Below are 57,671 nucleotides of genomic sequence, written 5' to 3' on the forward strand. Positions count from 1 at the left end.
TGGGGTCTGATTTTTAATTAAAAAACGAACGCCCTGTTTATGGGCGTTACAGAAGATAATTTTTAATATCCAGACTTTAGTCGGTTGATAGTGTATAGGTATGAAAAATCAAATCATATTATTAATAGCAATCATTATATTTAACTCATGTGTAGAGTATCGTACATCAGATACTTCTTCATATTATAAAACACCAGAAGAAATAGGTCGGTTATTAATCAAAGATTTGCTTTCTCGCTCAGAATTAATGATGTATGATACCGAAGATGTTTATGCTGTGCATTATGCCGAAGCTTGTGCCGGATATGGAGCTTTTAAGCTATCTGGACTTCTAAATGATACAGTACTGATAAATAAACTTATGGTACGATATGATAGAGTCATTGAGGATAGCATTCTAAATACGGCCAATCATGTAGATGCAAATGTGTACGGAATACTACCATTAGAACTCTTTATTTATAATAAAAAACAGAAATACTATCATCAGGGAATAGAACTGGCAGATGGACAATGGAAATCGTCATTGCCGGATGGATTATCATCACACACCAGATATTGGATAGATGATGTTTATATGATTAGTAGTTTGCAAGTTCAGGCTTATCGTGCCACTGGAAAAATGATTTATTTGGAAAGAGCAGCATTAGAAATTGATGCTTATATTCAAAAACTTCAACAACCCAATGGTCTGTTTTATCACGGTGTTAATGCGCCTTTCTTTTGGGGACGAGGTAATGGATGGGTAGCTGCTGGTTTAGCTGAATTATTGTCTGAACTTCCGGAAAGTAATCTTCATTACAAGAATATATTGAATGGCTATCAAAAAATGATGAAAACACTGCTGATGAATCAGGATGAGGATGGAATGTGGCATCAATTGATTGATCATAAAGACTCCTTTAAAGAAACTTCTGCAACAGCTATGTTTGGTTTTGCTTTTACCGTTGGTGTGAAAAAAGGACTGCTCAAGGAAGAAATTTACAAAAATGCATATTTACAAGCCTGGAATGCTTTGACTAAATATATAAGTAAAGAAGGGAAAGTTAGCGACGTATGTGTAGGTACTGGTCAAAGTAAGGATATCAATTATTACCTGACACGCCCTAAAAGTATTGGGGATTTACATGGACAAGCACCCGTTTTATGGTTTGCTTATAGTTTAATGACCATTTGAAAAAAGAATTCATAATAGTAGTTTAATACTTAAATTATGAATTCCATTACATTTCCTCATTTTAACTCTTTACAAGTAAAGTTTTTCTTCTTGTTTATCTTTTAGTTCGACTTGTGTATTGACTGATAAAAATCTCGAACCAATAAATTGGCCTAAAACTGCAACTGCAATATAAAAGGGAATCCATATTTTGGGAGTGTCCAACCAAATGCGTAGTGGAATAATAACAGGAATTGAAGCGTGAATAAGTACCCACCACATTATAGTCATCTTTTTATAATTGGTCCTCAACTTTCCCAGAAATATATTTAATATTAAAGATGTAATAGAAACTATTAATATGTTCATCTATTGCTTTTTATTATGGTTCAAATTTACGTATTTCTTTTCTAGATAGATACTTTTCGTATTATCTTCAACAGAAACCAACTATAGGTAATAAATGTTCATATCGTATAATAAAATAGTTTATTGAAAATCTATAATTTCAGTTGTAGGTAAAGATGTTTTAGCATAACCTTTGTTAAAATTTAGCTATTTTATTTCACGAGTTTATGATTATCATACCATATTATATTTGAAATAGAGATATCATTAATTATTTTTGAATGAAGATTAATCTCTAGTATAAGATTAAAAAATGATGATTTATTAAACTATATCCTTAAAAGTATGGGGTCAATAACTAAAATATTAGAATTTGAATTGTTAAGTATTGCAGACTATAAAATCAGAGTTTATACCTTAGTAGCTATACTTTTAATTGTTATTATAACCAAGGGATTATTGTTTATCATTAAGAAAGCCCTTTTTCGTAAATACAAAAATAGAAGGCTCGATACAGGAAATACACATGCATTATATCAAATAATAACCTATGTAATATGGGTCATAGCTATTGGGCTAATTCTTGAGACTATTGGAATTAAAGTAACTGTTTTAATTGCAGGATCGGCAGCACTTTTAGTTGGTGTTGGTTTAGGTTTACAGCAAACGTTTAATGATGTTATTTCAGGAATTATTTTACTTTCAGAAAGATCTATCAGGGTAGATGACATTCTTGAAATAGATGGCGATATAGTTAAAATTCAATCCATAGGATTAAGAACTTCAAAAGGATTAAATACGGATGATATTTCTATTATTATTCCAAATTCATTAATTACAACCAATAAAGTAATTAACTGGAGTCATCAATCCAAAAGAACAAGGTTTAAAATAAATGTTGGAGTAGCTTATGGTAGTGATGTAGATAAAGTAATAAAACTGCTTGAGGAGAGCGCTTTTGAGCATCCTGAAATTTCAGATCGTAATCTTATTGAAGCCAGATTAATTGGATTTGGAAATTCATCATTAGATTTTCAAGTGCTGTTTTTTAGCAATAATATTTTCAGGATTAATAAAGTAAAGAGTGATATTCGAAAGATTATAAACAGGAAATTTAATCAGCATAATGTCACTATTCCCTTCCCACAAATGGATTTACATTTTAAATCAAATGAAACTGATCTATTCATAAAATAGTTATGGTTTAAGGATATCTTAACTAAAATTAGTTTCCATTTTCATGAATATGACATACATTTGTGGTACTGCAAATTTAAAATAAGCATTCAGCTTAATCGAAAATAAAAAATAGTCTGTTATTACTTGTTTAGTTTTAATATAATAACTGGATTATTTATGTTATACGATGAATTATTTCAAACGCTTAAGAGTGCTGTAAACCAGAGTGAAGAGATTGTTGAGGTTGATAACTTTAGAATTATGCATTATGCATTTACTTCGCAATCTACCTTTGTGTTGCCAGGAGATGAAAATCGGTATTGTCAGAAACATTCCCGTAGTTTTACAGCATATTATAATGGCCAGAAAAATGTCGATGATTTCAATCATGAAGTAAATGTGAAGGACAATGAAGTTAGCGAGAATGTCTCTTTCCATTATCAAATTTTAGCACCCAAAGGAGAGCATAAATTGAAGAAAGTGGTTTTCCTGTTTCATGGTTTTAACGAAAAGAGCTGGGATAAATATTTACCTTGGGCAGCAGCCATTGCTGATCGGTTAAATTGCGGAGTTGTCCTGTTTCCTATAGCTTTTCATATGCAAAGAGCACCACAAAGCTGGAGTGAAAAACGCAAAATGTTTGAGTTGAGTAATAAAAGAAAACAGCAATTTCCGAATATTATTAACTCTACCTTATCAAATGCAGCAATTAGTGTTCGCATGCAATCATTACCTCAGCGTTTTATATGGTCAGGTTTACAAACTTATTATGATGTTATACAATTAATTGAAAGCATAAAAAGAGGCGAAAATGAATGGATTGAACCTGATTTTGAGTTTGATATTTTTGCCTATTCTATTGGTGGTTTTCTGGGAGAGATATTATTATTAACTAACCATAAAAATTATTTCTCAAATAGTAAGTTATGTCTTTTTTGTAGTGGTCCCGTTTTTAATCGTCTTTCAGCTGTATCAAAGTTCATTTTAGATAGTGAGGCCAATGTGGCTTTGTATTCCTATTTAGTTGAACATTTTGAAGCCTTTTTAGCAAAAGACAGTTACTTAAATCATTATATGAATGGCAATCATATTGAAGGTAAAGTGTTTAGTGCGATGCTTGAATTTAAACGATTACGAGAGTATAGAGAGTCCTTATTGAAACAGTTTGAGCGTCAGATTTATGCTATTGGTTTAAAAAAAGATACAGTGATACCGGCATTCGAAATTATCAATACATTGAATGGTGCGTATAGGGATATTAATATAAAGGTGGACACGATGGATTTTTCTTTTCCTTATTCGCATGAAACTCCATTCTCCAGCAAAAAGATCATATCTGATGATGTAAATATTGCTTTTAATGAGGTGTTTGACCGGTTCTGTAATTTTTTAAAGGTTTGATATTAGCTACTATATTTCAAATATTCTGAATTGATTTTCAATATTTATATAAGTATCTTTTACTTTATGTAAAAGGATGCTTGTGGTATGTGTGCAAAACTCAAAAAGGCTCTTGGACTGGTAGATGTTATTAGTATTTCATCTGGCGTGATGATTAGTTCCGGTCTTTTTGTTTTGCCCTCTTTTGCCTATGAGCAAACAGGCGCTTCAATGATACTATCTTATTTTATAGGTAGTTTAATGATTATTCCTACCATTTTTACCAAAGCTGAACTAGTTACTGCAATGCCTAAGACCGGCGGGATATTTTTTTTCACAGACAGAAGTATGGGGCCAATGATGGGTACATTGGCCGGCGTTATAGGTTGGTTTTCGTTAGCATTTAAGTCAGCATTCTCTTTATTGGCAGTTGGAATCTTTATTATAATATTAAATCCGGATGTTTCTGATTGGCAAATAAAAATGTTCGCTGTAGGTGTATGTTTGTTTTTTACTGTGATTAATTTGATAGGAGTAAAGTTTGCAGGCAGGTTGCAAACAGGCATTGTTGTTATTTTAATTCTATCACTAATTATTTATGTGGTTGATGGCTTTTATCATGCAGATTATAGTCTTATGGTTCCGTTTGCTCCTCATGGTATAAATGCTGTCTTTAGTACGGCTGGTTTAATCTTTATTTCTTTTTCAGGAACCACAAAAATTGCTTCCATTGCCGGAGAAGTCAAAAATCCCCGTAGAAATTTACCCTTAGGTATGTTTTATTCATGGGGAATTGTATCTGTTTTATATGTATTGGTTGTTTTTATTACAGTTACAGTAATTCCTCCGGAACAACTCGTAAAATCACTCACTCCAATATCCTTAGGAGGTGAAAAAATTATGGGACAGTTTGGACTTATCCTTATGACTATCGCTGGTCTGTTAGCATTTATTTCCACAGGTAATGCCGGTTTATTATCTGCATCCAGAAATCCATTAGCAATGAGTAAGGAAGATTTAATTCCTAAGGGATTTGGTCGTGTTTCGTCTCGTTTTCAAACGCCGTGGATTTCAATTTTAGTAACAGGATTGTTGATGTCCGGATCTATCTTACTACTTGATCTTAAAACCTTTGTTAAAACAGCTTCATCACTGGTATTATTGCTATTCATTATTGCAAATATAGCTTTGATATTTATGCGCGAAGGCAATATAAAACATTACAAACCATCCTTTAAATCTCCACTATATCCATGGATTCAGATCATTGGTATATTAAGTTATTCTTTTCTTTTATTTGATATGGGGGCAGATTCGTTATTGGTTGTAGCTCTATTTGTTGTTGCCGGACTACTTTGGTATCTTATTTATGTTAGGGGAAGAATTAAAAGAGAATATGCATTACTTCATGTTATTGAAAGAGTTACCGGAATTAAACAGACAGACCGATTGTTAGAAGAAGAATTACGTGAAATATTAATAGAACGAGATGAAGTTACACACAAGCGATTTTTTAAATTAATAAAAAACTGTCCCATTTTGGATATAGAAAAAGAAAGGACTGCAGACGAACTGGCGCATAGCGTTGCCAAATTACTTTACAAACCATTAAATTTAGCAAAGAATAAGCTTTATAAACTCATTACTAAAAGTGAAAAAGTCCCTGAAATAATCATTCAATCAGGTATAGCTTGTATGTCGATACCGATTAAAGGACATAATAAGTTTAAAGTTATGATGGTTCGGGATAAGCAAGGTATTATTTTTTCTGATCCTAATGATCCTGTGTATTGTGCTTTTATCATTGTGTATTCTTCAGATGAATGGAATTTTCAATTTCATGCAGTATCTTGGTTTATTGAAATTGCTGAAGTAGAAGATTTTGAAGAGCGATGGTTATCTGCTTTAAATGATCAGGATATTAGAAAGATTATTTTGTCATTATGGGATAGAAGAACTCCCCGGCATGCAGGAACAAATATTTTATCACCTTACTTGTATCACTTCATCTTAGGCAAGAATAAAAGAAAAGAATCTTAATTATTAGGAGTTTTGTTTTATAGTTTTGCAGTATTTAGAATTTAAAATCTAATAATACCCGTTATTTTAAAAATTACTCATTACTTTTGTTAAATTGATAGTGGGGGTGCCAATATTATTAGTGCTGAGATTAAACCCTATGAACCTGATACGGATAATGCCGTTGTAGGAAACTATTCATAGCTTCAATAATTTCAACAGCCTCCATTACTACTTTTTATAACTTAAATTCAATAAAATGATAGATAGAGATCAGTTGAAACATAATCTGAATGCCATTCGTGAAAAATCTCCATTGGTACATAATATTACCAATTATGTAGTTATGAATAATACCGCTAATGCTTTATTGGCTATCGGAGCTTCGCCTGTAATGGCTCATGCCATTGAGGAGGTTGAAGATATGGTAAATATCGCATCTGCTTTGGTTATAAATATGGGAACACTTAGTCCGCAATGGGTTGAAGCTATGATTTTGGCGAGTAAAGCTGCCATAAAAAAAGGTATACCAATTGTTTTTGATCCTGTTGGAGTGGGAGCAACACCATATCGTAATAAAGTTGCTGCCACAATAATAGCAGAATGTAAACCTACAATTATCAGAGGTAATGCATCTGAAATAATGGCTTTGGCTAATGATAATGTTAAGACCAAAGGAGTAGATAGTACAACTTCTTCGAATACAGCGGTTAATTCAGCGAAACTTTTAGCTAAAGAAACTAATGCAGTAGTTGTTATAAGTGGTGAAGAGGATTATATTACAGATGGAAAAACTACCTATAAAGTGAAGAATGGTTCTAAAATGATGCCTTTGGTTACAGGTATGGGATGTACTGCTACTGCAATTGTTGCTGCCTATGCAGCTATTGATAAAGACTATATCAGAGCTTCAGTTTCTGCTATGGCAACTATGGGAATTGCAGGAGAAAAAGCATCTTCAGATTCTAATGGTCCTGGTACAATGCAGTTAAACTTTATTGATGCATTATATAATTTTGATGCTTATACACTTACTCAATTTGCTGCATTTCAGATTGTTGAGGAATGATTGAGATAAAAATATTACCAAAGAAGTATGTTTGACTTAAAATTATATCTGGTAACAGATAGACCATTGTCATTGGGAAGAGATATTGCATGGATTGTGGAAGAAGCTGCAAAAGGTGGAGTTACAATGGTTCAGTTAAGAGAGAAAGATTGTAGTACAAGGGAGTTTGTTGATTTGGCGTGCAGATTAAAAGACAAGTTAAAAGTCTATAATATTCCGTTAATTATAAATGATCGTATTGATGTGGCATTAGCTGCAGATGTGGATGGGGTTCATATTGGGCAGTCGGATATGCCTTATCATATTGCGCGTAAAATATTAGGGAAGGATAAAATTATTGGTTTGTCGGTTGAAACAATGAAACAGGTAGAAGAAGCTAATTTATTGGATGTAGATTATATTGGAATTTCACCTGTTTTTAGTACACCCACCAAAACAGATACATTTAAGCCCTTTGGTATTGAAGGCGTGAAAAAGGTTATGGAAATATCCAAACATCCTGCTGTTGCCATTGGAGGGATTAATACTTCAAATGCTATTGATATATTTAATGCCGGAGCTGATGGAATTGCTGTTGTTTCTGCCATCTGTTCCGCTGAGAATCCCAAATTAGCATCGGAAGAATTGTTAAATCTAATTGATAGTAATTCATAGGTTTTAGTAAATAGTTATCATTCAACCACTAAAAGATTAAGATTAAAAATGAGTTGGACAGAAAAAGCTTGGAAAGCATCTGAATCTATATATAATAAAATACTGGAATTACCCTTTTTACATGAATTGATGAATGGCACTTTACCTGAGGAAAAATTCTATTTTTATTTAAATCAGGATGCGATTTACCTTTCTGAATATGGTAAAATATTGGCAGGAATAGCCACACGTCTTTCAAATAGTGATCATAGAGCTGCTTTTCTGGGATTTTCTACTGATACTATTGCTGTGGAATCAGCTTTGCATGCTTTTTATTTGAAAGATGCTCCTAAAGTAGATTATTCCGGACCTTCGCCAAGTTGTTTATTATATACTGGCTTTTTATCTCAGCAACTTTTATGTTGTCCTGTTGAGGTGGCTATTGCAGCCGTTTTACCCTGCTTTTGGATATATCAAAAAGTAGGAGATTACATATTAGAGCATCAAACAACAAGTGAAAACAGATATCAAACCTGGATAGATACCTATGGTGGTGAAGAATTTGCCGCAGCAGTTACTAAAGCTCTTGAAATTAGCAATACTGTAGCTGAGAATTCTGTATTACAAGATCAAATGACTGAAGCTTTTCAGTATGCATGTAAAATGGAGTGGATGTTTTGGGATAGTGCTTATCGTAAAGAAGATTGGCCCGTATAAATATGAGTCAAAAGTCATTACAGTTAAATGCACAAATAATTTAGCGTAAAAGCGTAGGCATCTATGAGGTTAGTGTATTATTACTTGATACTTATATAAAATTATGCAGTTAAAAGAAATAGGGGAGTTTGGATTTATAGAGCGTTTTAAACCACATTTTAATGATCTGTTAAGTGGGGATATTATTGGAATTGGAGATGATTGTGCCATTATTCCGGCAAATGAAAATGAGGATTGGATTGTAACCACAGATTTATTGATGGAAGATGTGCATTTTCTACGTCAGTCTATATCTCCTTTTCAGTTGGGATATAAATCTTTGGCAGTCAATTTAAGTGATATTGCTGCAATGGGAGGAACACCAATCGGTTCATTTTTGTCTATTGCCATACCTAAAGATTTAGATGTTGAATATCTTGATCGGTTTATGGAAGGATACCATAAATTATCCCAAAAATACAATACTGCTTTATTAGGTGGGGATACTACAAAATCACTGAAACATCTGGCAATAAATGTTACTGTAATCGGTAAATGTTCGAAGGGTAAAGCACGAAAAAGAAGTGATGCAAAAATAGGAGATGTTATTTGTGTGACTGGTAGTTTAGGTGATTCAGCAGGAGGATTACAATTGTTATTAGATGGAGTTAGAACAAATACTTTTCATGACTACCTTTTGAATAAACATCATCAACCTGAACCTCAAATTAAAGAAGGAATTTTTCTGGCAAAAGAAAATGGAGTAAACGCCATGATGGATATTTCGGATGGAATCTCATCTGACCTTAAACATATATTAAAAGCCTCTAAAGTTTCTGCGGAAGTTGATATTCAGAGCATTCCAATTTCTGACGAATTGAGGAACGAATCGGTAAAATACAATTGGAATGCTATTGAAAAAGCAACAAGCGGCGGAGAGGATTACGAGTTGTTATTGACAGTTGATCCTAAGGATTATGATAGGGTTAGTAAAGATTTTAAAATGCAATTTCTAAAACCATTAATTAAAATAGGAACGATTACAGAAGGCAATCCTGAAATAAATTGGACCGATAAAGGTAAAATAATAGAGTTATCAGCATCAGGCTTTAATCATTTTAAATAATAATAAACCATGCAATACAATACAGTACTAACCATAGCAGGAAGTGATTCCGGAGGGGGAGCAGGAATTCAGGCTGACATTAAAGCCATCTCTGCAAATGGGTGTTATGCAGCTTCGGCAATTACTGCTGTAACGGTTCAAAATACAGTAGGAGTAACGGATGTTCATCCAATTCCTTTAGCAATCTTAGATGGACAAATAAGAGCTGTTTTAAGTGATATAGGTGCAAAGGCTATAAAAATTGGGATGCTTCATTCTTCTGAAGTGATTCAGGTAATTAAAAAGTGTTTGGAGGATTTTAAGTCTGAAAATATAGTTTTAGATCCGGTAATGGTTTCAACATCAGGTCATAAATTAATTCAGGATGAAGCGATAGAAACCCTGAAAAAAGAATTGCTTTACGAAGCCAGAGTGATAACTCCCAATATTCCTGAAGCAGAGATTTTATTAGGTCGCAAGATTTCAGGACAGGAAGAATTACCTGAATTAGCTAAAGCATTATCAAATAACAGAAGTGTTTCGGTATTGTTAAAAGCGGGTCATTTAACAGAAGATGAATTAACAGATGTATTTTATAATGCAGAAACGGATGAAATTATAAAGCTAACGTCTAAAAGATTAGAAACTGTAAATACACATGGAACAGGATGTACGCTTTCATCAGCAATTGCAGCACAACTGGCAAAAGGTTTACCTCTGAATGAGGCTATAATTAATGCCAAAAATTATATTAATGAAGCCATTATTTATGGAGCAGATTATGAAATAGGTGAGGGACATGGTCCTGTTCATCATTTCTATAAGTTCTGGAAATAAGAATAAAAAAAAAGAGGATGTTTTTGATTTACATCCTCTTGTCAGTTATTATTAAATTTAGTTTTCTTAGAAAATACTTTCATTTTCTATTTTTATTTTTCTCTTTGAGTAGTTGATTGCTGTGATAAACTTTTATAATCATCATTTTGTAAACTTGGCATTCTTCTGTTATAAATAGTTTCTACAGTTACAGCTTTAATCTCTCCGTTGTACTCTTGGTACCCCCAGCAATTTGGACAATTATTCATAATAGTTTGTTTTTTTAGGTTATACTTAAATTTCTATTTGTTTTATTGTTATAACAAAGATGGTGTGTTTGTTTATATTAATCAAATCAATTGGATCTATACGAGTATTGAAATTATCTATACTTATAACGATATTACTACAGGCCAGTTGAATAATTAGTGTAAAAATTCTATTTTAGAACAATAAAAACGCAACCGATCTAATTTTACTCCATCAAACCAATAGTTTTCTATACTTCATAAACGTAAAAAGTAATAGAACCATCATATAAAAAAACTAATATTAAAACTATGAGACGATTTAAATTTTTATTGATTAAACGGTACAATGCTGTATTGGCAGTTCTTTTATCATTACTAGGATTTTCAACGGCATGTGATAATGGTGAATCTCCGGTGGAATATGGAGTTCCATATGCTACATTTATTGTAAGTGGAAATGTAAAAGATGAAGCTACAAACAATAATATATCGGATGTTAGAGTTGTATTAAATACGGATACAGCTTATACCGATGCTTCTGGTAATTATGAAGTTTCTTGTGTGGAATTTCCCGAAGATCAAACTTTTATCGTAGAGTTTGCTGATGTGGATGGAACCACAAATGGAGCATATGAGGCTAAAGATCAAACTGTAGAATTCATTGATCCTGAGTTTTCAGGAAGTTCGAAATCATGGGATTCTGGTGATACAGAAATGGAATTAAACGTAAAACTGAAAGCAAAAGAATGAGTGTAACTAAAATTCCATTAAAAAAGAAGATAGCTTTAAAGTTATATACAAAGTATAAATCCAACGAAAAACGACTTCATCAATTAAATTATATTCTTTGGGAATGTACTTTACGATGCAATTTAAATTGTATTCATTGTGGTAGCGACTGTAAAAAGGATGCTAAAGTTATGGACATGCCCCGTGAAGATTTTCTTAAAGCTTTGGATGAGATCACTCCTGTTGTCAATCCTAATAAAACAATGATTGTTTTAACTGGGGGCGAAGCTATTCTAAGGAAAGATATTAAAGAGGTTGGTAAAGAGCTATATCAGCGAGGTTTTCCCTGGGGTGTGGTTTCTAACGGAATGGGTTTGGATCAACAAATGCTTTCAGGATTAATGAATTCAGGAATAAGGGCTGTTACCATTAGTCTGGATGGCCTGGAAGAATCTCATAATTGGTTAAGAAATCATCCTAAAAGTTTTAAAAATGCAGTTAATGCATTAAAGTTACTTCGGTTAACTTCTTATGTAAAGTATGATGTGGTTACTTGTGTTAATCAGAAAAATTATGATGAACTACCCGAATTTTATCAGTTTCTGCAAAGTATAGGCGTTAAAGAGTGGCGAATTTTTACAGTCTTTCCTATTGGTCGTGCAAAGCATAATGAATTGTTGCAACTAAAGCCTAAGGATTTTAAAGGTCTGTTTGATTTTATTGCCAAAGTAAGAGAAGAAGGGAAAATTAAATTGAATTATGGTTGTGAAGGCTTTCTGGGGGATTACGAAGGAAAAGTGAGAGATAATTTCTTTTTCTGTCGTGCAGGAATTAATGTAGCCTCCGTTTTAGTTGATGGTTCTATTTCTGCATGTCCTAGTTTACGAGATAATTTTATTCAGGGTAATATTTATAAGGACAGTTTTAAAGATGTTTGGTTAAACAAATATCAAATGTATCGTGATAGAAGCTGGACCAAAACCGGAGTTTGTTCCAATTGTGAGCATTTTAAATATTGTGAAGGAAATGGAATGCATTTACGAGACGAAAAAACAGGCGAGTTGCTGTTTTGTCACTTAAAAAGAATAGAAGAAGGAGAAAAATGTTCTTCTGAAAAAAAATAATATATCTCCAATAATAAAGGCTATCCTATTGGGATAGCCTTACTCACCTTGTTAACTTATTCCGAAGATTTCCCTAAGTGTAGTCGGAATTACCTACAATTCGTTTATTGATTATTCATTAAATGAAACTTTCAATACCAGCCATCAATCCATCCAGTTCTGCCAAACCTTTTAATCGACCAACTAAAGGATAACCAGGGTTGTATTTGTCGTTGTTGTAATCATCCAGAATTTTAATGCCATGATCTGGTCTTACTGGCATTTTTACATCTTTTCTGCCTTCTGAAATACGTTTCTTCTGTTCTTTTAACAGAGCAGTCATAAGAGCAACCATGTTCTGACTTCCGGATAAATGTCCGGATTCATAGAAACTACCGTCAGGTAAAAGCTTTGTATTGCGTAAATGAACAAAATGGATTCGTTCACCATATGACTCAATAATATCTAACAGGTTATTTTCTTTTCGGGCAGATAAGGAACCTGCACAAAAGGTAATACCATTATTAGGAGATTTATTAGCCTCATAAAGCCATTCGTAATCTTCTTTCTGACCTATGATTCTTGGTAAACCTAAAACAGGGAATGGAGGATCATCAGGATGTATGGCAAAATTAACACCAGCTTCTTCCGCTACAGGAATAACGTCATCTAAAAATGCCTTCAGATTTTCACGCATTTTATTTTTGTCATAACCTTCGTAACGCTTAATAAACTCAAGGAACAGACCTTTCGGATCAGGAACACTACCATCAATTACACCATCAATAAATCCTTGGGTAACAACAATAATATTATATGCCAGTTCTTCAGCTTCCTCTTCACTCATTTGAGCAAAAACCTCCTTAGCTTTTTCTACTACCTCTTTAGGATAGTCTTTTTCAGCATCAGGGCGCTTTAAAATGTAAGCATCAAATGCCACAAATGTTGGAAAATCAAAATACATAGATTCACCACCGTTATTTAACTTGTAGTGAAGGTTTGTTCTTGCCCAATCCAGTACTGGCATAAAATTATAGCAAATTGTATCAATACCGCAAGCTCCAAGGTTTCGGACAGATTCCTGATAGTTTTTGATTAATCGAGGTCTGTCATCAGAACATATTTTAATGCCTTCACTTACTGGTAAACTTTCAACTACACTCCAGCGCATGCCACGTTTTTCAATGGCATTTTTCACTTTCATAATTTCTTCAACAGACCAAACTTCACCGTTAGGAATGTGATGGAGCGCTGTGATTACACCTTCAACTCCCATTTGAACAAGCATATCCAATGTAATGGGGTCTTTTTCTCCAAACCAGCGCCAGGTTTTCTCTAAAGCCATAGTTTTAAAAATTAATTAATTTTTTTTGTTTTGGTAAAAATGGCAAAGTATCATGGTAAGATGGTGTTTAATAACTTATAACTCTGATTTTTAGAGTTATAAGTTTTTTAATAAAAGCTTCAGGAAAATCACCTTTTACCTTGATCCTTAGTTTTTTAATATTTTAATTAAACGCCACTAAAAGAACTGAATCCACCATCTACAGGTAAAATAACTCCAGTGATAAATGAAGCAGCATCTGAACATAAAAACTGAACCGCACCATTTAACTCTTTAATGTCACCAAAACGTTTCATAGGAGTACGAGCTAAAACTTTTTTACTGCGTTCAGTATAAGAACCATCAGGATTAATCAATACTTTTCTGTTTTGATCACCAATGAAGAATCCAGGAGCAATTGCATTTACTCTTACTTTTTCATTGAATTTGGTTGCCATTTCCATAGCCATCCATTGCGTAAAGATATTGATTCCTGTTTTGGCCACAGAGTATCCTAATACTCTTGTAATTGCTGAGTAAGTAGCCATAGAAGAGATGGTAATAATACTTCCTTCTCCCTGACTTGCCATTACTTCTCCAAAAACCAAACTTGGAAATACTGTTCCATTTAAATTAAGATCAGTTACCTTTTGGTAATCCTCAATTTTCATGTCAAAAACAGTTTGCTCTTCTGTTAGAGTAGCGCCAGGAAGGTTTCCTCCGGCTGTGTTGATTAGTATATCTACCTTTCCCCACTTTTCTAATAATAAATCTTTTGCAGACTTTAGTTCATCCATGTCTAAAACACTGGATACAATACCATAAGCCTCTCCGCCTTTTTGCTTCAATTCTTCAACTTTGGCATCTACGTTTTCTTTTCTGATATCCAGGATGGCAACTTTTACACCTGCTTCAATTAAACTGGTGGCAATGCTGCCTCCTAAAACACCTCCACCGCCTGTTACAACGGCAACTTTTCCTGATAAATCAAACATGATATTTAAATTTGCGTTAATAGTACGTTATGTTTAAAGGGTAAAAAATTTTATAAAGGAACTTTAAGCTTATAAAGAAATGCTGGTCGTTGCTGACCGCCTTTACTTTTTTCGTTCAGTTTTTCAACAAGTCCCTGACTGATAACTTTTTTTCTAAAGTTACGATTGTCAATTGGATTCTGCAGTATCAACTGATATAATTCTTGCATTTGGTTTAAAGGAAACTTCTCTGGTAATAAGTTTATCAAAATGGGTTTTCTCCATAATTCATCTTTTAACCAGTTTAATGCAGCATCCAACATTTGATTGTGATCAAAAGGTAATTTTTCGAGACTATTAATCTCGTGCCAACTAACTTCCTTTGCATGGGAACCGGCTAATAATTCAAACATCTCAGGTCTTACCAAAGCACAATATAAAATGGAAATCACTCGGTGTTGAGGGTATCTGTCGACTTCACCAAAAATTCCAACTTGCGTTAAAAATATATCATGAATTCCTGTCAGCTCCAAAAGAACTCTTTGGGCTGCTTTTTCTATGGGTTCGTCTAAATATACGTATGAACCAGGTAAAGACCATTTGTTAGCTTCTGGTTCTTTGTCGCGTTTAATGAGCAGCGCTTTTAATTGATTATCCTCGTAACCAAATACTACACAATCTACAGATAAGTTGTTGATTTTATCGCTCATTTTGTCTTGTTTTAATAAGCGTACAAAATACGTACTGATTTTATTATCTCCAAATTATTTTAATAAAATATTAAACTTTTAATAAAATAATTTGGATGTTACAGATTTACTGTAGAAACCTTGATTTATTAGAGTTTATATGTAAAGTATTGAAAAATAGTACCATTTACATCGTATGTGTGTGGTTTGTATTCATGCAGTTTACATTTAAACACGTATCGTTATCATTCTGTCACACCACAACAGTTTGCTCGTTTTACATTTGCTATTGAAAAAAAATCTACATCTATGAAAGTTCTATTTCAAGCAATTTTAATATCCTTTTTTGGGATGTTTTCTATTAATGCCCAGATACAAAATCAAGGATTGGTTAATGAACCCATTGATATAAGCCCCGATTTCTACAGTTTTAAAAATACCTATTATTTCGCTGATAGTCTTTCTTCATTTAACCCGGAAAAAGCAGAAGGAACCATTATTTATAAACGTTACGAGTATAAAACCAGATATGCATTTAATAATATGTTGGGTGTATTACGACCGGTTATAGCCAATGAATTTCCAACAGGAGAATATGCTGCGGCACCAGATCTTACATTTTCATTGCACTTTATATCTGAAAAAACAGTTCGTTTAAAATTTAACAGCGGTCCTGATAAAACTTCAGATGAACCATCATTAATGCTGGTTAATGGAACTGCTCCGGAAGGAAAAGCTTGGGATTACTCTTTTGATCAGGGAAAACATATTTATCAGAGTAAATACGGAAAAGTTGTGATAACGTCCTATCCTTGGCATGTTGCCTTTTATGATGCCAAAGGAAAGTTGTTGACCTCGACAAACCACAATGTTGATAATGCAGAGACTACCTATACCCCCATAGTGCCTTTTTCCTATGTTCGAAGAGCTTCTGATTATTCCCGAAGTTTTAATGCAGCATTTACCTTGTCTCCTAACGAAATGATTTTTGGATGTGGAGAATCGTATACACAATTAAATAAAAGAGGACAGAAGGTTGTATTGTGTACCGATGATGCCAATGGTATTCAAAATGAAACCATGTATAAACCCATTCCTTTTTTTATGAGTAACAGAGGTTATGGAATGTTTATGCATACTTCAACACCCATTACCTGTGATTTTGGTAAGTATTTCAGTGGAGTGAATAGTTTGATGGTTGGAGATGAAACGCTGGATTTATTTGTGTTTTTAGGAGAACCTAAAGACATTTTGGATGAGTATACAAATTTAACAGGTAAAGCAGCCATGCCTCCTCTTTGGTCGTTTGGATTTTGGATGAGTCGTATTACTTATTTTAGTGAAGATGATGGCAGAACTGTGGCAAAGGAATTGAGAAAAAATGAAATTCCCTGTGATGTAATTCATTTTGATACAGGTTGGTTTGAAACTGATTGGCGTTGCGATTATCAGTTTTCAGAATCGCGTTTTGACGACGCTGGTAAAATGATTAAGGATTTAAAAAAGCAGGGATTCGAGACCTGTTTGTGGCAGCTACCATACTTTGTTCCTCAAAATACGCTGTTTCAGGAAATTATAGATAAGGGATTGTATGTAAAAAACGCCAAAGGAAATTTACCATACGAAGATGCTGTTCTTGATTTTTCCAATCCAGAAACAGTAGATTGGTATCAAAGTAAAATAGCCGGTTTATTGGAATTGGGAGTTGGTGCAATCAAAGTTGATTTTGGCGAAGCTGCCCCATATAATGGTATTTATGCATCTGGTAAAACCGGTTTTTATGAGCATAATTTATTTCCGTTACGATATAATAAAGCAGTGGCAGATATCACTAAAAAAGAGAAGGGTGAGCAAATTATGTGGGCTCGAAGTACCTGGGCCGGGAGTCAGCGTTATCCTGTTCATTGGGGAGGCGATCCTGCCAATACCAATACAGCTATGGCCGCAGTACTTAGAGGAGGCTTGTCTATAGGATTAAGTGGATTTTCGTTCTGGAGTCATGATATTGGTGGTTTTGTGCTAAAGGCTCCTGAAGATTTGTACCGAAGATGGACACCATTCGGAATGTTAACGTCTCATACTCGCAGTCATGGTGCACCACCAACAGAACCTTGGGAATATAGCAAGTCGTTTTTAAATGATTTCAGAAAGGCTGATAATATGCGCTATGAATTGATGCCTTATATCTACGCACAGGCAAAAAAATGTACAGAGACTGGTTTACCCATGATGCGTGCACTTTTTGTTGAGTTTCCAAATGATCCGGGTTCGTGGTTGGTTGATGATGAGTATTTATTTGGTGAGGATATTTTAGTTGCTCCATTGTTTGAAGAGGTTTCAGAACGTAATGTTTACTTGCCTGAAGGTAATTGGATAGATTATCAAACTGGGAAGCAATATAAAGGCGGATGGCACAATATTGAGGCAGGAGATATTCCTATTATAATGTTAGTTAAAGAGGGATCTGTTATACCTCATATTAAATTGGTTCAGTCAACTAAAGATATGGATTGGAGTGCGTTGATACTAAAAGTCTATGGCGAAGGGATCAATGAGGCTTCCGGTTTAATTTGTTTACCCACAGATAACATACTTCACCAAATTTCTGCAAAGAAGATAAGTAATCAGTGGCAGATTAACCAGGATGGTTTGAATACAGAATTGGTTGTAAAAGAATTTGGCGTAAAATGAGAAAACTGGTTTTAAGTGTAGCTTTCTTGTTTTGTATTCATCTGTGTTATTCGCAATCATATCCTTTTCAGAATACAAAGCTTAGCGTTGAGGAACGTATAGACAATCTATTGTCATTAATGACTTTAGATGAGAAGGTGAATTGCCTGGGAACAAATCCTTCTGTACCTCGCTTGGGAGTTGTGGCTACCGGACATGTGGAAGGTTTACATGGATTAGCCATGGGAGAACCTGGTAATTGGGGGCATGATCATCCCGTTCCAACAACAACGTTTCCACAATCGTATGGCTTGGGTCAAACCTGGGACACTACCAGTTTGAAAATGTTGGGTCGGATTGAGGGTTATGAAGTTCGATATATGGCTCAGTCACCAAAATACCAACGAGGAGGACTGGTAGTAAGAGCTCCTAATGCCGATCTTAGTCACGATCCCCGTTGGGGAAGAACGGAAGAGTGTTACGGTGAAGATCCTTATTTAAACGGACAGTTGGTTGTGGCATTTATAAAGGGACTTCAGGGTAGTCATCCTGATTATTGGCAGGCAGCCTCATTGATGAAACACTTTTTAGCCAATAGTAATGAAGATACCCGTACATCTTCTTCCTCGGATTTTGATGAGCGCTTATTGCACGAATATTATGCCTATCCATTTCAGATGGGTGTTGAAAAAGGTGGTTCAAGAGCTTATATGGCAGCTTATAGTAAAGTAAATCAAGTACCTATGATGGTGAGTCCTTTGTTAAAGGAATTAACTGTTGACCAATGGGGGCAGGATGGAATAATTTGTACGGATGGAGGTGCTTTAAAACTTCTGATTTCGGATCATAAATATTATGACTCAATAGAAATGGGAGCCGGGATGGCCGTTAAAAGAGGTATCAATCAATTTCTGGATGAATATAAAGAAGCTATTCATAAGGCATTACAAAAAGGGATTATCAATGAATCGGATATTGATGCAGTTTTACGAGGTTCATTTAGAGTTATGATCAAATTAGGCTTGTTGGATTATAGCGATAAGAATCCTTACTCAAAAATTGGATTAAACGATGAGTCTGAGCCCTGGTTAAATGATCAAAATAAGAAAATTGTTAAGAAGGTTACTTGCAAATCTATTGTTCTATTAAAGAATGAAAACAATACCTTACCAGTAAACACAAAAGAGATTTCTAAAGTATTGGTTGTTGGTCAATTGGCTGATCAGGTTTTATTGGATTGGTATTCAGGAACACCACCATATTTTATAACACCTTTGCAGGGATTAAAACGTAAACTGAGCAATAAAGCTGAAATCATTTACGTTCCTGACTCCTTAATTGAAAAAGCAAAAGAAGAGGCCAAAGATGCAGATTTAATATTGGCTTTTGGAGGAAATCACCCGACAGGGAATGCTGGTTGGGCACAGGTCACTCGAGCAAGTTATGGTAAGGAGTCTGTCGATCGGAAATCAATTGTATTGGAAGATGAAGCATGGATCAGGCAGCTTTTTGAGGTCAATCAGAATATTGCATTGGTTTTGGTAAGTAGTTTTCCTTATGCTATTAATTGGTCGCAGCAAAATTTGCCTGCAATAGTTCACACTACACATAATAGTCAGGAATTGGGAAATGCGCTAGCTGAAGTGTTGGTTGGTGATTATAATCCTGCCGGACGACTGGTACAGAACTGGCCAATGAGTGATGCTCATATTGCACCCTTGTTAGATTATAACATTCGTAACGGACATACTTATTTGTATGCTAAATATCCTCCATTATATCCCTTTGGTTTTGGATTAAGTTATACGCAGTTTGAATATCAAAATCTGGAAGTTGGAATAATTGATGAACAAATAAATATAGCTCTGGAAGTAAAGAATATTGGAGAAATGGATGGAGATGAGGTGGTTCAGGTCTATGTTTCTTATCCTGATTCAAAAGTGGAGCGACCAGAGAAAGCCTTAAAAGGATTTGTAAGAACATTTATTGAAATGGGAGCACAAAAGAAAATTGAATTACATATAAAATTAGATGATTTACGCTATTGGGATGAGAACCAGAAACAGATGGTTCTTGAAAAAGGAGAGGTGAAATTATTAGTTGGAGCTTCGTCAAAGGATATCCGGATAACGAAAACAATAGTGATTGAATAAAGAGGATCATATGCTAAGAACAAAGATTTTATTGATATTGATTGCAGTTGGCTTATGGAGTAATATTTCAGCTCAGGATTTTTTTCCTAAAGAGGAATTAATGACTGTGGGTGTGTATTATTATCCGGAGCACTGGTCGCCGGATAAATGGGAAAGAGATATTAAAAATATATCAGAACTGGGATTTGAATTTATCCATATGGCAGAATTTGCCTGGGCGCAGCTAGAACCTTCTGAAGGCAATTATGATTTTACATGGCTCGACGAGGTGATTCGTTTGGCAGATAACTACCATCTAAAAGTAATATTGGGAACACCGACCCCATGTCCTCCCGTATGGTTAGGGATTAAGTATCCCGAGATTTATATAAGGGATGGTAGTTATCAATCCAAAGAACATGGAACCAGAGCAAATATGTCCTTGGCTAATCCTGTAGTATTAGAGTATACAAGCAAAATTGTTTCAGCAATGGCTGAGCATTATTCAAACCATAAAGCCATAATGGGTTGGCAGATCGATAATGAACCTGAGGCCAAAGAAGATTATAGTACTGCTGCTCAAAATGCATTTAAAGTTTGGCTAAAAGATAAGTATAAAACCATAGAGGAACTCAATAAGGCTTGGGGAACTGCATTTTGGAGTCAGTTGTACTCCTCATTTGATGAGGTAAGCATTCACAATGCTCAAAATGTAGGTTGGTGGGGTGCAAACCCAATTGCCTTATTGGATTTTAAAAGATTTACAGCAGATACGCAGGCGTCATTTTTAGATTTTCAGGCAGAGATTCTTCGAAAGCATATTGATTCATCCCAATTTATTACCACCAACTATGTAGCAAAGGGCAGCCAGACAGATCCTCGCAGAAGCACCAAGATGGATTTTGCCTCGTTTACTGCGTATCCGAACTACGGAAGCAACAATTTGGGAGACTTAGGTTTTAGAATGGGTGATTACGCTGTTTTGATGTATGCCAACGACTATTATAAATCCGTAAATGGCGTTACCGGAGTCATGGAACTACAGCCTGGGCAGGTCAACTGGGCCAATCATAATTCGTTATTACAGCCGGGAACTGTTCGTATGTGGTTATGGCATTGTTTTGCTGGAGGCTGTTCTTATGCATGTACCTATCGTTATCGTCAGGTGTTGTATGGAGCTGAACAATATCATCATGGAATAGTCGCAACAGATGGAGTAAGCTTGTCGCAAGGAGGTACTGAGTATGTTCAGTTCATCAACGAAATTAAAGTATTACAGCAAAAAATAAATACAAAAAATAGCATACCAAAAGTATTACCGCAAAAGAAAACGGCAATTATGTGGTCGTTTGATAATTTGTGGAATCAGGAACGACAAAAGCAAACCAACCAATGGAATACCTGGCAACACATGCAGCAATATGAGTGTATTCTACACTCGCTGGGTATTCCGGTTGTGTTTGTCTCTGAAGATGATGATTTCTCGCAATATGATTGTATTGTAGTTCCTGCTTATGAAATGGTGGATGAAGTTTTAGTTGAAAAGTGGAAAAACTACGTGGCAAACGGCGGACAGTTAGTTATTTCTCCCAGAACCGGAGCTAAAGATAAAAATGCTCATTTATGGGAAAGTAATTTGTCTGGCATAATGAATGATCTGATAGGAGGTGAAATTACAGCCTTTGATATGTTACCTTCAGGTAAAACCGGTACGATTACCATGAATAATGAAGCTTATAATTGGAGTTGCTGGGGAGATTTGATTGAACCAGATCCCAAAACTAAGATACTTGCAAACTATAACGATCAGTTTTATGCAGGTACTGCTTGTTGCTTACAAAATACGATAGGAAAGGGGAAGGTATGGTATTTAGGGACTGTAAGTACTGATGGTAAACTGGAAAAGGATATTCTTAAAATGGTTTACGATGAAAAGGGAATCATAACACAGGATTATCCGGAAGGCGTTTTTGTTGAATATCGTGATGGATTTTGGGTGGCAGTTAATTATTCATCACAAAGTTATGAGCTGGATTTTAATGGAGATTATATCATTGGAGATCAAATTTTAGAACCTGCTGATGTTGCAGTGTGGCATGGTGATGAATATTAAATTTGATATTAAAGCAAAATGATGAATAGCTATCGCTCTTGTCCACCCTTAAATAGTTTGCTATCGCTCGTGTCCCCACGCATGAGGATACGCGTAATAGCAAGCTTCTAGTATTAAACCAAGTTTAAAAAAAAGAATACAATGCATTCAAATAAAATATCCGTTTTCGAAAAAATTGGCTATGCCCTTGGCGATGGAGCTGCAAATATTGCCTGGCGTGGAGTAGCAACCTTTTTATTTGTATTTTATACTGATGTTTTTGGTATTGACCCGGCAGCAGTTGGAATCCTAATGCTGGTAGCACGTTCAAGCGATGGAATTAGTGATATCGCAATGGGAATTGTGGGGGACCGAACCAATTCAAGATATGGTAAGTTTCGTCCCTGGATTTTATGGACCGCAGTTCCTTTGGCTGCAATTTTATCATTGTTGTTTACTGCACCAAACTTAACGGCCTCAGGAAAAATCATTTATGCCTATACTACTTACATCATCTTTACATTGGTTTATACGGCAAATAATATTCCTTATGGAGCCTTAATGGCAGTAATGACTGGCGATGATAAAGAACGTACTACGATTGGTTCGTATCGGATGGTTGGTGCTTTTGCCGGAGGTATGATTGTTCAGGGTTTATTGTTGTTTTTGGTGGCGTATTTTGGAAATGTAAATCCTCATTTTGAAGTAAGTCAGATTAAAGAAGATCAATATAAGGTAATAGTTACAGCTCCTGAAGATGTGCCTAATGCTAATATAACTACCGGGCATGGAATTGCCACATTTGTTTGGGAGTGTGATGAAGCTGATGAACCAACAAAAAGCAAGAGTTTCACTTTGAAAGAAAAGGTGCAATACACCTTTCTTGTGCAAGGAGAGGAAGATTTAACAGCGGAGAGTTTTTCGCTGATTAATCAAAAGCAAGGCTATAGTTATTCTATTTATATTTTATCCGTGTTCCTGGCGTTGTTTATGTTTGTTACCTTCTTTTCAACCAAAGAGCGAATTAAACCTGCTGCATCTCAGGAAACCAATTTAATGCGGGATTTTAAGGATTTAATAACCAATAAACCATGGATTGTACTTCTTGTAATAGGATTGCTGTTTAATATTTACAATTCTATTAAACAGGGAATTGTAGTGATCTATTTTTCACACTATTTACACAATCAATTGCTAGCAGGTTCTTTTATGGTTGGGTTAACATTGGCATCAATTGCAGGTGCTATGGTAACTGCACCTCTAGCCAGAATACTAGGCAAACGCAATTTATTTATTTATGCCTTATTGTTTTCTGGAGCTGTAAATGCCATGTTAGTATTTTGTGGCTCAGGTGATGTCACTTCCATCTTTGCTTTGGGAATTATTTCGGAGTTTGGCGCAGCTATTTTCCCAACTTTATTCTTTGCCATGCTGGGTGATGCTGCCGATTATTCAGAATGGAAAAATGGTCGTCGGGCAACCGGGTTAATCTATTCAGCAGGTTCATTTGCCACTAAGTTTGGTGGTGGTATAGCCGGTGCCATCATTGGTTTTATATTATCTGCATTTCATTATAACGGACAAGATACTACAGCAATACAGGGTGCAATTCCGGGTATAGTAATGCTTATGAGTTGGGTTCCATCTATTATTACAGTTATTGCAGCTGGAGTAATGATGTTGTATCCTTTAAATCAAACAAAAATGGATATGATTACAAAAGTGTTACAAGATAGGAGGATAAAGGATAAAAGTAGTAAGGTTAATGGTTAAAGGGTAGAAGAGAAGAGCTTAGAGCGAAGAGCAGGGATGATATTTTCCCCCTTAAGGATCGAATATAAACATTAAGTGCTGTAAATATAGGGCTGAAGGCCCGTAATACAATAGCCCAGTGCATAGCGCAGCGAAACGCTGGGAACTAAGACAATAATTCAACAAAATACAAAACAAATGAAATACGGTTTTTTCGATGATGAGAATAAAGAATATGTGATCACCAATCCACAAACTCCATTTCCATGGATCAATTATTTAGGGAATGAAGATTTTTTCGGATTAGTATCCAATTCAGCAGGAGGATATGCATTTTATAAAGATGCAAAATTCCGCAGGTTAACCAGGTATCGGTATAATAATGTTCCCATGGATAATGGCGGTCGTTACTACTACATTAAGGATGAAGATACCATATGGAATCCGGGTTGGAAGCCAAGCAAAACACCTTTAGATAGTTACGAGTGCCGTCATGGAATGAGTTATACCAAAATAACTGGTGTAAAAAACGGATTAAAAGCAGAAAGTACCTTCTTTATTCCACTTAAAACCTGGGCCGAAGTACATAAAATAAAGCTGACTAACGAAACAGATAAAGAGAAGACAATTAAGTTGTTTTCTTTTATGGAGTGGTGTTTATGGAATGCAGAAGATGATCAGAATAATCTTCAGCGTAACCTGTCAACCGGAGAGGTAGAAATAGACGGATCTACATTATATCATAAAACAGAATATAAGGAACGTCGCAATCACTATGCCTTTTTTCATGTTAATACACCTATTCAGGGGTATGATACGGATAGAGAAAGTTTTGTGGGGTTGTATAACGAACTATCAGAACCACAGGCTGTATTGAATGGAAAGCCAACCAATTCAGAAGCACACGGATGGTCACCCATTGCATCGCATTATATTGAGGTAGTGTTAAGACCCGGCGAGTCTAAAGATTTGATTTTTACTTTAGGATATATTGAAAATCCTGAAGAGGAAAAATGGGAAAGCAAAGGAGTGATTAATAAAACCAGGTCAAAGGAGGTTATTGAAAAATTTAACTCAGTAGAAAAAGTTGATGCAGCATTGGATGATCTGGCTAAGTATTGGGAAAATCTTCTAAGTATCATTAATGTACAAAGTGATCAGCCGGAGTTGAATCGTATGGTAAACATCTGGAATCAATACCAATGTATGGTTACTTTTAATATGTCGCGTTCCGCATCGTTTTTCGAAGTAGGAATTGGGCGCGGTATGGGATTTCGTGATTCAAACCAGGATTTGATTGGTTTTGTACATCAGATACCGGAAAGAGCCCGTGAGCGTATTATTGATATTGCTTCCACTCAGTTCCCAGATGGCGGATGTTATCACCAGTATCAACCTTTAACCAAACGCGGAAACCATGCTTTGGGTGGAGGGTTTAATGATGACCCAATGTGGCTGATTTTAGGAACTGTGAGTTACATTAAAGAAACAGGTGATTTTTCAATTCTTGATGAAATGGTGCCTTTTGATAATGATGAACTTTTGGCTAAAACCATGTTTGAGCACCTGACGATTTCTTTTAATCATGTGGTAAATAATATAGGACCTAATGGGTTGCCATTAATTGGTCGTGCCGACTGGAATGACTGTCTGAATTTGAATTGTTTCTCAAAAGATCCCAATGAATCATTCCAGACAACTGAGAATAATACCAAAGGCTCCAAAGCAGAATCGGTAATGATAGCCGGACTGTTTGTAGTTTATGGAACCGACTATGTTGAGTTGTGTAAAGAACTAGGTAAAACAGAAGAAGCAAGCAGGGCACAGGCTGAAGTAGATAAAATGATTCAGGTAGTAAAAGATTTTGGATGGGATGGAGAATGGTTCTTGAGGGCTTATGATTTCTACGGAAAAAAGGTGGGTTCTGATGAAAACGAAGAAGGTAAAATTTTTATTGAATCGCAAGGCTGGTGTACTATGGCAGGCATTGGAAAAGAAGAAGGCTTGTGTGAAAAAGCATTGGATTCAGTAAAAGAGCGTTTGGATTGTGAATACGGAATTGTGTTAAATAATCCGGCTTTTACCAAATATTATATTGAGTATGGAGAAATATCTACTTACCCTAAAGGATATAAAGAAAATGCAGGTATTTTCTGTCATAATAACCCTTGGATCATGATTGGCGAAACAGTAATTGGCAGGGGAAACAGAGCCTGGGAATATTATAAAAAGATATGTCCTGCTTACCTTGAAGAAATCAGTGATTTGCATAAAACAGAACCTTATGTTTATGCTCAAATGGTTGCTGGTAAAGATGCCTACAAACCCGGCGAAGCAAAAAACTCATGGTTAACAGGTACAGCCAGTTGGAACTTTTATGCTATTACGCAATATATTCTTGGCGTTCGTCCGGATTATAATGGATTAATAGTTGATCCATGTATTCCTGATGATTTTAGTGATTATACTTATACTCGTAAGTTTCGAGGAGCCACCTACGAAATACAAATTAAAACAGGAGAGAAAAATAAAGGCGTTAAACAACTTACCGTGGATGGAAAAGCCATTGATGGTAATGTAATTCCTGTATTGGATCAGGATTCAGTACACAAGGTAGTTGTTGAGATGCTTTAATTCAGACCTTTATTTTTCCAAAACCATAGGAGAATCGAAGTGCAGTTCAACGGAACCACTTCGATTCATTTTAAATGAACGACAAACTCACCTTTGTTTACATACATTTTGTTGAATGGATCGGAGTGCTGTTATGGTAATTCATATTTGGTGCTCCGATTTTTATCAATATCCAATTATGAGTTTTCATCACCTTTTTCCAATGTGAAAATATCATTCACTGTTTTGTTAAAAACTGCAGCCAGTTTTAATGCTAAAACAGTAGAAGGAATGTATTTACTATTTTCGATAGAATTAATTGTTTGACGAGAAACCTGAACCCTTTTTGCTAAATCCTCCTGAGTTAAATTAAGTATGGCACGTTCTACTTTTAATGTGTTCTTCATGAGTTTAAATTAGATGTATAAGGTTCATTGTTTCAGGATATCTCAAATTATGCTTTCATTCGTTTTTTTGCAATATGAAAGTTAATAACATATGTAACAAGAATAAAATTAGTTACATAAAGGGAGTTATATGAATTAAGATCTCCTCCAATTAATTTTTCTAATGACAGCATAAATAAATGAAAGATAATTCCTCCAAAAAATGCTTTAAAAACAGAATTTAGTCTCAGTGCCATGGTCATTTCGTCTTCGTTTTTTTCTCTGGAGAGTCCAATAATAATACATCCAATTGCAGAGGTTATTTGCCAGAAAGGTTTTAGTGTTTGGAGATCATTTGAAAATGAAACTAGATGTGTTATTAATGAAACTATAAAGATTATAAAGCCTAGATATTTTGCCCAATAAGGAAGCAAACGTGTATTCTTCTTTATTTCGTATTGCTTTTCCATATTAAACTTCGAAGTTAAAAGCACTAAAGCAATAATTACAATCATTAATGATAAGGCAATAAGGTTTGATTTTTCCATGATTAAAAAGTTAAATTTATTTTACATTGTGTCAAATATACTTTACATTTATTAAATGAACAAATGATTCTAAAGTTTAATTTTAAAAATTAGGAACCGTGCAGGTATCTAATTGAATAATTTGTGTGTAAGATATAGTAATACATGATCTCGATAGGTTGCTACATTGTTTAGCAAAAATATTTTCGATGTATATTAATGTAATACACAAGCTTATTGTTGGTTTATATTTTTTAGTAAAAACATCAACATTGGTGTTTGAACCATAAAAGTTTCTACTTTAAACGTCAAGTTTGTCATAAAAACTGTCAAGCTTGATACTTTTTATATCAACGTTTCTATTTCAACCATCAATGTTCTTACTTTTTATATCAACATTGATGGTTCGATACTAAAGCTTTGGGTTCTTTTTTTCCATAATTGCTTAAAATATGATGATTCTTGCTATTTTTTGTTTGAAAGCTGATTGATTGAACTTCAACGTTCTATTATTTTCATTGAACTTTGACAGAAAAACTGACAAGGTTGATGTTTTTTCTTCGAGTGTTGATACTTTTTATATAAAAGTTCATGTTAGTTATAGCAACGTAGATACTTTAAACCCCATTGTTTATGTTTCTACCTCAAACGTTTATGTTTCAAACATAAACGTTTATGTATTTACACATAAGTTTGGTGTTGTCAAGTACTCGTATTCCCCTTTGGGCATAACTTATCGAATCTCATGGCTCATCTTAAGTGAGACTGTAGAAAATAAATGCTCAGTTTATAAATACAATTTTCGACTTTTTATAAAATTTGGGTGAAACTGTTATGTAAATGAATGAAATAGAGCTAAAAACACAACTTATTTCTTAATTTTAAGTATATTTCATTGAGGAAAACAAGAATTTACCTGCTGTTTTATCAAGTAAATACTTTACCTGTTTCATTCAGTTTATATGATCCTGCCAAAGGGATGTATAAAATATATACAATTTAGTTTGTAATCTATTAAAATGGATGAAATAGTAGGGTTATTAAAGAATAAAAGAAGTTGGAATGTCAGAGCTATTTGAAAATAAAATATTTGATTTTTTCTTTAACGAAAACGAAAAGTTATGTTGCATCACTAATGATGTAGGTAAACTATTAAGAGTTAATAATGAATGGAAAAATGTTTTAAGTGGTCCTGATCATTCAATTTTTTATAGCAATATATTATCTCTCAATAATCAATATCAATTTAAGCAAAAATGGAATGCTTTGATTTCAGGGGAGACAGAGGCTGTTTATCATACCAATCAGATCACAAGCTTTAATAATAAAAAACTCACCATAAGTTGGCATTTGCTAAAGCAGGATGCTTATATTTTGGTTTCCGGACTAATTAAAGGTATCAGTGATAAAGAAAACTATCAAAAACTAAATGTTCCATCATACAATAATACATTAGGAGTAGTTTGGGTCAATAAAACGGGCTACATTAAATATGCTAACAATGTATTGTGCGAAACTTTAGGTTATTCATTTGAAACATTATCGCAAATAAAAATTTTTGATATTGATATAGAATTAACCGAACAGGAATTTAAAAATGAATGGAAAAAATATTTTACTGACAGCTTATCTAATATTGAACCAATAAATACTGAGTTTAAAGGAAAAGACGGCGCATCGTTTTTAGCAGAACTAAATATTGTATCAACGGAGGATACCCGGGACAATGGATTAATTATTATTTACGTTAAAAATGTAACCAAGGAAAAAGAAGTTGAATCGTATATAAACAGGCTTTATAAAGCTCTTGATTATGTTTCGGATGCCATTTATTGGGGAAGTATGAAAGATACACATTTTCAGTATGTAAATAAAGGTGCCTGTGATATGCTTGGATATACCAGAAAGGAGTTTGAAGATATTACGATCTATGATATAGATGTTGACTTTGTTGAAAGTGATCCACGTATTGATTTATCTATTTTCTTTTCCACCAAGGAATATCAGAGCTTTACATTTGAAGCACGACATCGTAAAAAGAATGGCGAAATTATTCCGGTAGAGGTAAATGCTCTTTATGTTTGGATTAACAAAGAGCAGTATGTTTTAAGTTTTGTAAGAGATATTTCAGAGCGCAAGAAACATGAAATGGCCATGCTGAAAAGTCAAAAAGTACTTAGGGAATCGCAAAGAGTTGCCAAAATAGGAAATTTTGAAATGTCATTTAAGGACAACTCATTAGTATGGAGCGATGAAGTATATGCTTTGTTTGGATATGAAAAAGATGAAATCATATTAAATCTTGATGTATTAAAGAAAATAATGCCACCCGAAGATCATTTGAATGTTTTGGAGGCATTGAAAAAGTCTGTAGATAATAATTGCTTTTACGAACATGAGCACAAGGGTATTAAAAAAAACGGTGAATTATTTTATTTATATGTGAGTGGCTATGTTGAGTTGGATCATAATAATGAAATAGAACGCGTTTTTGGTGTTCTGCAGGATATTACAGAGCAAAAAAAGCAACAAAATCAATTAATCGAGGCCAAAGAAAAAGCTGAACAAAGTGATCAGTTAAAATCGGCATTTTTAGCAAACGTAAGTCACGAAATCAGAACGCCAATGAATGCGATTATTGGTTTTTCCACGTTTTTAAAAGATGAGGATAATACACGGGAAGATATTGTAAAGTTTGCTGATATAATATCAAATAGTGGTGAGCATTTACTATCATTAATCAATGATATTATTGACATTTCTAAGATAGAGACAGGGCAGGTTGATATTATAAAAACTCATGTTAATGTTAAAAGGTTGTTACTTGAAGTAAAAGAATTTTTCAGCTCATTTTTACTTACCAAGAATAAAACAGAAGTGGAATTAATATTTGATTTTCCTGATCATAATCTGGTGGTGTATACTGACGAGATGAGGCTGAAGCAAATACTAATTAATTTAATTAGTAATGCAGTTAAATTCACAGATAAAGGATTTATAAAGGTGTTATGCAAACCTAAAGGCACCTATTTATATTTTGATGTTATTGATTCGGGTATTGGTATTTCAAAGGAAAAGATAACTGTGATTTTTGAGCGTTTTCAGCAGGGGAGTGCCACAACCGAAAAGGTTTATGGAGGTACAGGTTTAGGTTTGGCTATTGCCAGAGCATGTGTAAATTTGTTGGGAGGTGAAATTAATGTTGAGTCTGAAGCCGGAGAAGGATCACATTTTCATTTTACAATAAAAGTATAAACTTTCCAATACCTACTTCAAACTCCTGACTTTCATTTTAATAAACACCTCTGATAAACTCATGAATATTTGCTTTATAAAAAGCATTGAGTTTAGCATGAAGCTCTAGAGGTAAAGGCTGTAATTCAGATGCAAGCGCATTTGTTTTAGCCTGAATAGCTGAGCTGGCCCCCGGAATAATTGTAGAAACAGCTGTATGGTCTAAAATCCATCTCAAAGCCAATTCAACCATTGTCATTCCTTCCGGTAAAAAGGATTTAATTTCGTCAGCTAATTCAACACCTTTTTCAAAAGGTAAGCCAGCAAAAGTTTCTCCTACATTAAATGCATTGCCATCTTTATTGTAGCTTCGGTGATCCAGTTCGTTGAACTGCGTTTCTTTGGTAAACTTCCCGGTAAGTAATCCACTGGCTAACGGTAAGCGAACAATAATACCCACTCCTTTAGCCTCGGCTTGTGGTAATAAATCAGTTACTAGTTTTTGTCTGAATATATTGAAAATGACTTGTAACGATTGAATGCCTTCTTGCTCTATACATAATAATCCTTCTTCAACGGACTCCACACTGGCTCCAAAGGTTTTAATCAATCCTTCGCTTTTAAAATCTCGCAGCCAGTCAAAAACATCACCCTTTTTCATTTCTTCAGTAGGAATACAATGCAACTGCAATAAATCCAAGGCATCAACACCTAATCTAGATAAGGAATTTTCAATAGACCTTTTCATGGCATCTTTAGTATATGATGCAGGAAATACATCAGAGCCTCGTCCGAATTTGGTAGCAACTTTAATCTTTTTATCAGTTTGCTTTAAGAATGTTCCAATAAACTTTTCGCTTTGGCCATTACCATAAACATCAGCGGTATCAAAAAAGGTAATACCATTATCTACTGCAGTAGTTAAAATCTCTAATGCTTTATCAGTAGAGAAGTTTTTACCCCAATCAGCACCAATTTGCCAGGTTCCAAGACCAATCTCACTAACATCAAAACCGTTGTTTCCTAATTTTCTTGTTTTCATTCTGTAGAATTTTTGTTTAATAAATGTTGTTGCTCTACCCATTTACTATACAAAGCATAAACAATATGCTAAAGAGGCTATAAAAGTGCAAAATAATTTTAGCAATGGCAATTGTGTTGTAAGGTAAGTTTTAACGTTTGACCATAAGTATTTAGGTATGGTCGGTGAAGATCTAACTTTTAAAATATAGAAAAGTCAATCATGTGTTAAAAATGAACACAGAAGGTACTGAAACACTGAGATACTGATTTTTTTTAATATGGATCATTAAATCTGAAAGGATTTAATTTTGTGAACCTATTTGTAATTTCATAATTATTTCTATTTTTAATTTGTGCAATTAATATGAGTTATATATGCAATACTCTCTGTGCATACTGTGTCTCTGTGTTATTCTTTTTTCAACTATTAATTTGCTTTCAATAAAAAAGCCGGGATATAACATCTAACGATAGTTACATCCCGGCCCCATAGAACCATTCAAATTCTATTTATTCTTCAATACTTTTCTTATTAAATAGAGTCCAGCTTAATGATAAACTATAATTGTTTTTTAATGCATTATCTGTAATTAAGTATGCAAAATCACATGATAATGCACCTAAGTTTATACCTGCACCAATTGAATAATAGTTTAAGCCGATAGATTCATCCAGAAACTGATAGCCTGTGCGTAATGAAAGCATCGATTTGTATTGGTATTCCAATCCCAAACCACCACCAATTCCCGATGCATCATTAGCTCCGGAAATATGAGATATATCTAAACTACAATTAAAAGCATTTGCAATATCTAATTCTTTACTGTATCCTAAACCAACACCAATCGTTAAAGGTAAGGCTACTGATCCGTCATCAAACTCCATGTCACCACCTATATTTCGCACCATAGCACCATACTCTAATGCTTTATACTTGCTTTTAAACCCCAGGTCAAGGAATATTGTATTGGCATCGTAACCTTGACCGTATTCAGAATTTAAATAATGTAAAGAAGCTGACAATGCTGTATGATCAGATATTTTATACGCATATCCAATATCAAAAGTATTCTCTTTAGGTGTAAAAGAACTTGGATTATTTCCGTTATCATCCAATAAAGTATATTTAGGAAGATTAAAAGATCTATATCCAAAGGCAATCTTATGTTTATGGCTTAAACTATAAAATGCAGATAGGGCATATATATTATAGTCATCAGAAAAAGTACTGACCCACGGACGATAGGATAGACTTACATCTAATGTTTTGTTATCAATGCTGTTAGCTGCAAGATTTGTAAATATGGCATTACTATGATTGGTTGCCAAATAAGTACCTCCCATTGCTACAGAGCGGGTATCTGTAGGAATAGAAATAAATGATCCTGCTTGCGAAAATATATTTGTACACGCATATAAAGCTATGCATGCTGTAAGTAATCTTTTAATGATCATAACTTAACTATGTTTCGTTTAATTACTGTATTGTTATAATTAATCTCTAACTCATATTGCCCGGTTGATAGGTCCGACAAATTTAAACTTCCTGGAGCAAAAGCTGAAATGGAGGTGTTTCTTTGATCGACTAATCCACCATTGCTGTTATAAATGGATACATTTAATGCTCCATTTACATCTTCACCCATTCTAAAATTCACGATATCAGAAACTGGATTAGGGTAAATATCTATTTCATTACTATCATCTCTCACCATCACCTGAAATGTAGCTGTAGCTGTTTCACCTCTTGCATCAGAAGCTGTAATGGTAACTGTTGATAAACCATTAATAACCGGATTTATAGTTAATGAATTATATATCTCAGATACATTGATATAATTAGAATTAAAGGTAATATCAAAATCTAAATCTTCACCATCTTCATCCGTAAAGTAATTCATTAAAGCAATGTCATAAGCTTTATCCGGATTACCGATATAGTAATTATTAAGGGATTGAGATAAAACCGGAGTGTGATTTTCCAGTATTGTGTATGTAAAAGGATAGCTAGTTCCCAGTCCAGTTGCATCCTCAGCATATAAGTTAACCTCATAAGTACCCGGATCTGCAGTTAAACCATTGATGGTTATTCTTACTTCGGAAGTGCTTAATTCAGCAGCTGTAGAGTTTCCGGATTCATCAGTGTAACTCCATGTAAAAGCCTCTTCATCAGGTTCTGTAATAGAAAAAGTCAGATATTTTGTTTCGTGTGCTTTAACTTCAATGATTGTTTCATTATCAGTAATGATGACAGGAGGCAGGTTAGGATCTGTTGTGGCGCTTACATTAGATGAATAATCGCCATATGATCCTAAGATATCATATCCCACCACTGAGAAATAGTATGTACTTGCAAAATCTAAATCTGTTATTGTTGCGGATATTGTTTCACCAACTTCAGCATGCTTGACCAACACGGAGGTTGATGAAATTGCCATACTTTGCGTTGTAACATCATTTTCAGAGAATGGGGATTTTGAATAATAAATCCTGTAGGCACTGGCCTTATAATCATCTGCATCGGAAGTAACCGACCATGAAAGAGTAGCTTTGTTAGAAGATGCTGTTACGCTTAAATCAGTTACCCTTTCAGGAGGTATACTATTGTAATTTGCTAGTGTTGCTGCTGCATTTACTTGTCCCACACCAAGCATTCCTGCATATTCAGTGTTGTAACCATCTATGTCAACCGCACCGCGATAAAGTCTTTCCTTTAACATATCAGGAGTAAAGCCTTCACCCCCAAATTCGGAGATAACTAAAGCTGCAACTCCCGAAACATGTGGACAGGCCATTGAAGTACCGATCATGTAGACGTAATTATTTTCAGGAGCCGTGCTTGCTATATAACAATCCACATCATATAAATCATTATACTCATCCGATCCTCCTGGAGCAGTAATATCTACCCAACTGCCATAATTAGAATAATAAGCTCTGATATAATCAGGAGCACTTGACGCAACAGCAACAACTTTTTCGTACATAGCAGGATATGCTTTTGTAGATACGTTTTCGTTACCCGCTGCAAAAATTACTATACCACCAGCCATTGGTCCAACCTGATTTCCATTTTCATCAATACCTGCATATTTGATAAAATAATCAATGGCTTCTTTCATACTTTGAGGTAATTCAGGAGACTCATCATACCCCCAACTGTTTTGACAGATGACTGCACCATTATCTGCTGCATACTTTATGGCTTCTTCAAAGTTTTCAGCACTTATATCTTCACCATCTCTGTCAGATTCAAAAACCTGACACGACATCAGTTTTACTCCAGGAGTTTTAGAATCACCACCAGCAATACCACATACTCCAATGCCATTATCATTCATAGCACCAATCGTACCTGCAACATGAGTTCCATGATCGTGAGCTACAATTGTTCCGTTGTAATCAACAAAGTTATATCCATAAACGTCATCAGTATAACCGTTATTATCATCATCGGTATTTGTAGCGCCACCATCTTCTGATTGATTGTGCCATATATTATTAATCAGGTCTTCGTGATCAACATCGATACCACCATCAATAACAGCAACAATAACCTCTTCGTTACCACGTTGTTTTAACCATGCATCAAACAAATTGATATCCGCACCAACAACTGCATCAGTAATGGATCCATCATTATAATAATGCCATTGAGCAGGTAGAAACGTATCGTTAAACGGATATTCTGTATCGGCAGTTTTACTAGTGCTTTTAAGCGATTTGGTTAATGGTATAGGTCCAAAATCTTTATATGACGTTTTTTGATTTTGTATGGTTCGAATAGGTTCCGTAACAGTAACTTCACTTAGTTCTTTAAACTGGCTGATTACTTTAGAAAGAGCAACAACGGAAGTGTCATACTTTACATCATACCATAAATGTAAACCTTCTTTTTGTGTTCTGGCTTCATATTTTCCACTATAAGGGAAGGTACGTTTAAAAGATTTGGCTCCAATAGAAGATAGCACTTCATCAACCTTGCTAAGGTTGGTTGATACCTGATTTGATTTTAAAGAAACAGACAGGCTTTGAGTATTGTATTGGTTTAATTTAATTCGGATAATACCTTGTACTGAATTGGATGCAGTTACAGTATTTTCTTCTTTTTCTTGCTGATTTACAATTTCATCTTCGTTCCTACAGGAATATAAAAGCGATAATGAAATACATAAAGATACCAGGGAAATTCTGGTTATAATTCGTTGAATCATTAATGAAATTTTTAATAAATATGTTTTCGACTTTCTGCAAAATTTATTCCAAAGAAAAGAATTTTAAGCATACTATCTATCTATTAATATGAATATTCGACGAATCATATGATTTTCTCGACCAAATGGTCGTAATGGAGGGTGTTTGTAGCTATAATAATCTTATTTATCCACTACCTGTATTAATTATATAAAGTCATATCTTATTCTTTGAGGTAAATATTTTGTTAACTATTCAAATGTATTTTTAGGAATTAACTAGCTGGGTAATTCTGAATTCAGACCTAAAAAAGCATGAAACATTTAAACTTCGGAATAATCTGTATTAAGGAATATATTACCTAAGAAACAGTTTGTTATATGGCCTGTTTTATAGAATATAAATGAATAGTTGTTACTTTTTTTAATTCTGTTTTTGATTACGATAATTAGAAGGCGTTAAGCCATAGTGCTTTTTAAAAGCTCTGCAAAAATAATCTGAATCATTAAAACCTACCAAACTACTGATCTCGTTTATGGTTTTGGATGTTTCAATTAGTTTTAGAGCCGCATTTTTCATTTTTATTGATTTAACAAACTCAGTAGGAGTATATCCGGTAATGGTTTTGATTTTCTTATAAAACACGCTGCGCCCATAATTAAACTCTTTTACTATTGAGTCAATAGTAAAATCAGGATCGCTCATATGTAATTCTGTATATTTGGTAACCTGCGAAATAAATATGGTATCTTTACCTTTTTCTGATATATTAACGGTACTGGGTAAAGTTTTACTTTTATCACTGAATTTATATTCTAATTTTTTACGTTGTTCAATGAGATTTGTAATCCTGGTTTTCAATAATGCGAAACTAAAAGGTTTGGATATATAGTCATCAGCTCCACACTCAAACCCCATTTGAATTTGCTCTAATGAAGACTTTGCGGTAAGTAATATAACAGGTATGTGGCTTGTATTAATATTATTTTTTAGATCTCGGGTAACTTCAAGTCCATCTTTCTCAGGCATCATAATATCAGAAACAACAATGTCAGGTTTTTCATTTGTGGCTATTTCCAAACCTTCTTTACCGTTAGATGCTGTTCTTACATTAAAATAACTCTTTAAATTATTATATAGATAGGTTCTTAAATCCTGATTATCCTCAATCAGCAAAACACTGGGGGCGTCAGCTCCTGCTGATCTGGTATTTTTCACCGTCACAGGTTCATTGTGAACTACGTTATTTAAGTGATGAGTTGTATTATTTTCTTTTAGATTTTTACTTTCACTTTTCAGAATTTCATTTTTATTATAACTATCCTTATTTACAGGAATGCGAATTGTAAAAGAACTACCAACATTAACTTTACTTGTAACATTTATATCTCCTTTATGAGCATTTACCAGTTCCTTAGTTAATGATAGACCAAGCCCGGAGCTTGAATTAAACATTTTATCCGATTTTGAGAAAAGAACAAAACGCTCAAATATATGGTTGATTTCATCCTTAGCAATTCCTTTACCCTGATCAGTTACAGAGATAATAAGATCTTCTTTAATTAATGCAATTTTCAGTGAAATTTCTTTTCCTTTTGGAGTATGCTTAAATGCATTTGAGATAAGATTAAAAGTGATTTTTTCAATCTTGTCTGTATCTATATATCCGAAAATTTCAGTTGGTTCAGATGAGTATTTAAAAACAATATCTTCCTTAATTGCGAGTGTTTCAAATGCGTCAAATATTTCTTTAAAAAACATGGATATATTAACATGCTGAACTGACAAATCTATATGTCCATTTTGTATTTTTCTAAAATCAATTAGCTGGTTAATTAAATCCAATATTCGCCCTGTATTTTTTAAGATCTCATTCGCTTTTGATTTAATTTCTTCACTTGCTGAGTTTTTTCTAATTATATCTTCTGCAGGTCCTTTAATTAAAGTTAATGGTGTCTTTAGTTCGTGGCTTATATTTGTATAAAAGTTTAACTTGTTATTAATACTAATGTGTTCATTTTTTAATTGATTTTTTAGATCCAATTGTTTTAATATTATAGATCGTAGTTTCCATACTATCAGAATTATAATGAAGAGATAGCCAATAATAGCATAACTGGTTTTCCAAAAAGGAGGAGCAATAACAATATCAATTTTTGCAATATTATTGTTACTCACACCTGCACTGTTAGTACCTTTAACTTTAAATGTGTATTTCCCCGGTGGTAATCTTTTATAATTAGCAAAATTTGTGTTGCCACAATAATTCCAGGTTTCATCAAAGTTCTCAAGTTTAAATGAGTAATTTATTTTTTGAGGACTTGAAAAATCAAGTACAGCAAAGTAAAAGGTTAAATAATTTTGAAAATACTTTAATTCCAGATTTGCATTTTCATGTATGTGTTGAATACTTTCATCAGATATTTTTACATCAGTAATGCAAATTGGATATTCGATAGTATTATTATGGATAGAGTCAGGTGTAAAACAAGTAATACCATTTAAATTTCCAAATAACAATGTGTTATCTGAAATAAATGCGCCTGTATTTTCAGAATATATATACTTTTGAATAGATAGATCTTCTGGGAAATAGGCTTTGATAGAGGATTCCTTTATTTTTAGTTTATTAATTCCATAATCCGTACTAATCCAAATGTCTTGACTTTTGGGATCTTCCAGTATCTTATAAATAACGTTACTCGATAAACCTTGTTTTGTAGTTAGATTTTTCCATCTAAAATCAAAATCTTTAATTTGATTGGTTTTAATGTAATTTATTCCACCTCCATAAGTGCCACAATATAAAACACTATCCTTACCTTGATAAATACATATAATATCATCATTGTTTAAACTATTTGTATCACCCATTTCACTTTTGAAGGTCTTAAAAACTATTTTTTCAGCGTTTACAAATTTTTTGTCAACAAAGCTTAATCCGTCTGTAGATCCTATCCAAACATTGCCTTCAATATCTTTATACAGGCATCTTAAAATGTTAGATGATATTGAATGAGTGTCTTTGATATTTTCTGAGTAATGTGTAAATGAAATATTATCCAACGGATTTTTGATGATTGACAAGCCTCCGGAATGCGTTGCAGCCCAAACAATAGAATCATTAATCTCAAGTATATCATAAATATAGTCACTACTTAATGTATTTCTTTTATAAGGATCACGTTTAATATGTACATAGTCAATTCTTTCTGTTTTTGATTCATTAATCTTAGAGGTTAGATTTTTTAATATAAAAATACCATCTCCTTTGGTTCCAATCCACAGGTTATTATCATGATCCTCCATGATTGAATATATATTCTTAATTTTAAGTCTTTTCAATGATGGTATATCATCAGGAAGTGTAGCTAATAATTTATATGAAGTGTCGTAGCAATAAAGCTTTCCCGATTTTGTTCCAGCCCAAATGTTATTGTAACTGTCTACATATAAACCTCTGACTTCATTATTAGTAATAAAATTAGAGTCTTTATCCGGCTGAAGTATTTTAAAGTTTTGTTCACTGAGCTTTAACTTATTAATACCACCGTTTAAAGTTCCTATCCATAGGTTTTTACAATTATCTTCAAAGAGGCTAAGTACATAATTTGATGAAAGTGACTCCGAATTCAACGGATTACTCATGTATTGAGTGAATGTGTTTTTTGATCGATTATATTTACAAATTCCACCACCATATATACCTAACCACAAATCATCATTGCTATCTTCAAAGTAAATAAGTTTTTCGGGTTCGCCTAATGATTCTCTGATGTTAGCATTTAAGGAGTGGTAATTTACTTTTTGAGATTTTAAATTAAATTGAGTTACCCCTTTTTGATCCGTTTCAAACCACACCATATCATGCCTATCAATATACCCGGGAAATATTACATTACTATGCAGATTTTTGGTGTTATTCGTTTTAAAGGTTTTACAATTATTATTTGAGTAATATGCAAACCCGTTTCCCAGAGTAGAAACTAATATAGAGTTATTAAAATATTTTATATCAGAAATGGGATGGCTATTTTCATATTTTAGCCATGTTAAAGTCGAAATTTTATTTGTGCGATAATTGTATGCAACAATGTTGTTGTGTTGCGTACCAAGAAGATATAGTGAGTCTGTAATACAATAACACCTGTAGTGATATTTAGGTAGGTTTATATGGCTGCTATCATTCAAAATAGTTATTCCATTATTGGTTCCTACCCAGATAGAATTATGCTGTCCTTTGAAAATAAAACTAATTTTAGCTCCCGGGAGAATACTGTTGATATTGATTTTTGTTGCAGATAGAATCTCGTTTTTACTTATTATTACCCTAATACACTCATTTTGATGCGTAGTTAAGAGTATTTCATTTTTGCTTTTAATGTAAATATCTTTAATGTGTATTTCATTAGTTTTGTTTTCGCTATTTAAAAACGATTTTATATTGTAATAAATATCTTTTTTACTATTATACATAATAGCATTACCATCATAAGTTATGGCCCATAAATTTCCAATGCTGTCACATTTAAGATTAAATATTCGATGACTGGCAAGTGAATTTTCATCAATATGATTATGGTAATATTTATGAAAATTTATACCATCGTATTTATTCAGTCCGTTTAATGTTCCAAACCACAAATAGCCAATACTATCCTGGCATATACTTCGTACCGAATTATTCGATAATCCTTCGATTCGTTGATAGTGTTCAAAAGATATATTTTGACCTGCTATATTTTGTGTTTGTATGTAAATTAATAAAAAATAAAGAGGTATTAATTTACAAACAAGCTTTGTTTTAATGGGAATACTCATCTTATAATATTGCATTTTTCTAATCATAAAATTTGTGTTGGCCCAATGTTTATTTAAGAACAATCACTTTTAAAAATTAGGAAATTTTAGAGTAATCAATTCGTATAGGCAGCATAGATTAAAAAATGGAAAAGGTTAAAAATGTTACAAAAATATATTTAAGCAATATTAACAAAATATTTAAAAAATCTATATAAAATAATTACTAATAAAAGATATTTAACTATTTTATATAGGTTAAGTACTGCACTTATATGGTACAGCAGAAGGATGTCAAGTCAAATTGTTAACCCTGTTAATACGATCAATTGATCAATTCTGATAAAGAATTAAAACCTTGATATAAAATCACTATCAGAATTGATAATCATACAATCAAGGGAAGATTTTACATCTTTCGCACAAAATCCACATGCTATAATCAGTTTTTCATGTATCAGCACATGTAAAAATCCAGTTTCTAAACGTCACGGTTAAATACTTTTACACAAAAGTTAATATATGTTATTATGTATCAAATAATATTAAACCTATGACGTTAAAATCTAATTTAAAAATTGGTCTGAGTATGCTCCTGTTTTTAGTTTTACTGGTTGCATGTGATGATTTATCTGAAGATTCTCATTATACAGATGATGGCAATTTGGAAGAGCCTATTTATACTGTATTAAAAAATGAAGGAGAATTTTCTATGTATCTTAATTGTGTGGATAGGGCCGGGTATAAAGATGTTTTAAACTCATCTGGTTACTATACTGTTTTTGCACCAACGGATGTAGCTTTCTCAACTTATCTTACAGATAATGGATATGGTTCAATTGAAGACATACCAGTAGAAGAAGTTAAAAGATTAGTACAGTATTCGATTATTTTCACATCATTTTCTGAAGAATCAATAGATGATGCTTTTACTCCGGATGGTGAGGTTGAGCCTAATGAAGCATTTAGAAGAAAATCACTTTATTATAAAGGTGCATTTAATGATAATGTTGAAGAACTTGGAGGAAATGTAAATGTGGTGGATATTAATTGGGTAGTTGCTGAAGATGCCATTGGTGGCACACCAATTTTAGTTACTCAGGATAATAATTATAAGTGGATTCCTGTTTTTACAAGTAATTTTATGAGTTCAAATAACGTATTTGAAAGTGATTACTTAAATTTTTTCCCGAATTCAACACTCTCTGACTTTAATGTTGCTGGAGCACAAGTTACAACAACGGATCTGTTATGTGAGAATGGTTATGCTCATGGAGTTGATAAAGTAATTGAACCACTTCGTAACTTATTGGATATTATAGAAAGCAAAGAAGAGTATAGTACTTTTGCTAACATCTTAAAACAGTATTTGGTTAATTATAGAATATCACCTACTGAGTTTATTAATAACTACAATGATTTTTATGGGTCTACAGGACTAATCTACACCAAAAGTTATCCTAATTTAAAATTTGGACCCAATACAGAAACAATTGATCCATATATCACTTATGGGGTAGATCAGAATACAACATTAACAGCTTTTGTTCCAACAAATGAAGCTATTCAGGTATTTTTCGATCAAATATTTTTAAAATGGTATAATAGCCTGGATGATATGTCATCGGAACTGATAGCAGATTTCATCAACAGTCATTTATTTACTAATGGTATATGGCCAAGTAAATTTGAACAGTGGGAAACAAAATTTACAGAGGCAGATATTATTGAATCAGAAATAGGAAGTAACGGATTTTTTTATGGTACAAATAGAGTGCAAGAATCTGACTACTTTTTTACAGTATGGGGCGAAATTAACCTGAATCCCAAATACTCATTATTTAAACAAGCCTGCGAAGATAATAACTTTAACTATACGTTAATGAGTAGCACCAACTGGACTGTATTTTTAGTAGATAATGATGTAATGCAGGAGTATGGTTTTACATATGATAACGACAGATCAGAGTGGAGTTATAATGGTTCAACTTCCAATGCATCTGCTTATTTATCCAGATGGTTGGGTTTACACATCATATTAGGAAAGAAAACAGAGTTTACTGAAGGTGATATGATTCAAACCTACGGTAGTGATGGTGAAGGAGAATATATAAAATTTGAAAACGGATTATTTTATGCCTCTGGTAACTATGAGGAAGGAAATTCCGGTTCCGAACCTACTAATATAAATATAGAACCTAATAATGGAGTTACTTATCAATTAGATAATCAGTCTTTAGAATTTTCTCAGCTGGATCCTATTACTCTATTATTAAAGTATGAAGAATATTCAATGTATTGTCAATACCTGATGGCTAGTACATATCTTTTTACTCCTGATAACAGTGATCCAAATGCAGGTACCATAGAAGACTTATCAGGTGGAGCTCCAAATACAATGTTTGTATTGAATAACGATGTGATGCAACAAGCTATTGATGCTGGATTATTACCAGCAAATCCTGCTTCCAGAGTTTTGGCAGACCAAACATTGGTAAAGTCATTCTTTCAGTATCATATAATACCTAATTATTATTATCCATTAAAAAGCGTGTGGTCAACTGATACTTATACCACTGGTTATAAAGATGATGACGGTACAACCGAAATTACTATAAAAGCTGATGGTGATGGTGGCGCATTCATAACTGATAATAGTGGCAATAACGTGTATTTTTCAACTGGTAGTCATCAAAAGAACATACTTTCAAACAGGGTTATCATACACGAGTTACAAGGTTATTTAAATTATAATGATTAACAATAAAATCTATGAGCATTTTAGATAAAAAGAATATTATAAAAAAGATAACCCTGCTATGCTGGATCTTTTTTGCGGCTAACATCATTGTTTTAGCTCAGGAATCCAGAATTATTAAGGGTACTATCAAAGATAAAACAGACAATTCGTTGGTTCCAGGAGCCACTGTAGTTGAGGTTGATAAAAACAATCGTATCATAAGTGGAACGATTTCCGATATTAATGGTCAATATGCAATTAAGCTTAAGAATCCTCAAAACAGAATTTCTTTCGGATTTATTGGTTATAAAACGCAAATTATTACGCCCGGAGAAAAGTTAATACTTGACATTTTTCTTGTTCCGGATAATAAAATGCTTAACTCAGTAGATATCGTAAGTAAAAAACGAGTAGGTACGGATGGAATTAGTAATGTGTCAATCAGGGATATGGGAGTACCTATTGTATCCATTGATGCTAAGGAATTTGAGGATTTAAGTGTGAACTCGGTTGACGATGCATTACAAGGCCGCTTAACCGGAGTTGATATTACATCAAATGGAGGTGATCCTGGTGCAGGTATGTCAATTAAAATCAGGGGTACATCTACTTTGAATGCTAATAGTGAGCCATTGATTGTGGTTGATAATGTACCATATAATATGGAAATCAGAGATGATTTTGATTTTGCAAACGAAGATGAACAAGGCTATGCCGATTTATTAAATATTGCACCTGAAGATATAGCAGAAATTTCTGTTTTAAAAGATGCTTCAGCTACTGCTATGTGGGGAGCAAAAGCAGTAAATGGTGTTCTTTTAATAAAAACCAAAAGGGGACAGAGAAAGAAACCAACACTTACTTATTCGCATATGAGTACAGTAACATGGGAGCCCCAAAGTTTGCCTATGTTAAATGGTGATCAATATTCCACATTAATATTGGAAGGTTATGAAAATGGATATGGTTATCCTTTAGTTACAGCTGTAAATAAAGAATTTTTGTATGATCCTTCAGATCCATGGTGGTATTATAATTATAGTAATAACACTGATTGGTGGGATGAAACTCACAAAAATTCATACCAGCAAACCCATGCCTTATCCTTAAATGGAGGAGGAGAGAAAGCTCAATATCGTTTTTCGTTAAATTATAAAGATCAGGGAGGTACAACATTAGGTGCTGGTTATGAAGGGTTAACCGGACGTATGAATCTGGATTATTCCATATCAGAAAAATTAAAAGTTCGTATGGATTTATCCTATTCAAATAATACAACAAATAAAAATTACGACTATAGAAACTTTAGTAAAAGAACATTGCTGAAAATGCCAAATATGTCAGTATTTGAGTATGACAGTGATGGAACACTAACTTCTAATTATTTATCTCCAGAATCCAATATTCAGGGATCTTATGGTAGTACTTATAATCCTGTTGCTTTGGCAAAGGAAGGTATCTATGATGAGTATGTAGAACAATTAATTTCTGTATTTAAGTTGGATTATAACATTTTGTCAAGTTTATATTTAAGCGGACTTGTTTCTTATAAGACAAAGAATACTGTTACCTCCAGATTTTTACCAGAAACTGCTACCGGTGTTGCATGGACAGATACAGATTCGAATTATTCATATGAGAAAAGTGATGACTATAACGAACTATATACCGAAACTAAATTAATATATAGTCCTGAGTTACCAGGAAAGCATAAAGCAGGAGCAACTTTGCAATGGACTACTTACGAAGGTAGGAATATCTATAATGCAGGAAGTTCATTAAATAGTGCATCTGTTAATTTACAGGATGTTAGTAATGGTTCTACGAATGTAAATTTATCGGCAGCAAATAATTATGGCGACTCTAAATCTGTTGGGGGAACAGCACTATTACATTATAAATATGCCGATCGCTATATTATTACCGGAACGGTTCGTAGAGAAGGTAACTCAAAACTAAGCAAAGAGCAAAGATGGGCTACATTTAAAAGTTTATCCTTAAGTTATAGAGTTTCTGATGAACCATTTATGGAGAAATATGATTGGCTGGATGAACTTAGGGTGAGTACAAGTATTGGTGAAAATGGAAACTTACCTCGTTATGAAAACTTGTATTATAATGATTATGCCAGTTACAATTGGACTTATTTAAATAAAACAGGGGTTTTCCCATCTTCAATGGAATTAGGAGATTTGACCTGGGAGCAAGTGATTTCTAAAAACTTACGTTTTGACCTTTCAATGTTTAAAAACAGGGTAAATGTTAATGCCGATTTGTATATGACAAATACAAATGGTGCACTTGTTACTTCTGCAAGTATTCCTTCAACAACAGGTTACAACAGTATTTATATGAACGTAGCCGATCTTGAATCAAAAGGTTGGGAGATTGCAGTAAACTTAACTCCGGTACAAACAAATAATTGGAGAGTGGGTGTAAATTTCAACATATCAAGGAACAGTAATATTCTTAAAGATGCCAAAGCCAATTATTCATTAACCAGCGGAAGTGTAGTTGGAAATGGTAGTTACTTAACCATGAGTAAAATAGGTAACCCTATTGGATCATTCTATGGATACAGATCTCAGGGTGTATATTCTACTACAGAAGAAACTATTGCTACAGATGCCAATGGAGCTCAAATTTTTGATGCTACAGGTAAACCTGTTTATATGGTATTTAACTATCCTGATAACGGATATCAGTTTGTTGCAGGAGATGCTAAATATGAAGATGTTAACCATGATGGAAATATAAACTATATGGATGTGGTTTATTTGGGTAATATAAATCCCGATTTCTATGGTGGTTTTGGAGCTTCTGTAACCTTTAAAAAGAATCTGTCATTGAGTGTATTCTTTAATTACCGATATGGTAATGAAATCATGAATATGACTCGTATGGATTTAGAAAATATGTATAGTTACAATAATCAATCAACAGCCGTTTTAAGACGATGGAGAAATGAGGGTGATGTAACTGATATTCCTAGAGCCACAATAAAGCATGGATATAATTACTTAGGTTCCGACAGGTTTGTTGAAGATGGATCTTTTGTTCGATTTAAATATTTGACATTACGATATGACATTCCAAAAACAATTTGTCAGCAATTAAAAGTGACCAATATGAAATTGAGTACTACCATAAATAATTTACAATGCTACACAAAATACCTGGGTATGAATCCTGATATATCAGTTGCAAAATATGGAGGTAAAGACACAGGAATTACTCCAATTTCTACAGGTATGACGTTTAACTTAAGTGTTACATTTTAAAAGGTTTGATCATGCAAAAAATTAGAATTATTATACTATTAATTTCCTCTTGTTTTATTTTTTCATGTACAGACTGGATGGAAACTGAACCTACATCTACTGTAATTTCAGAAGATTATTGGCAAAGTAAAGAAAATGTAGAGTCTTCATTGATAGCTATTTATCAGTCACTGCAGGATGATGCTGTTAATAAAATGTTTTTATGGGGCGAAATTAGAGGCGATATGCTTACAGATATGGATAAAATCTCTGATAATTTACTACATATCTTAGAAGGTGATATCGAAGAAACAAACTCTATTTGTAATTGGTCAGCTTTTTATAACACCATTAATTATTGTAATACCGTAATCGCTCATGCCTCTGATGTATTGGAATTGGATGAAACCTTTACGCAGTCGGAGTTAGATGCAGCATTAGGTGAAGCATACGGGATGAGAGCTCTAATGTATTTTTATTTAGTACGTAGTTTTAGAGATGTACCACTTGTTACCTGGTCATATTCAACCGATGAGGAAGAGTTTTTTATATCAAAAGACAAAGAATCTGAAATCTATGCACAAATTATTGATGATTTAATATTCTCGATAAACAATAGCTACGATGCTTATGGTACCAATGAAGAAACCAAGGGAAGATTAACATCCTTTGCCGCCAGAGCAATATTAGCAGATGTGTATTTATGGAATGATGATTTTGATGGTTGTTTAACGCAATGTGATGCAATAATAAACTCAGGTCAGTTTGGTTTGATTGAGGGAGATAACAATTGGTTTTCAACGATGTTTGGACAAGGTAACTGTACTGAAAGTATCTTCGAGTTAAATTTTGATAATAGCCATACTAATCCATTATATACATTGTTTGATTACGATAATCACAGACAATTATGTGTTTCTGAAAAAGTTTATAACGATTTATTTGTAATAGGAAAAGACACTGATACAGATAGTATTGATGTAAGAGGTGACAGAGCTTCCTATAGATCCAGTCGTAGCAATAGTGTATGGAAATATCTGGGCTTAAACAGATCAACCGTTAGATCTGAAACAGAATCTTACTGTAATTATATTTTTTATCGTTATTCAGATGTTTTACTGATGAAAGCAGAGGCTTCTATTCTTAAGGGAGATAATGAAACTGCCTTAGCGTTAATTAATAAGATCAGAGACAGAGCTAATGCTGATGACATGACAGCTCAGGAGCCTTCTGACAAAAAGGACTTTTTGGAATATCTTCTGAATGAAAGAGCTAGAGAGTTTGCTTTTGAAGGTAAACGGTGGTTCGATGTTTTAAGGGTATCACGCCACGAAAATAATTCATATACAAATTATCTGTATAGAATGGTTAAGGAAGCTGCCCCTGCTGCAAAACGAAATACTGTACTCGCAAAATATCAGGATGAGGATTACAGGTATTTACCAATTTTTATTGATGAATTAGAAGTAAATCCTCAGTTAGAACAAAACCCGTATTGGGCTGATGCATCTAATTAAATTAATGATTGGGTAATTATTAATATAAGATATAATTGACAATATAATTAAATATTGAATTATGAAACAAGCCTTTAAAATCATTACATGGACAACAGCAAAGTTGATTTCACTGTTCCAAATGATTCATTACGGCGAGTTCTATCTGATAAACGAATAAAAATTAAACAGATGAAAAAGAATATAAACTTAAGATATAAAACATCTGCAATTTTGGGCTTTGCAATAATTTTTGCTCTTGTTGTTTTTAGTTGCGAGCCTTATGAAATTACTTACGAAACATCTTCGGACCAATTGATGGGTGAGTATATTGAAAGTAATGCGGATTGTTCTATATTTTGGAATTTAGCAGAAACAACAGGTAATGCATCTTTTATAAAAGCATATGGTACGTACACATGCTTTGTTCCTACAAACGATGCCTTTGAAACTTACTTTACTGAGCAAGGGAAAAGTGCTTTAACTGATTTTTCAGAAGAAGAATTAGAAAACATTTTTAAGTATCATATTATTAATGATACAATTAGAACTCAGGATTTTACAGATGGAAAGATGAGGACTTCATCTATGAATGGTAGATATATTACTACAGGAGCCTCTATACAAGGAACTGATGCATATTATACTATTAATAAAAAATCCCTGGTTACAGATGCTGATATTATGCTTGGAAATGGTATAGTGCATAAGGTAAATGCCGTATTAGATCCTCCGGTAAAAACAGTGGCTGAATTAATAGTTGAAAATGATGCGTATTCGATCTTTTCTCAGGCATTGCAAACTACAGGCATATATGATACTCTTATGATTGCAGACAATTGGTATACTGTTTTTGTAGAAAGTGATGAAGTATATGCCAGAGAAAACGTAAATATTAATAGTTATGATGATCTGTACAATAAGTACTGTAATACAGGAGATCCAACAGATCCAGCCGATAGTTTATACTTATACATGGCCTATCATTGCTTTAAAGATTGCAGTTACATGGCTGACTTAATTCAAAAGAGTGCTACTGTAACAATGGCTCCCAATGAAGTAGTAACAATTACAGATAAGAGCGATAGTATTATTATTAATCAAACAACAATTGCAGGAACTACATACCCTGGAGCAAATATAAAAGAAGAAAATAGTGATAATATTTGTTACAATGGGGTTTTTCATGAATTGGATGATGATATTTATATTAGAGTTTTATCACCTACTGCAGTATTTTGGGATCCTACAAGGCAGCCAGAGATAGAAGCACTTACCGGCATATATAAAGATAAAATTGAAACGATAACTTTTGCTTCTGATGATCTTGCAAATGTATCATGGGGAGAACCTAGCAGATGGAGTACTATTGCTTACCAGGGTGACGGTAATTGTATCGACGGAGATATGCTTTCTATTTACTTGCGTACAGCTGTTGTTCCTTGGATTGAGTTTAAAACTCCTGTATTAATTAAAGGTACTTATAAATTATGGGTTGCTTATAGAAGATATGGTTACGGAAACACCATACAAACTTCCTGGAATGGTGAAGAACTGACCAAGCTATTTGATCCATCTGTTTGGGGTCAAACCTATAATAATATTGATGAAGATGAGTATTATGCATTGGGCTACAAGTGGTATACCGAATTAAATATGTCTTCAAGTAGAGTTTGTTGTGTATATCTTGGAAAAATTGAAGTTACATCAACCGGTGAACAAACACTTAGGTTTGAAGCATTGACAAATGGTCGTGGATATTTTTGGCTCGATCAGATTCAGTTTATACCTGTAGACGATGATCAGTTGTGGCCTAAATTCGATAGTGAAGGAAATAAACTATATGAAGAAGATTTACCTGATTATTATGGAGGTATTGAAGCTTTAGCTGAGTAAAATTTAAAACTGTAAAATTTAGATATATCATGAAATATAAATTTATATTTATTTCCCTTTTACTAGCTTCTCTTATAATCTGGGGATGTTCTGATCAATGGGATGACTATACGAAAATAGATGGAGGTGTTGCCGGTAGTGATGTGTTAACATCATTAAAAGCTAATAGTGATTACTCAGAATTTGTATCTCTGCTTGAAAATACTGGTATAGCTAAGGAAATTTCATCTTCTAAAATATATACCATTTGGGTACCTACCAATGCGGCTTTATCCAATAATGCAGGTCTTATTCCGGAAGAAGAAGATCAACTCAAGTCCTTTTTATTGAATCATATTTCATATGATAAAATAACCTATGATGATCATAGTGGGAGTGTAAATCTAAAAATGGCCAGTGGTAAAAAACTCTGGGTTAATTATTCTGATAAAACAATTGATAATATACAAATTGGTGATTCAAAAGATTTAGTGGTGTCAAATGGTGTTATTCATACCATTGAAACACCAATAACTCTTCGATCAACAATTTGGGAATATATTAAGGATTTAGACTATGATGAGGTGGATTTTTTAAATTCTCTAACTTACATGGTATTTAATGCGGATAGCGCTACCCAAACTGGTATCGATCCAGAAACAGGAGAAGCCGTTTATGATACCATATCAGGAATGGTTCAGTCGAATGTTTATATGGATCTTATTGCAGACCTTTCATGTGAAGACAGTACTTATACTTTTTTCATAATGGATGATGCTTCTTTTTCTTCGGAGAATGGTAAATTCAGAAAATACTATACAAAAGCAACAGATACCCAAACAGATAGTATGAGTATGTTGCATATCGTATCAGATTTAGTTGCAAATAAAGAATATGAGACCATTTCAGGAAGTCTGGAGTCTGTTTCAGGAATGCCAATTCCGGTAACGTCCAGTTCTGTAATATCATCCTATAAAGCAAGTAATGGAATAGTATACTTTATCAATAATTATTCTTTACCTGTAACCGATAGAATAAAAGAGATATTTATAGAAGCTGAGTATCCTTATCCGGATTCTTTAAATATTAATACCCAATCTGTTTTTAAGTTACCTGATGCTGAAGGTACCATTGTTACTTGGGCCAGAAATTATGCTTCAAATAGTCATTGTATAACGTCTCCATCTTCAACTTATTCATTAAGATATGTTGATTATTTTATTGATGATGTTTATACCTGTAAATACGATATTTATTGGGTTTCAGTAACAGAAACTGAATCAGAAGCAGCAGAAGGCTCAACAGTATCGCAATGTATGAAACTGGTTGAGTATACCATGAACGAAGAAGAGGAATTGGTTGATAATATTCTGTATACTTCAGATTTTTTAATTCCTTCTTATACGGATAATATACAAGAGCAATATGTGGGTCAATTTGAGGTTGATTTATTAAATAGTAGTATTAGTTATAGAGTTGATGATCAGGGATCTTTCCATTTTGATAACTATATACGACTTAGAGTAGAAGGTAGAAATGGTGTGAATACACCTATTTATCTGGATTATTTCAAATTAGTTCCAATAATTGAATAATAATGAAAAAATATAAGTATATGCATAAGCTAAGTAAAATATGTGGTATTATTTTACCTCTGTTTTTGTTGCAGGTAAGTACTTGTTTCATATATGCACAGGATTCAAATAATAAAGAACGTACATTAAATGGATTTGTGTTTAGTGCTGAAACAGGGGAGCCCTTACCATTGGTAAATGTGAGTATTCCTGACTATTCTGCTGTAATCACAGAAGAAGATGGTTCGTTTTCGTTAAAAGTGTTTGATAATGCACTGCTTTATGTGAGTAAAGAAGATTATCAAACAAAACTTGTGAATGTGGTTAATAAGGATTCAATTAAAATATATCTTGGAGACCAGAATACAACCTCTTTTTACAAAAAGGCAAATTTAGGTTTTGATCAGGAAGAGCTTTATTCTTCTGCTAAATCTGTGGATATAATTGATACCAGAGATTTTACCTGGAAAAATGGTGGTTCCTCAGCTGAGAATTTAATCAATAAAGTTACGGGAGTAAATATTAAAGCCAATTCAGGTAATCCGGGTATGGGCTCCGATATTTATATACGAGGCTTTAATTCTATGTATTCAGACTGTCAGCCTTTAATAATTGTAGATGGTCAGATTTATGATAGTAAATCTTATTCATCTTCAATTGTAAATAATGCCTTTTATAATCCATTATCATTAATTGATGTAAATGATATAGAGAATATTACTATTCAAAAAGATGGAGGGGCTATTTATGGAGCAAAGGGTGCTAATGGAATTATCTATATCAATACAAAAAGAGCTAAAAAACTCGCTACATCTATTGAGTTTACCATGTCAGGTGAGTTAAAGACAGCTCCGGATGAAATTCCTGTTTTAGATGCTTCTGATTACCGTTTATATTTAAACGACATGTTGTTAAGTAGTGGTATGTCTGGTAATGATATTAGTGCGCTGCCATATATGAATGACCATACTAATAGTGAAGGTTACTATACTTACCATAATAATACGAACTGGCAGAAAAAAGTATTTGAAAATTCATTTTCTCAAAATATTGGGGTAAATATTTCCGGGGGAGATCCAATAGCAACCTACTCTTTGTCCGTAGGTTATATGTCTAATAATGGTGTAGTTAAAGAAACCGATTATACACGTTTTAATACGCACCTTAATGCAGATATTAATATGTCTGATAAGGTTAAGGTTAGCACAAGCCTTGGCATATCAAAGGAAAAAAGAACCATGTTTGATGAAGGAACAAGTTTAAATAGTAACCCTATTTATACCTCTTTGGTAAAGGCTCCTATTTTTGTTGCAAATGAGCGTTCAGAAACAGGTGAGTTTTCTCCAAACCTGGAAGATGTGGATATATTTGGTATCAGTAATACCCAATCTATTATGGAAGGATTTGAGGGGAGTAGAAATAATTCAAGATTTTTCGGAAACGTGGATCTAAGTTATGAGTTTTCAAAGAATTTTAAGATCAGTGAAAATTTAGGACTAACCTATGATAATTCAAAAGAGAGCTTGTATAGTCCAATAATTGGAGTAGTTGATGATACCTTAAAAAATGGAGTTGGTGATAATCGTATGGCGGGAAGTTCATATGCATTTCATTCAGTTGCCAGCGACACCAGAATATCGTGGAAAAAAGCATTGTCATATAAATCAAATGTTGATTTGATTGCTGGTGGAAGGTTAACCGTTAACAGATACACAAATGATTGGGCTGTCGGTTATAATTCAACAGGTGATCAGATGACAGATGTTGCTGATGCTGATAAAGAATTTGTTTCATTATACGGAGCTAACGGAAACTGGAATGATATCACTTATTATGTTTCTGGAAAATACATGTTGAACAACAAATATTTTTTTAATGCAGAGTTATCTTTAAATGGATCTTCACGTTTTGGTTCAGAAGCTCCGGGGTTAAGCTTATTTGATAATCAATTTGGTTTATTTTACAATGCTTCAGCAGCATGGATTGTTTCTTCTGAAAATTTTATGGCAGATTGCAATCTAATCAACTTGTTAAAATTAAGAGCATCTTATACAGTTGTTGGTAACGATGATATTGGTGATTATGAATCAGAACTTTATTACACCGATACGCAATTTATGTTGTATAAAGGTTTACTAAGAGCAAATCTGCAAAATGAAAGCTTACAATGGGAAACTGTGAATAAGTTAAATGTAGGTATAGATTTAAGTGTACTCAAAGAAAGACTTCATTTGTCTGTAGATTATTTTAATAACTACACATCCAACATGTTAGTTAATATGCCAGCGTCTGTTGAAACAGGTTATAATAGCTATTTCGACAACCAGGGAGAAATGGAAAATTCCGGGATAGATTTAAGTTTAAAAGGACGAATAATTAATAGTAAGGATTTCAAATGGGATTTGGAAGCAGGTATTTCTATGTATAAAAATGAAATTAAAAAACTTCCGGAAGATAAAATTATAACAGAAATAGCAGATGGTTATGTTATAAGTAAAGAAGGAAATCCAGCAGGTCTTTTTTATGGTTATAAAACGCATGGGGTATATGCAAGTGATGTGGAAGCTGCAAACGCCGGATTAAGTTATGAAACAAGTGCTACAACAACAGCTCCATTTCAGGGCGGAGATATGCATTTTGATGATTTGGATGGAAACGGCATCATCAATGAAAATGATATGCAGGTTGTTGGAGATCCAAATCCTGATTTTACAGGGTATTTAGCAACCAGTGTTCAGTTTAAAAATATTACTCTTGATGCTGTAATGGATTATAGTTTTGGTGGAGATGTATATAACTACCAAAGATATAAACTTGAATCAATGAGTGGCTATGAAAATCAGACTAAAGCTGTGCTTAACAGATGGAATTATGATGGACAAGAAACAGATATGCCACATTTATCATATGGCGATCCTCAAGGCAACAGCAGCTTTTCTGATAGATGGATTGAAGATGGTTCATTCATGCGACTTAAGCAGGTTACATTATCTTACAAGCTACCTGTGAAATCAGAAGTAATCCGAAATTTTCAAGTCTTTGTAAAGGGGAATAATTTGTTAACGCTAACTGATTATTTGGGAAGAGATCCTGACTTTAGTGTTAATTCTGGTTCTCTGTTCCAGGGAATTGATTTAGGGTTATGTCCTCAGGTTACATCTGTTTTAGTAGGAGTAAAAATAGGATTGTAAGAATTAAGATTTATAAAAATAATGAAACGAGCTAAGAAACTATTTTACATAGAAAGAAGTAGTTTTTTAGTCAGTTTCATTGAATACCATTATAAGATTAAATAATAATGAGATGAATAAATATTTTCGATTATTATATGTAGGATTAGCTTTTTCAGTATCACTTATGAGTTGTCAGGACTTTCTGGATGCTGAAACCAGTGATATTCTGACTAAAGATGAAATGTACACTACAACTTCAGATGTAGAATCTGTAATAAAGGGTATATATGGTGAACTGATGGAATTGAGTGAACAATATGTTGTGCTGAATGAGCTGAGAGGAGATTTAATGACAGTTACATCAAACTCAAATCAGGATTTGATTGATTTAAATGAGCATAATGTTTCAAGCGGCAATGTATACGCAGATCCACGTCCTTTTTATAAGGTTATCAATGACTGTAACGACTTGATTAAGAATTTAAATATCATGTTGGATGATAATGGTATAACTAAGGATAACTATAACATTTATTATTCAGAAGCTGTTTCTGTAAGGTCATGGTTGTATTTGCAGTTGGGTATTCAGTTTGGATCTGTTCCATATATAACAGAACCGATTGAAACTGTTGATGATTTAAAAACTTTACAAAATTATCAAAAAGTCCCTCTAACTTCTCTTATTAGTCAGTTGATTGTTGATATGGAAACTGTTCCTGTAATTGATACTTATTCTGATAAAGAATTAATCAGCGATGATGATAAAGTATTTTTTATTAATAAGTACTGTTTATTAGGAGATTTGTATTTGTGGGATAATCAATATAATAATGCAGCTAAAGCCTATAAAAGTTTAATGATGCTTTCCGGTACATCAGAATATAATAAATATAGATTGGTATGGGGAGATGTAGTTAATCATGATGATTTGGTTGTAGGTTACACCAGATATTTAGCTGATGATGTTGAATCTTTGATTGATGATCCGGGAAAAGGTTGGGAGTCTATCTTTACCAGAACAGATGGAACTATATTTTTAGATGAATGGATTTGGGCTATGTATTTTGATGCAGACTATTCTGTAACAAATCCTTTTATAAAATTATTTGCTAATACAGGTAAAGGAGAGTATTTAGTTGCTCCATCTCAGTATGCAATGGATAACTGGGATAGTCAAATTCAATTAAACAATATAACATGGGATGCCAGAGGCAAATATACCTGGGAGGAGATGAATGGAAGTCCCGTTATTACCAAGTATATTAAAAACTATGATCCCGCTACACCTTATGACAGAGATGGTTTTTGGTATTTGTACAGAGCGGCACTACTCCATTTAAGATTTTGTGAGGCTGCCAACAGAGATAATGAATCAAGGTTAGCGTATGCGCTTTTAAACTTTGGAGTTCAGTCTGAATATACCGATCCTGATGCATTGGATATTACTTACCTTGAAAGAACAAATAAACCATGGCCATATGATTTTGATGCACGTATGGATGCTACAGGTCAAATTCCGGTTGGAGTTCGTGGAATCTGGCACAGAAATGCAGGTGTAAGAGGAGGTAGAGGTAATCTTCAATCAACAGTTTATCCAGCAGATACCGCAGCTTTCAGTCAACCGCTCGAAGATGCCATTTTTGAAGAGGCTTCGTTGGCATTGGCTTATGAAGGTAACCGATGGGCCGATTTAGTTCGAATTTCAATGCGAAGAGGACAAACCGATGGGGATAATGGAGCATCATATTATTTGGCTCAAAAGATTGCCGATGAATTTGAAAAAGAAGGTTTAGATGGTATATCGATAAAAGCTAAATTAAATGATCAAAATAACTGGTGGCTTCCCTGGCCAACAGAATAATATTTAAAATGACATAGATTCATGACACATGAATGAAAAAATATCAATAATGATCATTACTACATTTTCTCGTATTAATCATCTTTGATATCGTGACTAATAGATTTAATTATTTAAAGAGGCTGAACGATATGTCAGCCTCTTTATTTTTTAATCCAATTATTTCAAAGATTAATAATTTGCGAAACCTACTAAATCTAGTAATTTTGCGAATTGTATATCTCGCCTGAATATTAACCTTATTGATCTATTTCTGAAAGTAGGATAGTAACCATTAAAATATAGTTGTACTGTGTTTAATTGTGAGTATATCAATAGAATATATAAGGGTAAATTGGTGGTTTTAAATGATATACAATTACGGTTTAGATTATTAAGAATAAGAAAAATAAATAATAAAATAATGAAAAAAGTAGTTTTAGTTACCGCCCTGGTATTTTTGTGCAAAGTTGTTGTGCTTGCACAAGATGTTAATGCAAAAATTGATGTTTGTAAGAAGTACTTGATGGATCAAAAATATACTGAGGTAATAGAAGAATGTCAGGTTTTGTTCGAAAGTGATCTGGATTCGGTTAATTCAGGATTGGTATATGCTTTTGCCGGTTTGGCAAATAAAGAGCTTGGGAATTCAGATCAAGCTGTAGCGTATTTAAAAAAATCGATAGAATACAGAGTAAAGCGGTACGATATTTATGAAACCTTCATTGGACTAACAAATGAAAAAAATGATGGTGAAAACTATGAATTTGGATTGCTTCAGGAGGCTTTTGCTTTTCCTGATCTTGCTTATCTGGTTAA

36 protein-coding genes and 1 riboswitch (1 of these 37 running past the window's edge) are annotated in these 57,671 nt (G+C 33.6%); of the genes, 25 read left to right on the top strand and 11 right to left on the bottom strand.

Going from position 1 to position 57,671, the window contains the following annotated elements; genetic code table 11:
* Nucleotides 1-100: 100 nt before the first annotated feature.
* Nucleotides 101-1,177: a glycoside hydrolase family 88/105 protein gene (locus OM075_RS10860; protein ID WP_301190536.1), complete on the top strand. Its 1,077-nt coding sequence runs from the start codon at nucleotides 101-103 to the stop codon at nucleotides 1,175-1,177.
* A 69-nt stretch (nucleotides 1,178-1,246) separates the two neighbouring features.
* Here the strand turns inward: OM075_RS10860 and OM075_RS10865 are convergent, their stop codons facing one another.
* Nucleotides 1,247-1,525, bottom strand: coding sequence for a hypothetical protein (locus tag OM075_RS10865; RefSeq protein ID WP_301190537.1), 279 nt, complete (start codon nucleotides 1,523-1,525; stop codon nucleotides 1,247-1,249).
* 324 nt (nucleotides 1,526-1,849) lie between these two features.
* On the opposite strand from OM075_RS10865, the gene OM075_RS10870 reads away from it, so the two are divergent.
* The 8 genes from OM075_RS10870 to thiD all read left to right on the top strand — a co-directional run bounded on the left by OM075_RS10870 (nucleotide 1,850) and on the right by thiD (nucleotide 10,422).
* Nucleotides 1,850-2,701 carry a mechanosensitive ion channel family protein gene (locus OM075_RS10870; RefSeq protein WP_301190538.1) on the top strand — a complete coding sequence of 284 codons (852 nt, stop codon included), beginning with the start codon at nucleotides 1,850-1,852 and terminating at the stop codon, nucleotides 2,699-2,701.
* A gap of 159 nt (nucleotides 2,702-2,860) precedes the next feature.
* On the top strand, nucleotides 2,861-4,084 hold the full coding sequence (locus OM075_RS10875; RefSeq protein WP_301190539.1) for a DUF6051 family protein: 1,224 nt from the start codon (nucleotides 2,861-2,863) through the stop codon (nucleotides 4,082-4,084).
* Nucleotides 4,085-4,171: 87 nt separating this feature from the next.
* The gene (locus OM075_RS10880; protein ID WP_301190540.1) at nucleotides 4,172-6,103 is read left to right on the top strand and encodes an amino acid permease; all 1,932 of its coding nucleotides are present in this window, start codon (nucleotides 4,172-4,174) and stop codon (nucleotides 6,101-6,103) included.
* Between the two features lie 92 nt (nucleotides 6,104-6,195).
* A riboswitch (TPP riboswitch) is annotated at nucleotides 6,196-6,292 on the top strand.
* A 49-nt stretch (nucleotides 6,293-6,341) separates the two neighbouring features.
* On the top strand, nucleotides 6,342-7,151 hold the full coding sequence (gene thiM / locus OM075_RS10885; protein WP_301190541.1) for a hydroxyethylthiazole kinase: 810 nt from the start codon (nucleotides 6,342-6,344) through the stop codon (nucleotides 7,149-7,151).
* A gap of 27 nt (nucleotides 7,152-7,178) precedes the next feature.
* A complete protein-coding gene (gene thiE, locus OM075_RS10890; RefSeq protein ID WP_301190542.1) occupies nucleotides 7,179-7,805 on the top strand; it encodes a thiamine phosphate synthase in 627 nt (208 codons plus the stop codon).
* A gap of 48 nt (nucleotides 7,806-7,853) precedes the next feature.
* Complete coding sequence (locus tag OM075_RS10895; protein ID WP_301190543.1) at nucleotides 7,854-8,501, top strand: TenA family protein; 648 nt, start codon at nucleotides 7,854-7,856, stop codon at nucleotides 8,499-8,501.
* 103 nt (nucleotides 8,502-8,604) lie between these two features.
* The gene (gene thiL / locus OM075_RS10900; protein WP_301190544.1) at nucleotides 8,605-9,606 is read left to right on the top strand and encodes a thiamine-phosphate kinase; all 1,002 of its coding nucleotides are present in this window, start codon (nucleotides 8,605-8,607) and stop codon (nucleotides 9,604-9,606) included.
* Between the two features lie 9 nt (nucleotides 9,607-9,615).
* Nucleotides 9,616-10,422: a bifunctional hydroxymethylpyrimidine kinase/phosphomethylpyrimidine kinase gene (gene thiD / locus OM075_RS10905; protein WP_301190545.1), complete on the top strand. Its 807-nt coding sequence runs from the start codon at nucleotides 9,616-9,618 to the stop codon at nucleotides 10,420-10,422.
* 92 nt (nucleotides 10,423-10,514) lie between these two features.
* Here thiD and OM075_RS10910 read toward each other — a convergent pair whose 3' ends face one another.
* A complete protein-coding gene (locus OM075_RS10910) occupies nucleotides 10,515-10,670 on the bottom strand; it encodes a hypothetical protein (protein ID WP_301190546.1) in 156 nt (51 codons plus the stop codon).
* Nucleotides 10,671-10,961: 291 nt separating this feature from the next.
* On the opposite strand from OM075_RS10910, the gene OM075_RS10915 reads away from it, so the two are divergent.
* Together OM075_RS10915 and OM075_RS10920 are read left to right on the top strand one after the other, a co-directional pair.
* Nucleotides 10,962-11,402: a radical SAM-associated putative lipoprotein gene (locus tag OM075_RS10915; RefSeq protein WP_301190547.1), complete on the top strand. Its 441-nt coding sequence runs from the start codon at nucleotides 10,962-10,964 to the stop codon at nucleotides 11,400-11,402.
* Nucleotides 11,399-12,505, top strand: coding sequence for a TIGR04133 family radical SAM/SPASM protein (locus OM075_RS10920; protein ID WP_301190548.1), 1,107 nt, complete (start codon nucleotides 11,399-11,401; stop codon nucleotides 12,503-12,505). The genes OM075_RS10915 and OM075_RS10920 overlap by 4 nt, the downstream gene beginning before the upstream one ends.
* Before the next feature lie 118 nt (nucleotides 12,506-12,623).
* On the opposite strand, the gene uxuA is transcribed toward OM075_RS10920, so the two are convergent.
* From uxuA to OM075_RS10935, 3 genes are all read right to left on the bottom strand, one after another.
* Nucleotides 12,624-13,829 (bottom strand): mannonate dehydratase, encoded by a 1,206-nt coding sequence (gene uxuA, locus OM075_RS10925; RefSeq protein WP_301190549.1) that lies wholly within the window; start codon nucleotides 13,827-13,829, stop codon nucleotides 12,624-12,626.
* A gap of 167 nt (nucleotides 13,830-13,996) precedes the next feature.
* Nucleotides 13,997-14,803: an SDR family oxidoreductase gene (locus tag OM075_RS10930; protein WP_301190550.1), complete on the bottom strand. Its 807-nt coding sequence runs from the start codon at nucleotides 14,801-14,803 to the stop codon at nucleotides 13,997-13,999.
* A gap of 50 nt (nucleotides 14,804-14,853) precedes the next feature.
* Complete coding sequence (locus tag OM075_RS10935; RefSeq protein ID WP_301190551.1) at nucleotides 14,854-15,492, bottom strand: NUDIX hydrolase; 639 nt, start codon at nucleotides 15,490-15,492, stop codon at nucleotides 14,854-14,856.
* A 288-nt stretch (nucleotides 15,493-15,780) separates the two neighbouring features.
* On the opposite strand from OM075_RS10935, the gene OM075_RS10940 reads away from it, so the two are divergent.
* The 5 genes from OM075_RS10940 to OM075_RS10960 all read left to right on the top strand — a co-directional run bounded on the left by OM075_RS10940 (nucleotide 15,781) and on the right by OM075_RS10960 (nucleotide 26,751).
* Nucleotides 15,781-18,162, top strand: a complete 2,382-nt coding sequence (locus tag OM075_RS10940) for a glycoside hydrolase family 31 protein (protein ID WP_301190552.1) — start codon at nucleotides 15,781-15,783, stop codon at nucleotides 18,160-18,162.
* Nucleotides 18,159-20,294, top strand: coding sequence for a glycoside hydrolase family 3 C-terminal domain-containing protein (locus tag OM075_RS10945; RefSeq protein WP_301190553.1), 2,136 nt, complete (start codon nucleotides 18,159-18,161; stop codon nucleotides 20,292-20,294). The genes OM075_RS10940 and OM075_RS10945 overlap by 4 nt, the downstream gene beginning before the upstream one ends.
* Before the next feature lie 10 nt (nucleotides 20,295-20,304).
* Complete coding sequence (locus OM075_RS10950; protein ID WP_301190554.1) at nucleotides 20,305-22,386, top strand: beta-galactosidase; 2,082 nt, start codon at nucleotides 20,305-20,307, stop codon at nucleotides 22,384-22,386.
* A 141-nt stretch (nucleotides 22,387-22,527) separates the two neighbouring features.
* A complete protein-coding gene (locus tag OM075_RS10955; RefSeq protein WP_301190555.1) occupies nucleotides 22,528-24,138 on the top strand; it encodes an MFS transporter in 1,611 nt (536 codons plus the stop codon).
* Nucleotides 24,139-24,315: 177 nt separating this feature from the next.
* Nucleotides 24,316-26,751 carry a glycoside hydrolase family 94 protein gene (locus OM075_RS10960; protein ID WP_301190556.1) on the top strand — a complete coding sequence of 812 codons (2,436 nt, stop codon included), beginning with the start codon at nucleotides 24,316-24,318 and terminating at the stop codon, nucleotides 26,749-26,751.
* A 176-nt stretch (nucleotides 26,752-26,927) separates the two neighbouring features.
* Here the strand turns inward: OM075_RS10960 and OM075_RS10965 are convergent, their stop codons facing one another.
* Together OM075_RS10965 and OM075_RS10970 are read right to left on the bottom strand one after the other, a co-directional pair.
* Nucleotides 26,928-27,137, bottom strand: a complete 210-nt coding sequence (locus OM075_RS10965; RefSeq protein ID WP_301190557.1) for a helix-turn-helix transcriptional regulator — start codon at nucleotides 27,135-27,137, stop codon at nucleotides 26,928-26,930.
* A gap of 47 nt (nucleotides 27,138-27,184) precedes the next feature.
* The gene (locus OM075_RS10970; protein WP_301190558.1) at nucleotides 27,185-27,664 is read right to left on the bottom strand and encodes a hypothetical protein; all 480 of its coding nucleotides are present in this window, start codon (nucleotides 27,662-27,664) and stop codon (nucleotides 27,185-27,187) included.
* A gap of 1,041 nt (nucleotides 27,665-28,705) precedes the next feature.
* On the opposite strand from OM075_RS10970, the gene OM075_RS10975 reads away from it, so the two are divergent.
* Entirely contained in the window at nucleotides 28,706-30,898 is a 2,193-nt protein-coding gene (locus OM075_RS10975; RefSeq protein ID WP_301190559.1) for a PAS domain-containing hybrid sensor histidine kinase/response regulator, read from the top strand.
* 37 nt (nucleotides 30,899-30,935) lie between these two features.
* Here the strand turns inward: OM075_RS10975 and OM075_RS10980 are convergent, their stop codons facing one another.
* From OM075_RS10980 to OM075_RS10995, 4 genes are all read right to left on the bottom strand, one after another.
* A complete protein-coding gene (locus OM075_RS10980) occupies nucleotides 30,936-31,919 on the bottom strand; it encodes an aldo/keto reductase (protein ID WP_301190560.1) in 984 nt (327 codons plus the stop codon).
* Between the two features lie 491 nt (nucleotides 31,920-32,410).
* On the bottom strand, nucleotides 32,411-33,355 hold the full coding sequence (locus OM075_RS10985) for a PorV/PorQ family protein (RefSeq protein WP_301190561.1): 945 nt from the start codon (nucleotides 33,353-33,355) through the stop codon (nucleotides 32,411-32,413).
* Entirely contained in the window at nucleotides 33,352-36,114 is a 2,763-nt protein-coding gene (locus OM075_RS10990; RefSeq protein ID WP_301190562.1) for a S8 family serine peptidase, read from the bottom strand. Before OM075_RS10990 ends, OM075_RS10985 begins: the two co-directional genes overlap by 4 nt.
* A gap of 403 nt (nucleotides 36,115-36,517) precedes the next feature.
* Nucleotides 36,518-40,942, bottom strand: a complete 4,425-nt coding sequence (locus OM075_RS10995) for a hybrid sensor histidine kinase/response regulator transcription factor (RefSeq protein ID WP_301190563.1) — start codon at nucleotides 40,940-40,942, stop codon at nucleotides 36,518-36,520.
* Between the two features lie 505 nt (nucleotides 40,943-41,447).
* Between OM075_RS10995 and OM075_RS11000 the strand changes: the two genes are divergently transcribed.
* The 8 genes from OM075_RS11000 to OM075_RS11035 form a co-directional block, all read left to right on the top strand.
* The gene (locus tag OM075_RS11000) at nucleotides 41,448-43,655 is read left to right on the top strand and encodes a fasciclin domain-containing protein (RefSeq protein ID WP_301190564.1); all 2,208 of its coding nucleotides are present in this window, start codon (nucleotides 41,448-41,450) and stop codon (nucleotides 43,653-43,655) included.
* Nucleotides 43,656-43,666: 11 nt separating this feature from the next.
* Nucleotides 43,667-46,915: a SusC/RagA family TonB-linked outer membrane protein gene (locus tag OM075_RS11005; RefSeq protein ID WP_301190565.1), complete on the top strand. Its 3,249-nt coding sequence runs from the start codon at nucleotides 43,667-43,669 to the stop codon at nucleotides 46,913-46,915.
* A gap of 11 nt (nucleotides 46,916-46,926) precedes the next feature.
* On the top strand, nucleotides 46,927-48,411 hold the full coding sequence (locus OM075_RS11010) for a RagB/SusD family nutrient uptake outer membrane protein (protein ID WP_301190566.1): 1,485 nt from the start codon (nucleotides 46,927-46,929) through the stop codon (nucleotides 48,409-48,411).
* A 171-nt stretch (nucleotides 48,412-48,582) separates the two neighbouring features.
* Nucleotides 48,583-50,286 carry a fasciclin domain-containing protein gene (locus tag OM075_RS11015; protein ID WP_301190567.1) on the top strand — a complete coding sequence of 568 codons (1,704 nt, stop codon included), beginning with the start codon at nucleotides 48,583-48,585 and terminating at the stop codon, nucleotides 50,284-50,286.
* A gap of 29 nt (nucleotides 50,287-50,315) precedes the next feature.
* Nucleotides 50,316-51,860 carry a fasciclin domain-containing protein gene (locus OM075_RS11020; RefSeq protein ID WP_301190568.1) on the top strand — a complete coding sequence of 515 codons (1,545 nt, stop codon included), beginning with the start codon at nucleotides 50,316-50,318 and terminating at the stop codon, nucleotides 51,858-51,860.
* Between the two features lie 20 nt (nucleotides 51,861-51,880).
* Entirely contained in the window at nucleotides 51,881-55,030 is a 3,150-nt protein-coding gene (locus OM075_RS11025; protein WP_301190569.1) for a SusC/RagA family TonB-linked outer membrane protein, read from the top strand.
* Between the two features lie 112 nt (nucleotides 55,031-55,142).
* A complete protein-coding gene (locus OM075_RS11030; RefSeq protein ID WP_301190570.1) occupies nucleotides 55,143-56,873 on the top strand; it encodes a RagB/SusD family nutrient uptake outer membrane protein in 1,731 nt (576 codons plus the stop codon).
* A 403-nt stretch (nucleotides 56,874-57,276) separates the two neighbouring features.
* On the top strand, nucleotides 57,277-57,671 hold the start of the coding sequence (locus OM075_RS11035) for a tetratricopeptide repeat protein (protein ID WP_301190571.1). 472 nt of this gene lie beyond the right edge of the window; 395 of the gene's 867 nt are visible here — the first part of the coding sequence; the start codon lies at nucleotides 57,277-57,279; the stop codon falls past the right edge of the window.

Source organism: Plebeiibacterium sediminum (assembly GCF_026013605.1).
GTDB lineage: Bacteria > Bacteroidota > Bacteroidia > Bacteroidales > Marinilabiliaceae > Saccharicrinis > Saccharicrinis sediminus.

What these genes read in the sequence shown, in the direction of transcription:
- OM075_RS10860 (WP_301190536.1), top strand. Translation starts at nt 101, where the DNA reads ATGAAAAATCAAATCATATTATTAATAGCAATCATTATATTTAACTCA.
- OM075_RS10865 (WP_301190537.1), bottom strand. Translation starts at nt 1,525, where the DNA reads ATGAACATATTAATAGTTTCTATTACATCTTTAATATTAAATATATTT.
- OM075_RS10870 (WP_301190538.1), top strand. Translation starts at nt 1,850, where the DNA reads ATGGGGTCAATAACTAAAATATTAGAATTTGAATTGTTAAGTATTGCA.
- OM075_RS10875 (WP_301190539.1), top strand. Translation starts at nt 2,861, where the DNA reads ATGTTATACGATGAATTATTTCAAACGCTTAAGAGTGCTGTAAACCAG.
- OM075_RS10880 (WP_301190540.1), top strand. Translation starts at nt 4,172, where the DNA reads ATGTGTGCAAAACTCAAAAAGGCTCTTGGACTGGTAGATGTTATTAGT.
- thiM (WP_301190541.1), top strand. Translation starts at nt 6,342, where the DNA reads ATGATAGATAGAGATCAGTTGAAACATAATCTGAATGCCATTCGTGAA.
- thiE (WP_301190542.1), top strand. Translation starts at nt 7,179, where the DNA reads ATGTTTGACTTAAAATTATATCTGGTAACAGATAGACCATTGTCATTG.
- OM075_RS10895 (WP_301190543.1), top strand. Translation starts at nt 7,854, where the DNA reads ATGAGTTGGACAGAAAAAGCTTGGAAAGCATCTGAATCTATATATAAT.
- thiL (WP_301190544.1), top strand. Translation starts at nt 8,605, where the DNA reads ATGCAGTTAAAAGAAATAGGGGAGTTTGGATTTATAGAGCGTTTTAAA.
- thiD (WP_301190545.1), top strand. Translation starts at nt 9,616, where the DNA reads ATGCAATACAATACAGTACTAACCATAGCAGGAAGTGATTCCGGAGGG.
- OM075_RS10910 (WP_301190546.1), bottom strand. Translation starts at nt 10,670, where the DNA reads ATGAATAATTGTCCAAATTGCTGGGGGTACCAAGAGTACAACGGAGAG.
- OM075_RS10915 (WP_301190547.1), top strand. Translation starts at nt 10,962, where the DNA reads ATGAGACGATTTAAATTTTTATTGATTAAACGGTACAATGCTGTATTG.
- OM075_RS10920 (WP_301190548.1), top strand. Translation starts at nt 11,399, where the DNA reads ATGAGTGTAACTAAAATTCCATTAAAAAAGAAGATAGCTTTAAAGTTA.
- uxuA (WP_301190549.1), bottom strand. Translation starts at nt 13,829, where the DNA reads ATGGCTTTAGAGAAAACCTGGCGCTGGTTTGGAGAAAAAGACCCCATT.
- OM075_RS10930 (WP_301190550.1), bottom strand. Translation starts at nt 14,803, where the DNA reads ATGTTTGATTTATCAGGAAAAGTTGCCGTTGTAACAGGCGGTGGAGGT.
- OM075_RS10935 (WP_301190551.1), bottom strand. Translation starts at nt 15,492, where the DNA reads ATGAGCGATAAAATCAACAACTTATCTGTAGATTGTGTAGTATTTGGT.
- OM075_RS10940 (WP_301190552.1), top strand. Translation starts at nt 15,781, where the DNA reads ATGAAAGTTCTATTTCAAGCAATTTTAATATCCTTTTTTGGGATGTTT.
- OM075_RS10945 (WP_301190553.1), top strand. Translation starts at nt 18,159, where the DNA reads ATGAGAAAACTGGTTTTAAGTGTAGCTTTCTTGTTTTGTATTCATCTG.
- OM075_RS10950 (WP_301190554.1), top strand. Translation starts at nt 20,305, where the DNA reads ATGCTAAGAACAAAGATTTTATTGATATTGATTGCAGTTGGCTTATGG.
- OM075_RS10955 (WP_301190555.1), top strand. Translation starts at nt 22,528, where the DNA reads ATGCATTCAAATAAAATATCCGTTTTCGAAAAAATTGGCTATGCCCTT.
- OM075_RS10960 (WP_301190556.1), top strand. Translation starts at nt 24,316, where the DNA reads ATGAAATACGGTTTTTTCGATGATGAGAATAAAGAATATGTGATCACC.
- OM075_RS10965 (WP_301190557.1), bottom strand. Translation starts at nt 27,137, where the DNA reads ATGAAGAACACATTAAAAGTAGAACGTGCCATACTTAATTTAACTCAG.
- OM075_RS10970 (WP_301190558.1), bottom strand. Translation starts at nt 27,664, where the DNA reads ATGGAAAAATCAAACCTTATTGCCTTATCATTAATGATTGTAATTATT.
- OM075_RS10975 (WP_301190559.1), top strand. Translation starts at nt 28,706, where the DNA reads ATGTCAGAGCTATTTGAAAATAAAATATTTGATTTTTTCTTTAACGAA.
- OM075_RS10980 (WP_301190560.1), bottom strand. Translation starts at nt 31,919, where the DNA reads ATGAAAACAAGAAAATTAGGAAACAACGGTTTTGATGTTAGTGAGATT.
- OM075_RS10985 (WP_301190561.1), bottom strand. Translation starts at nt 33,355, where the DNA reads ATGATCATTAAAAGATTACTTACAGCATGCATAGCTTTATATGCGTGT.
- OM075_RS10990 (WP_301190562.1), bottom strand. Translation starts at nt 36,114, where the DNA reads ATGATTCAACGAATTATAACCAGAATTTCCCTGGTATCTTTATGTATT.
- OM075_RS10995 (WP_301190563.1), bottom strand. Translation starts at nt 40,942, where the DNA reads ATGATTAGAAAAATGCAATATTATAAGATGAGTATTCCCATTAAAACA.
- OM075_RS11000 (WP_301190564.1), top strand. Translation starts at nt 41,448, where the DNA reads ATGACGTTAAAATCTAATTTAAAAATTGGTCTGAGTATGCTCCTGTTT.
- OM075_RS11005 (WP_301190565.1), top strand. Translation starts at nt 43,667, where the DNA reads ATGAGCATTTTAGATAAAAAGAATATTATAAAAAAGATAACCCTGCTA.
- OM075_RS11010 (WP_301190566.1), top strand. Translation starts at nt 46,927, where the DNA reads ATGCAAAAAATTAGAATTATTATACTATTAATTTCCTCTTGTTTTATT.
- OM075_RS11015 (WP_301190567.1), top strand. Translation starts at nt 48,583, where the DNA reads ATGAAAAAGAATATAAACTTAAGATATAAAACATCTGCAATTTTGGGC.
- OM075_RS11020 (WP_301190568.1), top strand. Translation starts at nt 50,316, where the DNA reads ATGAAATATAAATTTATATTTATTTCCCTTTTACTAGCTTCTCTTATA.
- OM075_RS11025 (WP_301190569.1), top strand. Translation starts at nt 51,881, where the DNA reads ATGCATAAGCTAAGTAAAATATGTGGTATTATTTTACCTCTGTTTTTG.
- OM075_RS11030 (WP_301190570.1), top strand. Translation starts at nt 55,143, where the DNA reads ATGAATAAATATTTTCGATTATTATATGTAGGATTAGCTTTTTCAGTA.